The sequence below is a fragment of the Pseudomonas vranovensis DSM 16006 genome, from assembly GCF_000425805.1.
Lineage (GTDB): Bacteria > Pseudomonadota > Gammaproteobacteria > Pseudomonadales > Pseudomonadaceae > Aquipseudomonas > Aquipseudomonas vranovensis.
The window spans coordinates 1-57,671 of record NZ_AUED01000025.1; the positions used below are offsets into that span (position 1 = coordinate 1).

At 56.8% G+C, this 57,671-nt stretch carries 50 protein-coding genes and 3 pseudogenes (1 of these 53 running past the window's edge); 29 read left to right on the forward strand and 24 right to left on the reverse strand.

All coding sequences use genetic code 11. From position 1 onward, the window contains the following. Window positions 1-195 precede the first annotated feature (195 nt). The gene (locus H621_RS29295; RefSeq protein ID WP_425337427.1) at window positions 196-345 is read left to right on the forward strand and encodes an antitoxin Xre/MbcA/ParS toxin-binding domain-containing protein; all 150 of its coding nucleotides are present in this window, start codon (window positions 196-198) and stop codon (window positions 343-345) included. 594 nt (window positions 346-939) lie between these two features. On the opposite strand, the gene H621_RS29130 is transcribed toward H621_RS29295, so the two are convergent. After that, the gene (locus tag H621_RS29130) at window positions 940-1,209 is read right to left on the reverse strand and encodes a hypothetical protein (RefSeq protein WP_156905622.1); all 270 of its coding nucleotides are present in this window, start codon (window positions 1,207-1,209) and stop codon (window positions 940-942) included. A gap of 161 nt (window positions 1,210-1,370) precedes the next feature. Further along, a protein-coding gene (locus H621_RS28135; RefSeq protein WP_156905628.1) for an IS3 family transposase occupies window positions 1,371-2,740 on the reverse strand; the annotation gives its coding sequence in 2 pieces (ribosomal slippage) (window positions 1,371-2,272 and window positions 2,272-2,740; 1,371 coding nt in all). Between the two features lie 86 nt (window positions 2,741-2,826). Between H621_RS28135 and H621_RS29300 the strand changes: the two genes are divergently transcribed. Beyond that, entirely contained in the window at window positions 2,827-3,099 is a 273-nt protein-coding gene (locus tag H621_RS29300; RefSeq protein WP_156905623.1) for a transposase, read from the forward strand. Further along, window positions 3,041-3,265, forward strand: a complete 225-nt coding sequence (locus tag H621_RS28770) for a hypothetical protein (RefSeq protein WP_051270592.1) — start codon at window positions 3,041-3,043, stop codon at window positions 3,263-3,265. Before H621_RS29300 ends, H621_RS28770 begins: the two co-directional genes overlap by 59 nt. A 302-nt stretch (window positions 3,266-3,567) precedes the next feature. Here the strand turns inward: H621_RS28770 and H621_RS29135 are convergent, their stop codons facing one another. Both H621_RS29135 and H621_RS29140 read right to left on the reverse strand, forming a co-directional pair. After that, window positions 3,568-3,813, reverse strand: a complete 246-nt coding sequence (locus H621_RS29135; protein ID WP_342418293.1) for an amidase family protein — start codon at window positions 3,811-3,813, stop codon at window positions 3,568-3,570. Further along, window positions 3,765-4,028, reverse strand: a complete 264-nt coding sequence (locus tag H621_RS29140) for an amidase family protein (protein WP_342418294.1) — start codon at window positions 4,026-4,028, stop codon at window positions 3,765-3,767. The genes H621_RS29135 and H621_RS29140 overlap by 49 nt, the downstream gene beginning before the upstream one ends. A 539-nt stretch (window positions 4,029-4,567) precedes the next feature. Here H621_RS29140 and H621_RS0118060 point away from each other — a divergent pair. Then, on the forward strand, window positions 4,568-5,296 hold the full coding sequence (locus tag H621_RS0118060; protein WP_028944746.1) for a pilus assembly protein: 729 nt from the start codon (window positions 4,568-4,570) through the stop codon (window positions 5,294-5,296). Between the two features lie 409 nt (window positions 5,297-5,705). Here H621_RS0118060 and H621_RS28515 read toward each other — a convergent pair. Beyond that, window positions 5,706-5,861 (reverse strand): annotated as a pseudogene (locus H621_RS28515) (IS630 family transposase); the annotation flags it as partial. Here H621_RS28515 and H621_RS28520 point away from each other — a divergent pair. After that, window positions 5,805-6,122 (forward strand): type VI secretion protein IcmF/TssM N-terminal domain-containing protein, encoded by a 318-nt coding sequence (locus tag H621_RS28520; RefSeq protein WP_028944747.1) that lies wholly within the window; start codon window positions 5,805-5,807, stop codon window positions 6,120-6,122. The pseudogene H621_RS28515 and the gene H621_RS28520 overlap by 57 nt on opposite strands. Window positions 6,123-6,984: 862 nt before the next feature. On the opposite strand, the pseudogene H621_RS28995 reads toward H621_RS28520, so the two are convergent. Next, a pseudogene (locus H621_RS28995) lies at window positions 6,985-7,517 on the reverse strand (transposase); the annotation flags it as partial. 343 nt (window positions 7,518-7,860) lie between these two features. Between H621_RS28995 and H621_RS0118075 the strand changes: the two are divergent. From H621_RS0118075 to H621_RS0118095, 5 genes are all read left to right on the forward strand, one after another. Continuing rightward, window positions 7,861-8,343, forward strand: a complete 483-nt coding sequence (locus tag H621_RS0118075; protein WP_028944748.1) for a CS1 type fimbrial major subunit — start codon at window positions 7,861-7,863, stop codon at window positions 8,341-8,343. Window positions 8,344-8,494: 151 nt separating this feature from the next. After that, window positions 8,495-10,993 carry a CS1-pili formation C-terminal domain-containing protein gene (locus H621_RS0118080; protein ID WP_084167985.1) on the forward strand — a complete coding sequence of 833 codons (2,499 nt, stop codon included), beginning with the start codon at window positions 8,495-8,497 and terminating at the stop codon, window positions 10,991-10,993. Window positions 10,994-11,727: 734 nt separating this feature from the next. Beyond that, a complete protein-coding gene (locus tag H621_RS0118085) occupies window positions 11,728-12,291 on the forward strand; it encodes a hypothetical protein (RefSeq protein WP_051270596.1) in 564 nt (187 codons plus the stop codon). A 143-nt stretch (window positions 12,292-12,434) separates the two neighbouring features. Further along, on the forward strand, window positions 12,435-13,169 hold the full coding sequence (locus H621_RS0118090) for a pilus assembly protein (RefSeq protein ID WP_036990033.1): 735 nt from the start codon (window positions 12,435-12,437) through the stop codon (window positions 13,167-13,169). A 106-nt stretch (window positions 13,170-13,275) separates the two neighbouring features. Continuing rightward, window positions 13,276-13,902: a response regulator transcription factor gene (locus H621_RS0118095; RefSeq protein WP_028944752.1), complete on the forward strand. Its 627-nt coding sequence runs from the start codon at window positions 13,276-13,278 to the stop codon at window positions 13,900-13,902. 313 nt (window positions 13,903-14,215) lie between these two features. Here the strand turns inward: H621_RS0118095 and H621_RS0118100 are convergent, their stop codons facing one another. Beyond that, the gene (locus H621_RS0118100) at window positions 14,216-16,879 is read right to left on the reverse strand and encodes an autotransporter family protein (protein ID WP_051270598.1); all 2,664 of its coding nucleotides are present in this window, start codon (window positions 16,877-16,879) and stop codon (window positions 14,216-14,218) included. A 682-nt stretch (window positions 16,880-17,561) separates the two neighbouring features. Between H621_RS0118100 and tssA the strand changes: the two genes are divergently transcribed. The 14 genes from tssA to tssM all read left to right on the forward strand — a co-directional run bounded on the left by tssA (window position 17,562) and on the right by tssM (window position 34,574). Then, entirely contained in the window at window positions 17,562-18,578 is a 1,017-nt protein-coding gene (gene tssA / locus H621_RS0118105; protein ID WP_028944754.1) for a type VI secretion system protein TssA, read from the forward strand. A 29-nt stretch (window positions 18,579-18,607) separates the two neighbouring features. Beyond that, window positions 18,608-19,132, forward strand: coding sequence for a type VI secretion system contractile sheath small subunit (tssB, locus tag H621_RS0118110; RefSeq protein WP_028944755.1), 525 nt, complete (start codon window positions 18,608-18,610; stop codon window positions 19,130-19,132). Window positions 19,133-19,134: 2 nt separating this feature from the next. Next, window positions 19,135-20,625, forward strand: a complete 1,491-nt coding sequence (gene tssC / locus H621_RS0118115; RefSeq protein ID WP_028944756.1) for a type VI secretion system contractile sheath large subunit — start codon at window positions 19,135-19,137, stop codon at window positions 20,623-20,625. Window positions 20,626-20,676: 51 nt separating this feature from the next. Then, window positions 20,677-21,153 carry a type VI secretion system tube protein Hcp gene (locus tag H621_RS28160; protein ID WP_084167986.1) on the forward strand — a complete coding sequence of 159 codons (477 nt, stop codon included), beginning with the start codon at window positions 20,677-20,679 and terminating at the stop codon, window positions 21,151-21,153. Window positions 21,154-21,267: 114 nt separating this feature from the next. Continuing rightward, window positions 21,268-21,744 (forward strand): type VI secretion system baseplate subunit TssE, encoded by a 477-nt coding sequence (locus H621_RS28165; protein WP_084167987.1) that lies wholly within the window; start codon window positions 21,268-21,270, stop codon window positions 21,742-21,744. Next, the gene (gene tssF / locus H621_RS0118125; protein ID WP_028944757.1) at window positions 21,737-23,611 is read left to right on the forward strand and encodes a type VI secretion system baseplate subunit TssF; all 1,875 of its coding nucleotides are present in this window, start codon (window positions 21,737-21,739) and stop codon (window positions 23,609-23,611) included. Before H621_RS28165 ends, tssF begins: the two co-directional genes overlap by 8 nt. Continuing rightward, window positions 23,596-24,585: a type VI secretion system baseplate subunit TssG gene (gene tssG / locus H621_RS0118130; RefSeq protein ID WP_028944758.1), complete on the forward strand. Its 990-nt coding sequence runs from the start codon at window positions 23,596-23,598 to the stop codon at window positions 24,583-24,585. Before tssF ends, tssG begins: the two co-directional genes overlap by 16 nt. Before the next feature lie 43 nt (window positions 24,586-24,628). Next, on the forward strand, window positions 24,629-25,528 hold the full coding sequence (locus tag H621_RS0118135) for a hypothetical protein (RefSeq protein ID WP_028944759.1): 900 nt from the start codon (window positions 24,629-24,631) through the stop codon (window positions 25,526-25,528). A 163-nt stretch (window positions 25,529-25,691) separates the two neighbouring features. Beyond that, complete coding sequence (locus H621_RS28170; RefSeq protein ID WP_167332131.1) at window positions 25,692-26,081, forward strand: DUF4280 domain-containing protein; 390 nt, start codon at window positions 25,692-25,694, stop codon at window positions 26,079-26,081. Between the two features lie 12 nt (window positions 26,082-26,093). After that, the gene (locus tag H621_RS0118145; protein WP_245219093.1) at window positions 26,094-28,178 is read left to right on the forward strand and encodes a type VI secretion system Vgr family protein; all 2,085 of its coding nucleotides are present in this window, start codon (window positions 26,094-26,096) and stop codon (window positions 28,176-28,178) included. Window position 28,179: 1 nt separating this feature from the next. After that, the gene (tssJ, locus tag H621_RS0118150) at window positions 28,180-28,698 is read left to right on the forward strand and encodes a type VI secretion system lipoprotein TssJ (RefSeq protein WP_036990041.1); all 519 of its coding nucleotides are present in this window, start codon (window positions 28,180-28,182) and stop codon (window positions 28,696-28,698) included. Further along, window positions 28,688-30,028, forward strand: coding sequence for a type VI secretion system baseplate subunit TssK (gene tssK, locus H621_RS0118155; RefSeq protein ID WP_028944762.1), 1,341 nt, complete (start codon window positions 28,688-28,690; stop codon window positions 30,026-30,028). Before tssJ ends, tssK begins: the two co-directional genes overlap by 11 nt. Next, the gene (gene icmH, locus H621_RS0118160; RefSeq protein WP_028944763.1) at window positions 30,025-31,233 is read left to right on the forward strand and encodes a type IVB secretion system protein IcmH/DotU; all 1,209 of its coding nucleotides are present in this window, start codon (window positions 30,025-30,027) and stop codon (window positions 31,231-31,233) included. Before tssK ends, icmH begins: the two co-directional genes overlap by 4 nt. Next, window positions 31,233-34,574 carry a type VI secretion system membrane subunit TssM gene (gene tssM / locus H621_RS27230; protein ID WP_156905624.1) on the forward strand — a complete coding sequence of 1,114 codons (3,342 nt, stop codon included), beginning with the start codon at window positions 31,233-31,235 and terminating at the stop codon, window positions 34,572-34,574. The genes icmH and tssM overlap by 1 nt, the downstream gene beginning before the upstream one ends. Here tssM and H621_RS29000 read toward each other — a convergent pair. Then, window positions 34,527-34,751: pseudogene (locus tag H621_RS29000) on the reverse strand (IS5/IS1182 family transposase); the annotation flags it as partial. The gene tssM and the pseudogene H621_RS29000 sit on opposite strands and share 48 nt — an antisense overlap. 452 nt (window positions 34,752-35,203) lie before the next feature. Here H621_RS29000 and H621_RS29305 point away from each other — a divergent pair. After that, entirely contained in the window at window positions 35,204-35,470 is a 267-nt protein-coding gene (locus tag H621_RS29305) for an antitoxin Xre/MbcA/ParS toxin-binding domain-containing protein (protein WP_425337428.1), read from the forward strand. A gap of 435 nt (window positions 35,471-35,905) precedes the next feature. Further along, entirely contained in the window at window positions 35,906-36,658 is a 753-nt protein-coding gene (locus tag H621_RS0118170; protein ID WP_028944764.1) for a carbonic anhydrase, read from the forward strand. Window positions 36,659-36,806: 148 nt separating this feature from the next. Here the strand turns inward: H621_RS0118170 and H621_RS0118175 are convergent, their stop codons facing one another. The 9 genes from H621_RS0118175 to H621_RS27240 form a co-directional block, all read right to left on the reverse strand. Continuing rightward, entirely contained in the window at window positions 36,807-37,694 is an 888-nt protein-coding gene (locus H621_RS0118175; protein ID WP_028944765.1) for a LysR family transcriptional regulator, read from the reverse strand. Between the two features lie 6 nt (window positions 37,695-37,700). Then, window positions 37,701-38,387, reverse strand: a complete 687-nt coding sequence (locus tag H621_RS0118180; RefSeq protein ID WP_028944766.1) for a cysteine hydrolase family protein — start codon at window positions 38,385-38,387, stop codon at window positions 37,701-37,703. A gap of 112 nt (window positions 38,388-38,499) precedes the next feature. After that, window positions 38,500-38,805, reverse strand: coding sequence for a hypothetical protein (locus H621_RS0118185; RefSeq protein WP_028944767.1), 306 nt, complete (start codon window positions 38,803-38,805; stop codon window positions 38,500-38,502). Between the two features lie 35 nt (window positions 38,806-38,840). Next, window positions 38,841-39,554, reverse strand: coding sequence for a response regulator transcription factor (locus H621_RS0118190; protein WP_028944768.1), 714 nt, complete (start codon window positions 39,552-39,554; stop codon window positions 38,841-38,843). Window positions 39,555-39,857: 303 nt separating this feature from the next. After that, on the reverse strand, window positions 39,858-43,463 hold the full coding sequence (locus H621_RS0118195) for a transporter substrate-binding domain-containing protein (protein ID WP_028944769.1): 3,606 nt from the start codon (window positions 43,461-43,463) through the stop codon (window positions 39,858-39,860). A 10-nt stretch (window positions 43,464-43,473) separates the two neighbouring features. Continuing rightward, complete coding sequence (locus H621_RS0118200; protein WP_028944770.1) at window positions 43,474-44,100, reverse strand: response regulator transcription factor; 627 nt, start codon at window positions 44,098-44,100, stop codon at window positions 43,474-43,476. A gap of 180 nt (window positions 44,101-44,280) precedes the next feature. After that, window positions 44,281-45,069 (reverse strand): DUF1120 domain-containing protein, encoded by a 789-nt coding sequence (locus tag H621_RS27235; protein ID WP_051270602.1) that lies wholly within the window; start codon window positions 45,067-45,069, stop codon window positions 44,281-44,283. Further along, entirely contained in the window at window positions 45,057-45,776 is a 720-nt protein-coding gene (locus H621_RS27775) for a fimbria/pilus outer membrane usher protein (protein ID WP_028944771.1), read from the reverse strand. The genes H621_RS27235 and H621_RS27775 overlap by 13 nt, the downstream gene beginning before the upstream one ends. A 144-nt stretch (window positions 45,777-45,920) precedes the next feature. Then, window positions 45,921-47,270: an EAL domain-containing response regulator gene (locus H621_RS27240; protein WP_051270605.1), complete on the reverse strand. Its 1,350-nt coding sequence runs from the start codon at window positions 47,268-47,270 to the stop codon at window positions 45,921-45,923. A 128-nt stretch (window positions 47,271-47,398) separates the two neighbouring features. On the opposite strand from H621_RS27240, the gene H621_RS0118220 reads away from it, so the two are divergent. Further along, complete coding sequence (locus H621_RS0118220) at window positions 47,399-47,659, forward strand: hypothetical protein (RefSeq protein WP_028944772.1); 261 nt, start codon at window positions 47,399-47,401, stop codon at window positions 47,657-47,659. Between the two features lie 869 nt (window positions 47,660-48,528). Here H621_RS0118220 and H621_RS28180 read toward each other — a convergent pair. Beyond that, entirely contained in the window at window positions 48,529-49,506 is a 978-nt protein-coding gene (locus H621_RS28180) for a DNA-binding protein (RefSeq protein WP_084167989.1), read from the reverse strand. A 170-nt stretch (window positions 49,507-49,676) separates the two neighbouring features. Here H621_RS28180 and H621_RS0118240 point away from each other — a divergent pair, with 170 nt between their 5' ends. Beyond that, window positions 49,677-50,588, forward strand: coding sequence for a site-specific integrase (locus H621_RS0118240; RefSeq protein ID WP_028944775.1), 912 nt, complete (start codon window positions 49,677-49,679; stop codon window positions 50,586-50,588). A gap of 320 nt (window positions 50,589-50,908) precedes the next feature. Next, window positions 50,909-51,715, forward strand: coding sequence for a quinone oxidoreductase family protein (locus tag H621_RS27245; RefSeq protein WP_245219094.1), 807 nt, complete (start codon window positions 50,909-50,911; stop codon window positions 51,713-51,715). A gap of 110 nt (window positions 51,716-51,825) precedes the next feature. On the opposite strand, the gene H621_RS0118255 is transcribed toward H621_RS27245, so the two are convergent. From H621_RS0118255 to H621_RS0118280, 6 genes are all read right to left on the reverse strand, one after another. Continuing rightward, window positions 51,826-52,680 carry a hypothetical protein gene (locus H621_RS0118255; RefSeq protein WP_028944776.1) on the reverse strand — a complete coding sequence of 285 codons (855 nt, stop codon included), beginning with the start codon at window positions 52,678-52,680 and terminating at the stop codon, window positions 51,826-51,828. A gap of 86 nt (window positions 52,681-52,766) precedes the next feature. Further along, window positions 52,767-54,269: a CoA-acylating methylmalonate-semialdehyde dehydrogenase gene (locus tag H621_RS0118260; protein ID WP_028944777.1), complete on the reverse strand. Its 1,503-nt coding sequence runs from the start codon at window positions 54,267-54,269 to the stop codon at window positions 52,767-52,769. A 77-nt stretch (window positions 54,270-54,346) separates the two neighbouring features. Next, complete coding sequence (locus H621_RS0118265) at window positions 54,347-55,585, reverse strand: MFS transporter (protein ID WP_028944778.1); 1,239 nt, start codon at window positions 55,583-55,585, stop codon at window positions 54,347-54,349. A 127-nt stretch (window positions 55,586-55,712) separates the two neighbouring features. Then, the gene (locus tag H621_RS0118270; protein ID WP_028944779.1) at window positions 55,713-56,324 is read right to left on the reverse strand and encodes a malonic semialdehyde reductase; all 612 of its coding nucleotides are present in this window, start codon (window positions 56,322-56,324) and stop codon (window positions 55,713-55,715) included. Between the two features lie 21 nt (window positions 56,325-56,345). After that, a complete protein-coding gene (locus tag H621_RS0118275) occupies window positions 56,346-57,344 on the reverse strand; it encodes a 2,4,5-trihydroxytoluene oxygenase (protein ID WP_028944780.1) in 999 nt (332 codons plus the stop codon). A 171-nt stretch (window positions 57,345-57,515) separates the two neighbouring features. Continuing rightward, window positions 57,516-57,671 carry the 3' end of a fumarylacetoacetate hydrolase family protein gene (locus H621_RS0118280; protein ID WP_028944781.1) on the reverse strand. It continues 711 nt past the right edge of the window, so 156 of the gene's 867 nt are visible here — the last part of the coding sequence; its start codon lies off the right edge, out of view; the stop codon is at window positions 57,516-57,518.

Consider the following 57,671-nt stretch of genomic DNA (forward strand, 5'->3'; position numbering starts at 1 on the left):
TTGAATTCTTCGGGATAACGCTGGTTGCTCATGGCACCTCCTAATGGGCCTCATTTTAAGGCTTGGAGGTGTCTACGAAACTAGGGGCGATTCAGAACTTTTGCACTCAGCTCGCCATTTCCTGATAGCTGTTGGAGCCTGAAGCACCGCTGCTTCATTAGACGGCGTGAACAAATTTTGACGACGGCTGAGCAGGTGTTCGGAAATCATGCATTGGCTGAAGCATGGTTCACCCGGCAGGCAATCGGACTTGGCCGGCGTTTGCCCTGCATGCTTTTGGAAACCGATCGGGGGTATACGGAGGTCGCGGACTTCTTAATTCGACTTGACTACGGTGTCCATTGATCACTTCGGAGACCCAAGCATCAGTCTCTACTTGTTTCGATGCTGACCCCAGTCGTCTTAGCTCTTTCGTTTACTGCAGGAATAGATGTTGTGGTCTGGTTAGCCTTTGGCTGCGTCGAAGCCAAGGCTATACGGTGGGTCCGTCAATTAACGCTGTAGCGCCCCGTACACTTCGGCTCGGGCCGCATCGAGCACCCGTTCCGGAGCATCCATCATTACATCCTTTGGTATCTGACCTCCCAAGTAGCTATTCGATGATCCGAACCAGAGCGCTATAGCCCTGTCATGCTTAGCGAGCGAGCCGATGATTGCAGCTAACGGCGAAAACGGTCGGTAGCCGTAGGCGGGTCAAAGGCGTAGAGGGGGAAGTATTCCTTGTCCTCATGAACAAGCGAGCAGAGGTTTCCTACCCGTTTCCATTCAACGAGTTCAACTCTGGATTGGTCCGCTGGGGGTGTGTCAGCGAGGAGGAATTGAACGCTAGCAGCGAGTCGCGACTGTTGTGTCAGGACTTTGGTGAAGTGAGGATTTCATCAGCAGATCATGCCGAGTGGTAGGCCCAACATTGCTGAAGCCTGTATGCTGACTATTTGATCACGGCCACACGATGGTGCAACGATGAAGATCACAGGGCGTGTCGAGGTTGAAGCAGTCACGGACGTGCAATGTGACATGTGCCAGAGCTCGACGCTTGTCGCTTCCGGTGGACTCCAATTCGCCACGCTCAGGGCGCATTGGGGTTTTGGCACTCAGCATGATGGCGAGCGCTATGAACTGCATCTCTGCGAGCAGTGCTTTTTCGCAACCTTGGCTTATTTCAAACAGGAGCGGCGGGTGAAAAGTCTTTTTGAGCCAGGCGACCATGCTACCGCTCCCGACGACTTCGGGGTGGTCGCTCGAAACGATTTTTTCGCAGACTGACGCCGACGTTCGTATCCGTCCGGCCAACACATCTTCCTGACGCAACCGCCGAAGGCCATGGTGTCCACCTGAAATTGATCTGACCCCGAAATGTTGGACGCCTTCTATGCCCGTCGTGCTTGAGTCCTGTATTCCACAGGGCTCAGGCCACTTAGCTTCAGCCTGATTCGCGAATGATTGTAGTAGTGTATGTAGTCCTCTATACCTGCTTCAAGCTCATCGAGACTGTTGAATTTGTTCAGGTAAAAGAACTCGGATTTCAACGTGCCAAAAAAGCTTTCCATAGCCGCATTGTCATAGCAATTTCCTTTGCGGGACATGCTTGGCTTTACCGCACGTTCGTTCAGTACGTGGCGATAGATAGGCATCCGGTACTGCCATCCCTGGTCGGAATGCAAGATTGGTTTATCGCGTGGCCGCAGCCTCTCAAAAGCTTGCCGTAGCATCGCACCAACCATGTCGAACAGCGGGCGCCTCGAGGTCTTGAAGGCGATTATTTCACCGTTATATAGGTCAAGGATCGGCGAGAGATAAAGCTTCTGCCCCCCGACCCGAAACTCCGTCACATCGGTTACCCATTTCTGGTTCGGTCGTTTGGCATCGAACTTCCGTTTCAGCAGGTTCGGCGCTACCTGACCCTCTTCGCCTCTGTATGCCCGGTATTTCTTTATGCGCACACGGCTTTTCAACTGAAGCTCGCCCATGAGGCGCTGAACAGTCTTGTGGTTCACGAGGTGGCCAGCTCGCCGAACGGCAGCAGTGATGCGGCGATAGCCATATCGACCCTTGTGCTCGTCGAAAATTGAGCAAATTCTGGACTTCAGCTCCGCGTATTTATCAACGGATTGCTGCACCTTTTGTTGATAGTAAAAAGTGCTACGGGCCAGGCCAGCCAATTTCAGAAGGCCTTCCAGAGGGTGCTCCTGCCTCAGTTCAATCACGATTTGCGCTTTTTCCGCTGCGCTGCTCGTTCCTTCGCTTGAACCAAGGCATCGAGCTTTTTTAAATAAGCAATTTCCATCCGCAACTGGCTCAATTCGGCCAGCAATTCATCACGCGTACGAGCTTCATCGTCCGAAAAATCAAGCTGAATGGACGGGATGGGGTTTGTCATTTTTTTGTGAAGTCCGCTTCCTGGCTGCCGGGACAAGGCCTCCAAACCGCCTTCATCATACCTGCGCTCCCATTCGCCAATGATGTCGGATTTCCGGATATCAAACAGGGCAGCGACTTGGCGATAGGACAGATCTTCCTCTCGCATGCGCTGCAATACATTCAGCTTGAACTCAGGGCTGTAGTTCTTCTTTCTCTTATTTTTGAGGCCTGCGGCACCAAGCGCCTGATATGCCGCAATCCACTTTCGAAGCGAAGAGGCATTGACCCCGTGACGATGCGCGACCTCTCTGTGACCTGCGCTCCCCGAACAGTAATCTTCAACAACCGACAATTTCGCCTGCTCTGTGTACTTTTTCATGACACCCCTGGATGTTGATGTCCAATATTTCGGGGTCAGATCAAATTTAAGTGGACACCATTTCTGGCTCATCAAGCGGATTTTCCATGCACCCTCAGCGCCGTACCTACAGCAAATGGTTCAAAGCCCAGGTCATCCAAGAGTGCATCGAGCCCGGCGCATCCATCGCAAACATCGCCTTGGGCTACAGCCTCAATGCGAACCTCGTCCACAAATGGATTCGGCTGCACAATCAAAAAGCCGTGGCTCTTCAGCCTGCGTTCATCCCGCTGCATCCTCAGATGCTCGGCACTGGAACGCATGCTCAGCCCTCCAGTATTGGCCTTGAATCCAGCACCCTCGCACGCCTATCAAGATGACTTGGCCAGTGGAAAGCGCAGCCGCCTGCGCAAGCTTTCTTCGAGAGCTGTTGCGATGATCCGCATCGATACCCTCTGGCTCGCCACCGAGCCGATGGACATGCGCGCCGTTACCGGCACCGCCATCGCCCGCGTGATTTCAGTTGAATTGCCTTTATTTTCCTAGACCCTTCCCAGCCTAGATTGGACTGCCCCCGGCACCATTTCGATGAGGCACAGATAGTCATTGACCAGCCCAAAACCTTGGTCATCCGCGATGACTCTGCAGAGTGGTCGGTAATCCGGGCCGCGGGTAGGTTTGGTGAACCATTGCACGGCGAGAATGCGGCTGCCGAGTACTTCTAGCGCATGGGGCAGGAATGTCTCGCCGTACTAGATAAGCCTGGTGGCGAGTGCTAAGGCATTCGGCGGTAGGGTAGGCGCCAGTGATCAAGCGATCGAGCAAGCTCGCATCCTCTACCGAGCGCGTCATGGGGCCGGCGGTGTCGCGTGTGGGAGATATGGGGTGATGCCTGCTTGACTGTACCGCCCGACAGTTGGTCGAAATCCGACACAACCATTGAGTGCACTGGACTGACGCACGGAGCCCCCCGTGTCAGTGGCTATCGACGCTGGCACTAAATACGCTCTCACTGCACTCGCGCTACCGGATGAAGAACCTCCCACTATTTGCGATTGATCGAAAGCGTTGGGAACTCCGGCCACTCCAGGCACGTGGAAGGCCGTGTTGTAACCCGAGGCCCATATGCCAACTCATGCTTACTGGTCTTTCCGACAATGATTCCCCCAGCCTCAACGAGCTTGTCGATGATCGGCGCATTCGATTTCGGATAGAAATTTACCAATCTTGGAGTATAGGAAGTGTTCCTGGAACCTTGAATCTGGATGTTGTCTTTGATTGTGATCAGCACGCCTCTGTAGGCTTTCACAATAAATGATTAGAGAACCCTAGCAAACGCTGGAAGATAATAATTCTTTTTGTGAGGTCATCGGTTGGAATTAACAAAAATATGAAAAAACGCTACCGTGTTCACTAAATAAATGTCCAGCGCGAAAGCCTTCGGTAGCCATCCATCACCTGAAGACATCAATCTCGCCGAAAGGCTTATGAGTTAAATCAATGTTGATGGGCTCGTTTACTGCGAGCCACCTGTATCACGACCTCTGCACCGACTTCGGAGGTATCACTCCAATGCACGACTTCAGGTGTTTACAAGTGTGCTGGGGCGACTGAATTGGATGGGGCGCTTTTATAGTTATAACAACTGCAGCGGCCGATTTCAATCAAGCAACAGCAGTCATTAGCGCCGAATGATTCAAGCGGCGCATCAGAAATTTCCTACAGGCGCGCGCGAGCTATCCTACAGGCCATCAGGGGGGGGGAGGGAATAATTCAGCCGCCGGTTGGTTGTCCTTGTGCACCGGTTAATGGGGGCCAACGCTTGGCAAATTAAGAGGTATTTTCAATATGAACAAACTACTGCTTGTCGCCGCTGCGCTTTTGATGCAGCCCTGGATAGCCCAGGCCACACCGCATATCAACATCGGTGGACTGAATGATTTTCTCGAGGCATCGCAAGCCACTCAGGTCAAGCGCATCTACAATTCCGGTACTTCCACCGCATTCGTCAAGGTTAGCGTCTGGGAGTTGGTACGTGGCGCCGACGGAAAATATCACGAAGTAGCTATGGATGGTCAAGACAGTGCGCAGCGCTCCTTGGTGGTGAGTCCGGCACGCTTGATTATTCCGGCTGGTGGCGTACAGTCGGTGCGGTTGTTGTTTCGCGGTGATCGCAATCATGAACGCTATTACCGTTTGCGCTTTAACCCGGTGATGCCAGAGACCGGTGATGATTTTGCTGTGAGTGACAGCGGAGTCAAGGATTACAAAGAGTCCCTGTCAGTTGGGGTGCATGTGCTGGCGGGGTATGGTTCATTGCTATACGTGCGGCCGAAGGACCCCCGGTTCGAAGTTAATGTCCAGGAGCGCCAGGGGCGAATCGAAGTGCGTAATACGGGGGGGAGCACGGTCAAGCTTGATCGCTTCAAAGTCTGCGAAGGTAAGGGCGTAGGTTGCAAAACACCAGTTGTTCATTACCTGTTGCCAGGTGCGGTACAGTTATTCGAGAAACCGCCTCAGCGTAGTTATAGCTTTGACCTGGTCGCAGGCGCTGAGAGTAAGTCTTACGCGTTTTAAAGCTGCTGGGCAGGCCAATGCACCGTTAGCCATTGCACCCGCTGGGGTCCTAAGGAACTTCAGAAGTTTTATATGCAAGAGGTATTTCTTGGTCGCCGTCGGATCGAAAGTATCCAGTATTTTTTGGGGGGGCTAAATCTAAGTAATGAACATTAATGATTTCATTGGTGGTCTTGCGGCTAAGGGGTGTGGCGAAAATCTCCAGTACGATTTTGATTGTATTGGGTTGAATCGGTTGGTGAGCGGTGGTTAGGAAGTCCAATAAGGCGCGCTCGTGAATGTTTCAGAATGTGTTGACAGGGTAGCTGTGGAGCCACTTTCTCGAAAATTATTTGAGCGCAACCATGACTTGCGCGAGAAGGTATATTGGGGTTTGCCAATGGCCTGCAAGTACTAGTGTCCCGAGTGCTTAATTTATTAGTTTCTCTTTCATCACGCTCAGCTTTGCCATATGTACTGAGCTGATGATGGCCTCTGCCGTCCTGTTCCATTTGAACGGTTTGGCTGAATGCTCGTTGTGAGACTTGACGAATTGGCGGATCGCAGCTTTCAGATCTGTCATGCTGATGTGGCCCGCTTTTGGCGGGTGGCCCTGACTGAGTTGCAGCGCCGGGGGGGCTGTGCGTGGTGTGGTGTTGGCCTGTGCGCCGCGCAACTTCAACAGGCGACGCCTGTAGAGCGCGACCGGTTGGCGCTCACCCTGCGGATGCGCCTTGAAGAGTTGGCCTCCCACTTCGGTAAATGGCTGGCGGTGCAGGTGATTGTCAGCGGTTTCGAGCAGTTGCCTGGCTACACGGCCTCGCAGGCCTGTCTGGCTCTCGAGTAGCGGGCGATGAGCATTGAGTTCCCGCTGGCCAGCAGTAATCGGCCACTGTTGAGTACGCTTGCATAGACAGGTTGCTGTGTGGCTGCAACCAGTGACGGCTTGCCGTACGGCCTTTTGCCGAGCACGTGTATGTTCACAGTTAACAGCTCATACTCACCGCTTTGTAGACCGGCAATCAGCTCGCTCATGCGCGTGCCAAGCCGCTTGGAATAGCGAGGTCGAGCCCTTCTGCCAGCGGGCGCTGAATGGGCGTTATCCCTTTGTTGGTAATGTATCGAACCAGGTCTCGCTGGAGGACTTCATCCGCTTGAAGGTGAAGAAGTATGCTTGCAGCTTAGGAGTGGGTTGTGGGTCTCTTGATGGCACCATTCAATCTTCAGGAATGGTACCGCTTTCGCTGCTTGTATGAGCGCGGCGATTCAAGGGTATGGTTGCCCAGTAAGTAGCTGAGGTCGCAGCCGATATTGCAAAATAATTGGTATCGCCTGCGCCTGCAGTCAATCTGCAAGCCGCCTGAGCTTGTTGCATAGCCAGGCTCAAGAGTGAGATGGCTCCGGTTGGAGGGTGCGGTTTCTTCCGAAGTCATTGATGAATCCCCCTGATACCAGTCAGTTTGGCTGACTGGCATCAGGGGGATTCATTTTAGAAAGGTGGTAGCGGCAAAAATAGTTAATTTCGCAGCTTCTGTTATCTCTATTGGTGCAGTGCTGTGAGTCAAGATTTATTGGAGCCAGGTTTGCTTGTGCCGATGTTTGCTATTTATTTATGGCTTGGTATCTCTATATCAATAGGTGCTCAGTACTACTGGGAGTAGTCAGCGTGACCAGTCTGCTTGCAGGGTTATCGGGAGCTTCAGTGTTTTTTAACTTCCGTTCCTTCTGTAGGTGAAACCGTTACGCATCATCCACGGGTGCGGCAACGCGAGTAGTGTGCTTTGTTGTCTCATGTTTTTCATCAGTCCGCGATAGCGCACTTTCGTGCAGCCAAACTAGAGTTTGATCAGTGGATGTTCAACTTTGGCCCGTACTGATGCCTTCGGATATTCGATTTTTCGATGCGCCTGAGTGTTCAAGCTCTCCTTGCCAGTCTTCTTGTCCATGCTGAGTCGTGCGGCAATCGATCAATTCGTTTGACGGTTTTGATGTTGAGGATGTTTGTCCACGCGGATGTAATCGGCATCGCCAAAGACGTAAGCTTTATCGTCATGCATCAGCTGATCGACCTACGTCACATCGGCCACATTCGCCGCCGTGCCCACCAGACGACGCACTAAACCGGACACGGCATCGATCCTGATATGCACTTTGATCCCGAAGGAATACCTACTTCCTTCTTCGTCGGATGCATTTCCGGATCGCGCTTGCCGTCCTTTTTCTTGGATGAGCTCGGGGCATGACCTGATCACCCTCGATCAGGACGCGTTCGCAGCCTGCTTACGTTTACCAGCGTACTTGGCATCAGCGCAGGTCATCTGCTTCAAAGAGCTGAACCGTCATGTTCGTGTCTGGGGGTATTCCACCAGAAATGGAAGTCCTGTTCAGAATTTTCTTAGTTGAGTGTGTGATCAGTGCGCTTGCGCTAGGAAATATCCTACAAGTCACAGGGATTCGCCTTACAGGCTGTGATGACTGATTGCTTGATAATTCTCCCGTCGGCTGGTTGGTGCTGTGATCGCATTGCGTTCTCCGCAACCTGCTGGTGATTTGGCTTTACTCATCAAACATCAAAGGAACACCCTATGAAATACCTTGCTATTCCTCTTGCAATGCTTGCCACCGGTAGCGCTTTCGCCACCCAAACTGTCAGCAAGTCAGTCGAAGTAGTCGCCAACATCCCAACCGAGGCGTTTTATGTCGAGCAGGATGGCAACTGGATCGGCCTGCCACAGGAACTGGTTTACAACACAGTCACCGGCGCTCTGGCTCCGGTCGAGAATCGCCTGGTCGCCAAGAGCAGCACCGGGGCTATTGAGGCTCGCCTGGACCATCCAGCGGAAATTACTAGTGGTAGCAGCCGCATCAATCTGAATGTTAGCGTCAATGGAGTTGAGTTGGACGTGAGCAACAAGGAAATTGTTGCCGACACCGAAATGGGCAATCAAGTGTTCATGCCTATCAGGATCGCTGCGGCGCCGGCTCCAGTGAATGGCTATACGGCGGGCAACTACGCGGGCATCGTCAATATGACCTTTGAAACTCCGCTGACTGCTCCAATTCCGTAAATCCCCGTGTAATCAGTACGTCGCTCAAGGCGAGCTCGCAAGGGTTCCCCATCTCCTAAGTGTTGCAGCGTCTTTCTTGTCTTCTGCTGATCCCCTCCATGGCCACCTGTACTCAGAGTGGCCATGGGTGCGCCCTGCTTTATAGGTGACTATGAATACTCCCAGCCTCTGCCGCGGCTTGTTTGCGCTGGTGCTTACCGGCGTTACTGGTCTGAGCCTTGCTCCAGCAAGGGCCGAGCCTGCGGTTCCTAGCACGCTCGGCCTGCTCACCCAGGCCGAAGGCTTGCCGGCGGAGTTTCGAAATCATTTCTTCGATGTGCCGCTGGCAGTACGGGTTGATCTTGATGGTCGGCCGCTCGGAGACGCTATGCTGGTGCTGAGTCGCGATGAGCGCGTGCAGTTGCTCGAATTCACCGACACAAGCTCCAGTAAGGAGGACCTGCAGACCATGAAACGTTGGCAGGAAGTATTGAGCGAGCCGCGTCTCTTGGGTGTCTGCAAGCAGGAGTGCGCGCATGAGTTGCTGGCCTTGCACTACAGCCTAGCCAACTCTCAACTGTCGATCCTGACTCGAACCGTAGAGCAGGATTCCAGTTCTAACCGCTTTCATGCCTTACCCGAGGCAGGTAGTCATGGTCTGTTGATGCGCAATCAGCTCAATCTATCCGGTAGTAAGCAGGACCTTCATGGAACATACATTGCCGAAGGGCTGGGTAGTATCGGTCAATGGACCACTACGGCGCGTGCGCAATTCGACCGCAGCAGTGCCAATGAAGGTGATGCTAACCGCTATCGCGTCAGCGGCCTATATGCTGACCGTATGATAGAGGATCGATTCTACCGTTTGGGCTACTTCCCTCCCAGCACTCAAGGCCTCAGTCTCCAGCCGCGTACGCTCGACGGTCAACCCCATGGAATCGTGGGAGTGATGTTCGGCTCTAGCGATAGCTTGGCCATTAACGATGGCCAGGCAAGCACCACACCCATCTATGTCACGCCCAACCGTCCGGCAGTGGTGGAGGTGTACCGCGATGACGCGTTAATTTTCAGCCAGGCAGTGCAGCCCGGGTTGCAGACAATCGACACGCGTCGCCTACCGGGTGGTATCTATGCGGTGGAAGTGCGGTTGATCGAAGATGGTCAAATAACATCACGCAACGAAGAGTTCATCTACAAGCCGCGTAACTGGGCTAACCCTGGTCAGCGTTGGCGCTACAACACCTACTTGGGCCAGAGTAGCAACCCGTTGAGTAACCGGGACGACCTCCAGGACGGAGGGCTCAGGGCCGGCATTATTGCCAACTACCTGTTGCACCCACGTGCGGTGCTCGGCCTATCTCTCGAGAATATTGAGGATGGTATGCAGTACAGCACCTCGTTGGATTGGGATGTGACCGACAAGCTTAAGCTTTACAGTAATCTGCACCATAACGACAGTCGGGGCAATGGCTTCGACTTGCAAAGCGTGTACGCTCATGGCAGTGGCAGCTTGGTGTTTAGCCACAGTCGTACCTGGTTGGACGCTACACCCTACAACAGCAAGGCCCGTGAGACGCAACAGACCTCGTTTACGGTGCAGCAACGAGTGGACGACAAGAACCACGCCAACCTGCGCCTCAGCCATAACAGCGGTACAGTGTCTGGACCGGCTGTCGACCTGTCCTGGGTGCGCCGCAGTATAGTCCTGGGTTCGGATGCGACCTGGCGTTTCTCCGTGTTCGACCGCCCCGGCAATGCCAGTAGCGGTGGTGAACGCAACCGTGGAGTGGACGTCAGCCTGACCATGGCCCTCGGTAGTGCTGGCAATCGGGTCTACGGCAACTTGGGCAGTCGGACTGGTCGTGATGGCGATCGAGAGCAGAACGCCTCGCTCAGTTATCAACGACAAGTCGACTACGGTACGTTGCGTAGCATCACTGGCACCGTCAATGCTGACAGCTTTGGTGTTGGCTTGGGCGGCAGTCTTGAAATAGAAAACCGAATGCTTTCGGGCAATACCTACCTGCAAAGTTCTTCGTACAACGGCGAGTTGAGTGGCGGTCTTAACCTAGACAGCACCGTGGGTTTGGGTGATGGCGCCGTAGCCATGAGTGGTGGCATCGTCGCCCACGAAGCGGCGATGGTAGTAGATGTGGAAACCGACTACACCGATCTGGAACTGCAAGCTTTCGACCAGCAGGGCTACGGCAGCACCCTCAAGTCCGGACGCAACCTTATCCCGGTCAAGGCGTACCGGGCGGGCAATGTGCAATTCGATTTCAATGGTGATGATGCGCCGGCCGCGGTGATTCAGCCGCAGAGCGCCAATTACCATTTGAACAAGGGCGGCGTAGCCTATCAGAAGGTACGCATCATGCGCACGGTAACGGTGGTTGGCCGCTTGCTCAATGCCCAAGGCCAACCGCTGCGCGGCGCAATGGTGATCAATCATGCCAGTCGCAGCGTCAGCGAAACAGACGGTTTTTTCGCCGTGGAAATGAGCGAGTCGACACCAACCCTCGAGGTACGGCAGAACGGCGGACAGCAGTGTTTCCTGCATCTGGACAAGGCGCGCTACGAGCGTGAGAAGGATGTCCTATTGGTCGGGGACCTGACATGCACCCCGGGTGGCCTGGCTTCCGCCGAACAGGTCAAGGCGTCTGATGCCTGACCTGGGCTGTTCGATTTGTCTACACCCTGACTGAGCTGGCCGAGCACATCATTCGAACTTGGCTAGTCTATGCAACAGAATACCTAGGAGATACTAGGATGCCCCTCACAAACATGGCTCGCTGGATGTTATGCACTCTTGCTTTATTGGGCAGCACGCAGCCGGGCGTAGCGTCCGAGGTGACCATTACTGCCAAATACGTCCCGTCCACGGTCAACTCTCGCTTCGAGAACACTACGCCGCTGAGCGGGTTCTGTAATAGATGGCCCTCAGCTCCTGAGTGCACTGGGGACAACCACTCAGTGTCGCTAGGGGTCAACTACTCCAAGACAACGATCAGAGCCGCGACGAATCCGCTGGATCAGTTTTGGATAAGCCTGCCAGCATCCCAAGTGATACAAGTGAGGTCGACAACAGGTGATGAGCATGCACTAACCTTTTCGATGAGCAGGTTCAGTGCTAGGGTCGGTGGGGGGCGTTCTGATTTCTACAACCCAATATGGACCTACGGAGTGAGAGGGGGCTGCACGTTTATAAGAAGCTTAGGCAATGCAGTATGGGGAGTTGGCTTATGGCGCGTCAGTGATCCGAATACTCCCACACCATGTTATTCAACCTCCGATACTGGGCCTGCTGGAGGGGCGCTGGAGGTTTCGGTCAGCGAATTTTCCATCGGCTACATTTTGGAGGCACCTGATCCGTTGAGCATGCGTTCAGGAGTTTACTTCGGAAGCGTGACCTACAGCGTGGGTGAGGCGGGGGAGATCGCTCTGGGTAACAACGTATCGATGCTGAATACCTCAAGTGTCACCCTCAATTTTGAACTCGAAGTACTGCATCATCTTCAACTGGAGTTCTCGGGCCGTTCTGATCAGGTGCTACTGGAGCCCCCAGGTGGCTGGGCACGCTGGCTCAATGGTGGACCGAAGCCGGAGCGCCTCGAGCGCGACCTGCCATTTCGCATCTGGTCAAGCGGCCCTCTTTCCGTCTATATGGACTGCGGGGTTCCAGGCCCAAACAGTTGTGGCATTCGCAATACGCGCAATGGCCATACGGTGCCGCTGGATGTGAGCCTCACCTTGCCGGGTGGTATTTCGCAATCCGGGCATCCTGTGCAGCGGGAACAAGTCCCTACCGGGCGACGGCAACCCTTGATCCTGCAGAGCACCCGTCCAGTCTTTAATCAGCCCGGTGCTCTTCACTTCGCTACGGCATCTGGTGAGGCTGCACAGATGCTCGATAACCCGGGTGACACCTACACAGGGAACGTGACTGTTGTGTTCGATGCAATGTTGTAATACCGCTTGTTTACCTATCTGAACATTTTGGCGGACGATTGGGCACGGAGCGCAGGCTGTCGCCGTCTGTTGGCGCTTGAGTGCGTTAACACGAGAGTTTCCCCCAGCCTTGCTGGGAAGAGCAGGGTTTGAGGGGGATATTTATGTTCAAAAGCCTGTTATGTGTAGCGCTTTTGTGGATGCAGGTCTGGTCGGCCCAGGCTGCGCCGGATCTTGATATCGGGACGCTGCACGACTACTTAGACTCCAACCAGAGTACTCTGCTGAAAAAAGTGCGAAATATTGGCAGCACCACGGCGTTCGTCAAAGTGAGTGTGGCGCAAATTCAGTACGATCGAGACGGTACCCCAAGCGAGGTATCCCTAGAGAGCCAGGATAGTGCCCAGCGCTCCTTGGTGGTGACGCCATCACGGCTGATCGTACCGGCTGCCGGGGCGCAGAATGTGCGCCTATTGTTCCGTGGCGAGCGCGACGAAGAGCGTTACTTTCGCGTACGCTTCATCCCGATATTGCCAGAGGACGAGAACGATTTTGACCTCAGCAAGGATGAGGCTACGGCTTACCGCGAGACCCTGGCCGCTGGGGTACATCTGCTCAAGGGCTTCGGTGCGGTACTCCTGGTTCGGCCGAACAATCCGCGTTACGACAGTGTGGTGGATGAGCCCCCAGGCTTTTTTCGCGTGCGTAACAAGGGTAATGCCACCCTGGTGCTGGAGTCGTTCAAGGACTGCGACAGTCAAGGTGGCCAATGCGCCAATCCGAGTATCTATCATGTGCGGCCCGGTCAGACACGTGAGTTCAAAAAGATGCTGGGGCGGGTCTACAGCTTCGAGTTGCGCGAAGGTGAAACCCGTAAATCTTATGCGTTTAAGGGGTGACGCTATACAGTGCGTGACGGGGCTGTTAAAGGGCAGTCAGATGGCTGTGGATTGTATAGTCTGCCTGCGAACATGTGCTCAATCTGGATGACAACGGAGATTTTTTATGCATAAGGCACTGATTGTAGATGACCATCCGTTCATTCGAGCAAGTGTGAAAATGGTGCTCGAACTGGAGCAGTTTGAGGTGGTCGGCGAGACCGACAATGGTGCCGATGCCGTGCAACTGGCGCGTACTCACTTTCCGGACATCATAGTCCTGGATATCGGCATTCCGCTTCTGGATGGCCTTGAAGTGATCGCCCGGATCAGCGCCCTTGCCCTGCCGATCAAGATTTTGGTACTGACTTCGCAACCAATCAACTATTTTTCTGCCCGTTGCATGAAGGCTGGGGCTCAAGGCTATGTGTCGAAAACCGGTGATCTGACCGAACTCAGCAGGGCGCTCAAGGTTGTGATGTCGGGCTATACCTACTTCCCGAGTTTGGCTACCAGTTCGGTGCGCAAGAGTGACGTCGACGCGGGGGAAGCCGAGCGGATAGCCTGCCTGTCCGACCGCGAATTGCTGGTATTACAGCAACTGGCCAGGGGGTTGAGCAACAAGGATATAGGCGACGCCTTGTTGCTGAGTCACAAGACGATTAGCACGTACAAGACCCGGTTGATCGAGAAGCTAAACGTGGTGTCGGTGGTAGACCTTGCCGATTTGGCCAAGCGACATCAGTTGATCTAGTGTTCTAGCTTGTGAAGTACGTGATGCGATTGCCGGTTGCTGCTTGGTGCTGCTGAGCGCGTCTATGGCGCAGGCCAAGCCCGAGTCCTGAGTCTGCTCAGTCAGAAGCGGGCATTCGCCAAAGGACAGCTTTCGATCCAACCGATGTGAAACGCCTGCGAGTATCTGATCGTTTAACGCGCCTCAGCGTCGAAGCGCCATCGTATATTAACGGCCAGACTCGGGGCCGGTTAACCAGTAGCACGGCTTGCAGCCGCTTAAATTGAGCTGGTCAGCCGAGGCAGAGCTGCCTGGGGCAGTAGTGCTATCGTTCTTACCAACTCATTCGCAGCCCCAGATTGCCGCTGAGTCCCTCCAGATCGTTGCTGTCCAGATGAGTACTGTAATCGGCTGCCATATACATGCTGACCGTCGACGACAACCGCGCTACTACCCCCACACCCACGTCGGCTGAAGAAGTTTTGTGATTGCTCTTGATACGGTCGACATCATCGTAAGTCACCGTATCGCTGCCACCGAAGGTGCGCCAGGCATTGACACGAAGGTAAGGCTCGATGGGCGTTTGATGGACCAGGTAGCGGCCTTTGAGACGTGCCCCCAGGCGGCCTGTCCAGTAGTCCTGGGAATCGAAGGTGACATCCGAGATCCCATCACTTTGGCTATCGAGATCAATCTGTTGATTGATGACCTGCGCCTGGGGTTCGATCACCCAGTTATCCGATACGGCAAATGGGTAGCCCGCCTCTGCAGACAGGGCCAAGGCATGGCCTTCGTTGTCCATCTTCACCCCTCGGTCGGAACGGTTGTCACCGTCCAGGCGGGTGCCCATGGCTACCAGGTCGACATACCAGCCGGTTGGGTCGCTCAGGGTCCAGTAGACGCCGAAGTTGTCGCCGTCGAGTTTCACCCGGCCAGCCTTGCGGTCGTGAAAGCCTTCGGCGAAGCCTTTGACATCTCCGTCCAGGCGGCTCTGCCCGACAAACAGGCCGATACGTTGGATTTGCCCGCCGCTGGTTTGTGCCGCGTACAGGTCATGGCCGACTTGATAGCCCTTGAGCGAGCCATCGAAGCTGGGAGACACAGTGCCCGACCAGCTCTTATTGAAATCGCTGCCGTAAGCCCGGCCCCAGCCTGCCGGTGTCGCACCGGTCTCGGTCAACAGGCTCTGCTCGCCCTGGCGATCGTGAAAGGTGCCAAGCGCCTGCAGTGTCATCACCTGTGCAGCCGGAATCACTACCGAGTACACCGGTACTTCCAAGCGGTAAAGGGGGATTGGATCGGCGCCGGCCACTGCCGTGGGTACAGGAGGCGTCGTTGCCGCAGGTTCCGGTGAAACCTGCGCCGGCCCTGGAGTCGCGATTGCCGGCGACTCTTGCGGCGCCACCGGTCGTGCGGTGGGTGGCTCCACGGCAGGTTCGTCTGGGTCAACCACGGGCAGGGTAGGCGAGATAGGCGCCACGGGGATGATGGGCGCTGTCACGGTGGGCTCAGGAGGGACTGGCGGTGGCTGTACCGCGACCACCGACGAGCGCAGGTACCAGTTGTGTTCCGTGCCGGCGCTCACGCCACCCTTGAACAGGTAATACTGGTAGGCGCCGGCCGACAGCGAGCCGCGCAGGGCAAAAGCATCGTTGCTGCTGGTGGCGCCATTTTGTGCGTGGACCACTTCGATGCCGTTGTTCTGCGTCAGGCCGCCAAGCCCGCCCAGATTGGTGATGCCCAGTTGGGTGTTGCCGCTGATGGTGCCCTGGGATACCACCAGCCTGTCGCTGGCAGAGCGGTCGTCACCGAGCACGGTCTGCAGCAACAACTGCCCGTTGTTGCCGACGTAGTTGCCGTGGATAGTCAGTGAGTCGGTGGCAGTGCCGCTACCGGAGGTCATATCGATGGTGCCGGCGTTGTTCAACGTTGCCAGCTGGCCGGCGGTGTAGGGGCGGATGTTGCCTTGGCTTACCCGCAGCACGCTGGTGTTGTCGATCGACAGGGTGCCGGTGTTGCTGGCGCTGTCGCCAAGAAAGAAGTTCGCGGCAAGGTCAAATTGTGAATGGTTGGCAAGGTTGACTGTTTCCCAGCCCAGGTAGCGCGCGGCATCCGCCGAGGCGGTGTGGTCGAAGTTCAGCGTGTCGCTTCCAAGCCCGGCGTCTAGCGAGGATGTGGTTGCCAGCAGGCTTTCGTTCAGGCCGCTGAGCAGGGCAGTGTCGTCACCATCGCCCATCAGCACCGCCGAGTTGATCTGGCCGCCATTGAGCCAGTTGAACTGATCATTCCCGGTGCTGGCACGGATCTCTCCGGCGATCACCCCGCCGCTGACAGTGATGCTGTCGTTGCCGCCACTGACGCTGATGTTGCCGCCAATGGTGCCGCCGGAAACGCTCACAGTGTCTCGGCCGAAGCCTGTAACCAGGTTGCCGAGAATGGTGCCGCCCGACAGGTCGAAAATGTTGTTGTCGAGTTTCATGTCGACTCGGCCGATGCTGCCCGCAATCATTTTCGCCACATCGCCGTCCTCGAAGGCGCCGACGATGGTACCCCCGCTTATGAAGAAGGTGTCGCGGCCATCGCCTTGTGCCAGTGACTGGATGCTTCCACCTTTCATTACGAAGTCATCGATACCGTTGCCTTGATGGACCGCGCCGGTGACTGTCCCGGCACTGATCTGCAAGCGGTCGGCGCCGTCTCCTTGGTCGATGGCACCCAGGATGCTGCCGGCGTTCATGTCGATGAGATCGGCACCGGCACCGAAGGTGACGTTGCCGTTGATCGTGCCGGTACCGCCAGCGGGGAAGGTCAGGGTGTTGTTGCCCAGCAAGTCGGTGAGGCCGCTGCCGCTGTTACCGCTGGCGCACAGGTAGCTGGTATCACCTGCACCGGTAGTCAGTGAGCAAGCCGCGTGGGCGTGTTGCCCTGCCAGGCTCAAGAGTGAGAGAACGCCAACGTGTAGGGTGTAGTTTTTACCGAAATGCAATGCAGGGTGCATAAGGTCCCTCTCATGCTTGACGTGAGGCGTTGTAATTGTGTGATTGTTTTTAGCCCAAGGATTCAAATACTTCAAGAAATGAGTAGGTCGGTGGCTCAAGTGATGTTGATAAGTTGCTGGCCATCAGCCAGTAACTGGGGTGTAACTGATATTAACAGGTCCGTGGAGCTCACGGCGCGCTCCGGTTTCTGGGGGGGACAAGCGCTGACTTATAAAAACACTTCACTTAGCGCATACCCAAAAAGTGACGTGTTAGGTCATTAATTGGCGAATGGATAGTTAACAACAATATTCGTTTCGGGGTTTTCTATCCTCTCGGTACGCACAGGTTGCGAACGATCGGTTTTGCAATGAGCCCCTGCAAAACACTGCATCTACCCGCTGTCCGGTATCGGCCCCTCAAATCTGCGGTCCTCGGCAGGCACCACTGTGTACCTACCGTTCGTCAGTCAGGTCTTTTCGAATAATCCTCGATCGATTCCTTTGAGACAGGTCTCATTTCTTCGACCTGCTGCATCCCTTAATTTAGATGTCACGTTCGCGGTGAGTTAATACGTTCACGCCAAGCAGCCAGGCAAGGCCTATCTAACATAAGGATATTTAAAGCTTTCATGCGTAGGGACACTGTTGAGTCGCCTTCGTGACCACAATGTTCAGTGTTCGGGAGTGATTAAATTTAGCAATGAATATTAACAATTTCATTGGTGTTCTTGCTAGTGAAGGGTGTGGCGAGGATCTTGAATACGATGTTGACTTTGTTGAGTTAAACCGGTTAATAGCGGGCGGTGAAGAAGTCCAATACGGTGAGCATGTTTACATCCCGGAACCGATTGACTGGGTGGCTGTGGAGTCACTCGCTTTAAAGTTGTTTCAGCGCACTCACGACTTGCGCGTAGGTGTTTGTTTAACGCGAGCCTGGCTCGCGCGTGAAGGGATCCTGGGGTTTGCCAATGGCCTGCAAGTGTTGGCATTCCTGCTCGATGAGCGGTGGGATACGGTGCACCCGCAACTGTCGGCGCTCGAGCAGTTTGATCCCTGGCTGCGTATTAACGGGCTGGCTGAGTTGGTGGTTCCTGGGACCGTAATCAAGACATTGCGCCGGGCTCCCTTGGTGGGTACGGCAACCCAGGGCCTGCTCACGGTTGGCGATCTTGCGCTGATAGCCAGTGGTGTCGATTCCGCGGAGCGTAAGGAGTGTCAGGCCAGGCTTGAGCATTTGATAGAGCCCCATTGCTCAGCCGAACTGATGCGCAGTCTTGGATTACTGAATCGGCTAGAAGCGCAGGTGCAAAAAATTGGCAGATGCCTCGATGACCGTACGGGTTTGAGTGCAGTGTCTCCGTTGCAGCCGCTCCTGCATCTATTGCAGCAGTGCGTACGGGTGGTAGATGAACGTGTGCGCAGCACTGCGCAGGGGGCGGTGCCAGCCTCTGAACCGTGTCGCACGGTCGATTCCGCAAAAAACGCAGTTGCTGTGCAGTCGCGTAGTAATGATAAGTGCCATTCCAGAGAAGATGTCTACACAGCCCTTGAGGCCGTAGAAGCGTATTACAAGCGTTATGAGCCTAGTAGCCCGATACCGATGCTGGTGCACCGAATGCGGCGGCTCGTGGACATGGATTTTATGGAGCTGATTGCTGAACTGGCACCCTCAAGTATTCAGGATATACGAACGCTTTGCGGTATTCAGGATGAATGACTACTTCTAATTGTATCTAAGGTGACGCCATGTCCAGTAATACCAGTGGCCAGAAGTTTATCGGTCGCAATCGTGCCCCTCGCGTTCAGATTGATTATGACGTTGAACTTTATGGGGTTGAAAAGACCGTTGAGATTCCATTCGTAAATGGGGTGTTAGCCGATTTGTCCGGTTCGAGCGCTGGCGCTTTGCCGGTTATTGCAGACCGTAAGTTCTTGGATATTGATATTGATAATTTCGATGAGCGCATGAATGCGATCAGGCCACGCTTGAAGCTGACCGTGCCGAACACATTGACGGGGGAGGGTAGTATTGCACTCGATTTGGAAATAGCCAGTATGGATGATTTCAGCCCAAGTGCGATCGCCCGTCATGTCGAACCGTTGCGAACACTACTGGAAGCACGCCAGCAGCTATCAAATTTGTTGACGTATATGGATGGTAAAAGTGGTGCCGAGCAGTTGGTTGCTCAATTGCTTGAAAATCCGGCGCTGATGCGTTCTTTATCAGTACACGCCAAACCTGCTGTTCACCCCACTGAATCAGGTGATTGATGATGATCGAAACTGAACAAGCCCCGCGGCAAAGCACGGTATTGAACGTTATGGAAGTAGAAGACTTTAAGGACTTGCTACAGCGTGAATTCAAACCGCGTAGCGAGCAGGCCAGTGATGCACTTCAGGTCGCGGTGCAAACGCTTTCTGAGCAGGCGTTGAGTGCGACACATTTGATAGCCGATGATACCTTGAGCACGCTTGAAGGGCTGATCGCTGCTATCGACAGTAAGCTGTCGGGTCAGATTAACGCCATTTTGCACCATGATCAGTTCCAGGCGCTGGAGTCGGCCTGGCGTGGCTTGCATCACCTAGTGAGCAATACCGAAACCGACGAAACCCTAAAAATACGTGTGTTCAACGTTTCCAAGCTTGAGTTGGCCCGTGAGTTGAAGAAATTCAAGGGTGCCGCCTGGGACCAGAGTCCCTTGTTCAAGAAAATTTATGAGCATGAATACGGTCAGTTCGGCGGCGAACCATTCGGCTGTTTAATTGCGGACTATTATTTTGACAATAGCCCGCCCGATGTCGAGCTGCTCTCGTCGTTGGCTAAAATTGCAGCGGCGGCCCATGCGCCTTTCATCAGTGCTGCAGCCCCAGGGGCTCTTTTAATGGACGCGTGGCAGGAGTTGGCCAATCCACGTGATTTGAGCAAAATTTTCCAAACCCCCGAGCATGCGGCCTGGCGTAACTTTCGTAACAGCGAAAATTCGCGTTATGTCGGCCTGACGTTGCCGCGTTTCTTGGGGCGTATTCCCTATGGCGCAAACACCGCACGCGTCGAAGACTTTAATTTTGAAGAGCTCACTCAGGGGGATGCCAACAATTATCTATGGGTCAACGCGGCTTATGCCATGGGGCTCAATATTAATCAGTCCTTCAAACACTTCGGCTGGTGTTCTCAGATTCGCGGCATTGAATCGGGTGGCGCGATTTCCGGTCTACCGGTGCATACCTTTCCCAGTGAAGACGGCGGTGTAGACATCACCTGCCCGACTGAAGTTGCTATCAGTGATCGTCGGGAGCTGGAATTGGCAAATAGCGGCTTCATGCCGCTCGTGCACTGCAAGAATAGTTCAGTAGCCGCCTTTATCGGTGCGCAGTCCATGCACCGTCCACAGCAGTACGACGATGCCGACGCCACGGCAAATGCCCAGTTGGCAGCTCGCTTTCCTTACTTATTTGCCACTTGTCGCTTTGCCCATTACTTGAAATGCATTGTGCGGGACAAGATTGGTTCGTTCAAGGAGCGAGCGGAGTTGGAGGCGTGGCTCAACAGTTGGATCAATCGCTACGTTGAGTTGAACCCGGCCATGGCCACAGATATCGATAAGGCACGCAAGCCTTTGGCGGCTGCCGAGGTGATCGTCGAAGACGATGAGGCCAATCCAGGCTTTTATCGAGCTAAGTTCTTTTTACGGCCACACTATCAACTTGAGGGTTTAACCGTGTCCCTGCGGCTGGTTGCCAAGTTGCCGTCTGTCAAGGCGTGATCGCGCGCTCGATTTTAATTTTTAAGTAACAATAATTAATAGGGGTTAAGTATGATTCTGGTTCAATTCTCGCCAGAGGTTAAGGGTACGTCCACAGTCGAAGACTATAAAGAGTGGCTTGAGTTTGAAAGTTACTCAGTTAATAGCACGCGCCATATTCACTCGCAAGGTGGGGATCGGACTCTTGCGCAATCACACATTTCTGAACTTGTACTGACGAAAGGGGGCGATCAAACTTCGCCAGTATTGTTCGGTCAGGCGCTGACCGGTAAAGAATTTGATAATGCCACTATCGTTGTTTTGCACGCCGCGGGCGTCAAAAATACTTCGCAAAAATTGCTCAGTATTACGTTGACTGGGGTAGTCGTAAGTTCATTTGCTACTAGCTGCGTTACTAATTCTCGTCCTGATGAGCATCTCGCACTTAGCTTTAAAAAAATTGAGTATAAGTACATGTGTTTTGATGGGAGCGCTAGTAAAGGCGATGCGCGTATGGGGTATGATGTTATCGCCAAAAAATGTTTCTAAGCTCGCGGTAAAGGCATAGGGCATTCCTGGGCGGCCAGGATGCTCTATTTGTGTTGAGTTGCTGTTTGGCTCTGTACGCTACTGTTAGTGTGTTCAGCAATATGAGGTTGGTTCATGAGCGCTTTTGCTCCAGTGTTATTGGACCGTTTGAGCGCCCATGATGCGTCAACTGTTCCCGAAAGCAACAGCCGTGTGCTGGCGCGGTTAAGGTCTGATTTAGAGAAATTGTTTAATGTGCCTGGTGCGGTTTGGGCGTTGGATGCAAAAGCGACGCCTAATGTCGCGCGCTCAGTGTTGAATTACGGTATTGGAAATATTGCTGGTATTACCTTGTCCACTCTTGATTCAAAAATATTAGAGGCACGTATTCTCTTTGCCATACTGACTTTTGAACCTCGTATTATTCGCCATACGCTGCGAATCACGTGGGGCAAGCGTCCCCGCGCGGCAATTCCCGAGTTGCATTTTCACATCGAAGGCGTGTTGCGGAAAACGGGTGCAGCGTATGCTTTTAAATTTCAATCGATTTGGAATACTGAAAGTGGCGAAGCCCGCATCAGCCTGCCAAGTGGAATAACGACTTATGGATGAGCGGCTACTCCACCTCTATGAGCGCGAGCTGCAGTTTTTGCGAGAGGGCGCCAACGAGTTCGCTCAATGCTACCCCAAGGTAGCCGCTCACCTGAGCCTGGATTCGCGGATGACCAGCGATCCTGGTGTTGAGCGGTTGCTCGAAGGGTTGGGGTTTCTCACTGCACGTATCCAGTTGCAAATGGAGTCCGAGTTCCCGCAGTTCACCGAAAACCTTCTGCAGCAGGTGCAACCGCAATCGTTGTTGCCAGTGCCCCCAATGGCCGTGGTTCAGGTGACTCCCGATAGGCACCAAGGCAGCTTGGTGAAAGGCTTCTGCCTACCCGTCGACAGCGCCTTAAGTGCCAACGCCGTTTACAACGGACGTCATGTGCGCAGCGATTGGCGTACCAGCGAGGCAGTGACGTTGTGGCCGATCGAGATTACTGCGGTCGACTACCTAACGAGTGCCAGCCTTTTGCCGGGCTTGCCATCGCGGTTTGCTGGCCAAGCGCATTCTGCAATACGCCTGCGACTTCGAACCACTACAGGGGTACCCTTCAGCCAGCTCGACCTCAAAGCGTTGCGTGTATACCTCACTGGGCAAGGCTCACAGACCTCCGCCGTGCACGAGGCACTGTTATCTCGCTGCGTAGGCATGCTGGCTCGCCCGGCAATAGAGTCGCCATCCTGGTGTGAGATTATTGAGCCAGGGAATATTGTCCAATCAAACGTTGAGTTGGCATCCGCCTCGCAGCGCGCGGCGCTTGGCGACACAGCAGGCGTTAGTTTGCTCAAACGCTTTCTGGCATTTCCCGAACGTTACCGTTTCATCGATCTCTGCGGCCTGGGGCCAGCAGTTCAGCGTTGCGCCGAAGATTATCTGGAGATCGTAATGCTCCTGGCGCCGCTCTCCAGCGCGTTGCCAGTCAATCTCGATCGTTCGCTATTTGCACTGTTTTGCGTTCCGGTTCAGAACCTGTTTCGAAAGCGCACAGACCGCCACCACTTAGTCCAGCACAGTCAGGACGTTATCATACGCGTTGACCACTCGAACCCTTTAGCCCATGAGGTGCATCAGGTACTCGAAGTTCATGGTTATCTCAGTGGTAGCAGTCAACGCCTGCGTTTCCTGCCGCTTTATTCACCCCATGTGCGCGGGAGTGAAGAGGACATTGGAGGCTTTTTCCAGGTTCGCCGAGTGCCCAGCCGAGCGGGCGTCGACAAGCATAAGGGTATCAATTGCTATGTCGGCAGCGACGTGTCAGTTTCGCTGGTGGACCCACGTAACCCGCCTTACACGCCCCAATTGCATCAATTGGTGGCTGAAGTGCTGTGTTCCAATCGCGACGCAGCGCGACACATTCAATTCGGCAAGGGCAGCACCGACTTTGTCCTTGAGGTGGGCGCTCCTGTCACCGCTATTCGTTGTGTGGCCGGGCCCTCGATCCCAAGGGCGACGCCGGTGGCGGGGAATAGCCCATGGCAAGCGATTCAACACTTGTCTCGCAACTACCTACCGCTGGTCAATGATGACGGTCAGGCCGGCGCCAATGCTTTACGTGAGTTGTTGTCCCTGTATGTGGCGGCCGATGATCAGGTAATGCAGCGTTTGCTCGAAGGTATTGTTTCTTTGCAGGCCAACGTCGTCACGCAACGTTTACCCGGTCGTGGGCCAGTGGCTTTTGGGCGAGGCTTGGAGTTGAAACTGACCCTTGACGATGACGCCTGCGAAGGCACTGGCGCTTTTTTGTTTGGTGCGGTGCTGGATGCCTTCTTTGCTCGCTATGCACCCATCAACGCCTTCACACAGACCGTGTTGCATACCCACAGACGCGGTCTGATCATGCGCTGGCCGGCGAGAGGTAGCCAATGCATGACGATCTGAACCCTTGGTTTGAACTGCAGCAAGAGGCCTGGCGTTTTGACTTTTTCAGTGCCTTGCGGCGTATCGAGGGGTTCAATACACAAGCGCCTCGGCTAGGCACCTCCGAGCACTTGCGCCAAGACCCTGTTCGTCTGAGTCAAGTGGTATCGATGGCTTTCGAACCAGCCATGCTGCGAAACCTACAAATGCGCGAGGGATTGCCACCGCGCCTGGCTGTGACGTTTTTCGGGCTGACAGGGGTTAATGGCCCTATGCCGTTGTCGTTCACTGAGGAGGTGCTCTCACGACAGGTCAACCATAATGACTACGTGCTGACCCATTTCATCGACATCTTCCATCATCGGTTGCTTTGCCTGTTGTACCGCAGTTGGGCAATGAGCAGGCCAGTGGTTTCGGCAGACCGTCCAGAAGAGGATCGTTTCGCCGACTACGTCCAGGCTTTCGCACCCCGCTGTGAAGGATTTTATGCCAGCCACTATGTCGATCAGCGACGTAGCGCTGAAGGGCTATTGGCGCTGCTACGCGATTACTTGCAAGTCCCGGTCCGCCTCGGTCAATGGTATGGGCGCTGGGCTGAACTAGCGACGGATGAAAGGTTGCAAATAGGGGCTCGAAGTCAAAGCGCTCAACTCGGCAACGCCTCGTTGTTGGGGCGCAGGGTGTGGAATGTGCAGCACAGCGTGCGCCTCAGTTTCGGCCCATTGTCGCGGCAGCAATTCATCAGTTTATTACCCGGTAGTGCGCGGCTACGCAGTGTCATCCAACGGGTGAACGACTATCTCGGCGTTAGCGTTGAATGGGATCTGGAGTTACGACTGTCCGACCATGAAAAAACTGCATTGTGTTTGAACGATGCGACGCCTTTGGGGTTGGCGTCCTGGTTGTCCAGTGTCAAGCCCCCCTTCCAACCACATGCAATTGTGCTTGGCCCGGCTCGTATTCTACGTAGTCAACAGAAACTCAACGGTGGCTGACATCAGCCGCAGTGAGTGTGTATTAAATAATTGAGGTCTAGTGATGCCTAAGGATATAGCAACAAAAGCGCGTGTCGCGCGTGAGTTTATTTCTATAAAACATATGAGTGCCATTGAACGGGCTTCGACCAAAGGCAATTTTGCGATCAGCTTCAGGTCGGCAGGTGTGGCGACGATTAAAGCGTTGGAAAATGGGGCGGCGGCCAAAGGGCATAATATTCTGGAGAAGACGATTAAAGAAAGTTCCCTTGCAAAGTATTATCCTGCGGCGCGAGCCAGGGAGTTGCTTCAGGTGTTACGTCAAGCAGGCCTGGAGGGGTATGTGGGTCATTGGGACCGTACCGGATTGGTAGGGGTTTATTTGAGCGGTCAGTTGGAAGAGGATGCGTCGATTCAACCGATTGATGTGAACAACCTTCCAAGCAGCCTTAATAGGCTAAAAGCAAAACATGCTGACTGGCAAAAAAAAGCCTTTACAGGCGACTATGACGCGCACGACATCATTACGTTTCGGGGGGCCGGAAGGCCTCGAACCGTGCTGGCCGGTTCGCACGAGGAAAAACTGATTATCGATTTAATCAATCGTGAAGTGGCGTTGGATGATAACGCGCGGCCGTTCGCTGTCAGGCAATACAACGTGGTGAGGCATGGCCCCCAGGTCAACTTTTGGTCTTTTATGGTCGCTCATGAAAAAAACCATATGTCTAAAGCTGGTGGTGTTGTCGGGGCGGTCGCCAGGCCGGGGGAGTTCCCTGTTGCCGCGGTTCGGAAAAATACCTGGACCATTATTAATAACGTTGAAGAGTTGGCGCTTTACTACAAATCACTGGGTGCGGTAATCAAAGAAAGTTGGCGGCCTGAAGGCGTACGGGATTTCGTTGATCAGTCGGAGCGTCCCGGTATCGTTAAGTTGGGTCGTCGCCCCTCTCAAATCAGTACCTAACGTATCTAGAAATACACCCTTTGCCGTTATTGATCCCGGACCCTATCGGTGAGCTCCACTTTTGAGACCGGTCTCATTCTCTTGCTTTCGCGGCTCGCTACAATTAATGCCCGGTAGCCGTTGTTCGATAGGCGGAGCGTGACGTGTTGATTGAGGGATATCTATGCCGGAGCAGGTTGTAATGGGTGCATTGTTGAGTTGTACGTTTGGCTCATCGCCGGGCAAGTTAACGCTTTTACCGACAAACCGTTACTGCGTAGAGCGTCAGTTCTCGGCAAATATCATGGACCATAAGCCGATGGTAAATATCACCCCGTTCGGGGTTTGCAAGTCCATCGCCAATCCGCAAGTGAGTGCCGCGACGTCGGCAGCAATGGGGGTGTTGACCCCCATGCCCTGTATACCCGCAACAACCTCGCCCTGGACGCCAGGTGCCATCAAGGGACACGTCGCGGGACAGCCAGCCTTGCACAGCAAATGCACCTGTATGTGCCAATGGGCCGGAGTCATCAAGGTGGATCACCCCGGAACCACGCGAACTACGATCGCCTGAGAGAGTGGGTGAATGATGACTGAAATGCTGCGTTGTACTTTCGCCGGGCCGTCAGGTGCCGATGCCTGGCTGTTTGCCGGTCTTGCAGGTGAAGAAGGGCTGAGCCAACCGTTCGAATACTCCGTCAAGGTACTTAGCCCTGTTGGCGTACTGAGTGCCAACGGGTTGCTGGGTAAGGCGCTGGCGCTGCATATGCCCTACATCGGACCGAGTGGGGAGGTATTGCAACGCACACTGCATGCGTACGTAGTCGGCTTTCGCGGCGTCGCTGATCAGGGCCGTTTACCTTGCTATGAGCTGCTGCTGCGGCCGTGGTTGTGGTTTGCCAATTACGCCAGCCACTTTCGCATCTTCCAGAATCAATCTGTGATCGAAGTACTCAAGGCCGTACTCGCTAACTATCCGGGGGAAGTGGAGTGGGCCGTCACTGAACACTACGAAGTACTTGAATACTGCGTGCAGTACGGTGAGACCGACCTGGCCTTTGTCAGTCGGCTGTTGGAACGCGTCGGGATGTACTACTTTTTTCGGCACACCGAGCAAGGCCACACCCTGGTCGTCACGGACGCCAGCGCTGTGCATACGCCAATCGAAAACGACCACCCCTTGCAGTGGCGCGCTGGCGATGACTCGATCCTGCATAGCCTATGGAACTGGCAGGTGCAGCATACCCTGTGCACGGGCCGGGTCTGTGCCGTGGATTTTGACTTTCTCAAGGCTAACACCCGTGAGGCAGCCCAGTTGAGGGCCGATGCTAGTGTGGCTGTCGATCACGATCAGGGCGCCTATGAGCTTTACCGCTACCCGGGTTACTTCCATAGCTCGGCAGCAGGGGAGGGGGTGACACGGGTACAGGCCCAGGCATTGCATGGTGAGCAGTACCTGGTCAGCGCGACTGGCTGCGCGCCCTATTTGACGCCAGGGTATTGCTTCACCCTGAGTGAGCATCCGGATGACAGCCAGAACAGTGCTTACTTGATTGTTCGCGCTCAGCTCAATGCCGTGTGTATGCCGTCCAATTATGGTGTTGGCGCTGCGCATTTCGAGTGCCACATGGCGGCCATTCCCAGTACACGCCAGTACCGTGCAGAACAGCGAACGCCTCGCCCAAAAATTTCCGGGCCGCAGACGGCGTTTGTGGTCGGTAAAGCGGGTGAACCCCTGTGGGTGGATGAGTTCGGGAGAATCAAGATTCAATTCCACTGGGACCGTGGTGAAGCAACCAATGAAAATTGCTCCTGCTGGGTTCGCGTGGTGCAGCCCTGGGCCGGCCAAAGCCGAGGTGCAGTCTTTTTGCCTCGGGTCGGGCAGGAAGTGCTGGTGGAGTTTTTCGATGGCGACCCGGACCGCCCCTTGGTGACGGGCTGCCTGTACAACGCAGGCATGCGGCCGCCCTACGAATTGCCCGCGCAGGTCGCGCGCAGCGGTATCAAGAGCCAGTCACTGGGCGGGGCAGACGTTTATAACGAGCTGCGCTTCGAAGACAAAGAAGGTGCCGAGCAATTGTTGTTTCACGCCGGGCGCAATCAGGACATTACCGTCGTCAACGATGCCCTGGAACACATCGGTAATGAGCGACACCTCATCGTCGGCAGCAGTTCGTTCAGTCAGGTGGGCCAGGATGCCCACGAGCAAATTGGCGGCGACTACAACCTTCAAGTCGCGGCTGACCACTCTCTGGTAGTGGGCGGCAATCGCAACAGCGAGGTTTCCGGAGCGTACTCTTTGAGTGTTAGTGGTGACCAGCAGGGCATGGTCGCCGGAGCACTCTCGCTGGACGTTGGCTCGGACAGCGATGTCAAAGTGGGCGGCAAGTTCAAGCTGGGAGCCGATAGCGTCGATGTAATGGGCGCTCAAACCCTCACCCTGGAAGCGGGGCAAACCCTCACCCTCAAGGCTGGCGAGAACACCTTGGTGCTGGGGCCCCAAGGGGTGGCGATCAATGGTGTGCAGGTGACGATCGATGGCAAGAGCAAGGTCGACATCAATAGCGGTGGCGGTGGCGGGGCGGCGAGCGCTCAAGCGCCAAAACCAAAAAAACCTCAACAGTCCAAGAAGGCCCTGAAGGCCAAGGAAGCTGATAGTGGCCGTGATTAACATGCGCGCGAGCCGGCGTCGCATTGCTGTATGCGCTGTAGTGCTGACCCCCTTGCTGCTCCAGGGTTGCCAGATGTTTGGCCGGCAACAGACCCCATCGCCGCCAGACCCTCACAAAACGGTGCGCATGGAGGCGGCGCTGGATGTAAACCCGAACCTGTACGGCCGCCCCTCACCCGTGTTGCTCACGGTGTATCAGTTGAGCGAAGCCCAGGCGTTTCTCAATGCTGACCTGCTGCAGCTGGTCAGCGTCGTTCAAGCGCCCAGCACACTATGGTTGGCGCGAACGACATTTCAATTAGTCCCGGGCGAACAGCGTACTCACCGATTTTTACCTGATCCGGCACTGCGGCTTATGGCTGTGGTCGCTGAATACCGCGACCTGGATAACGCCCAATGGCGTGCCGTTGAGGTATTTAATGCCCAGCGCTCGTTGACGCTCAAGGTTGCAGTTGCACGAAGCGCGGTGTCGATCAGCGTAGTGCCAGAACAGCAAGGGGCTTCTACCAATGTTCAGTAACGATAAGGTGGTTTGGTCGGAAGGCATGTTCCTCCAGCCACAACATTTTCAGCAGCTTCAACGCCATTCCAAGGCGCAGTTGATCCAGGCAGTACATGCGATTCATCCCGATGCCTGGGGGTTTACTGCATTGAAGATCGATCCGGCACAGTTGCTTATGGGGCGAATCACCCTCATTGAGTGCAGTGGCATCCTGCCCGATGGCACGCTGTTCGATCTCGACAGCCAGGCGTTGGCCCGGGCCAGTTTCGTGGTACCGGAAGGTGCACGCGAACTTGAGGTGGTGCTGGCGTTGCCGATGACCACTGTGTCCTGTACCGAAGTCGAGCGCGAGCCGGGTGCGAACAGTCTGGCGCGCTATCGCCTGGTCGAGGCTGTGGTACCTGATTGCAACGCCGAGGGTTCGGAGCACGCCACCTTACAAGTGGCGCGACTCAACCTGCGCTTGGCGCGCCAGCAGGACGTCGCACCCACACATGCCTATTTGGGCGCAGTGCGGGTACTGGAGCGTAGCCCTAGTGGTGAGGTGCGTCTTGATGAAGGGTTTATTGCGCCTGTACTCAACTGGCGGTTGGCGCACCCGTTGGCGGTGTTTGTGGATGAGTTTCTCGGTCGAGTCAAACAGCGTGGTTACATGCTGGCTACCAATATGGGAGTTCCCGGGCTCGGTGGTGTTGCAGAGGTCCAGCATTTTTTGATGCTGCAGACGGTCAACCGTGCCGAGTCAGTGCTGTCGCACCTGGCCTCCTATCCGCAGCTCCACCCTGAGCAGTTGTACCGGGAGCTGGTAGGGATCGCCGGTGAGTTGGCGATTTTTTCCGAAGCTGACAAGCGTCCAAAAGGTTACCCGGCTTACCGTCATGACCGATTGGCCGACACCTTTGAACCGGTGATGCAGGGGTTGGCGTACACCCTCAGCGCGCAAGCCGGAACCGATGTAGTACCACTGGTTCTGAACGACAGGGAGCATGGCATTCGTTTCGCAGCCGTGCACGATAGCGGGTTATATGCCACTGCCCGGTTTGTGCTGGCAGTGCGTGCCCAGATACCCGATGACGAGTTGCGTAAAACCTTTCCCTCCTGCCTGAAAATTGGCCCTGGCGAGCGGGTTGCAGACTTGGTCGACTTGCAACTGCCCGGGCTCGATGTGTGTGTCTTACCGGCGGCGCCACGTGAGCTGCCTTACTACGCCGGCTTTAGTTACTTCGAACTGCAGAACGATCATCCATTGTGGCAAGCGCTTAAGGCCGGTGCTGGTTTCGGCTTGCATGTGGCCGGTGATTTTCCAGGTTTGCAACTGGCCTTCTGGGCGATCAAGGAGCCCCAATGAAACACCGACTGCTCAAGCCAATAGCCTCGCTCAGGGCGCGTTTTCGCGGTAGCGCCAGTCAATGTGAGCAGGCACAGCCTCAAGCGCTGCCGCCGATGACAAGTGATGGGTTGGCTCAGCACGCGAGCAGCTTGCTCTATGAGGTGGTGCTGCTGCGAGGACCGGGCCAGGCTCCGGACCTCGATGAGTTACGCGCACGACTGGTCACCCAGGTGCGTACGTTTCATCGACTGGCTGTAGTCGACGGTAGCCCGCCAGCTATGGTCGAGCGGGCACAGTACGCCATTTGCACGCTGCTCGATGAAACCATTTCCAGCGCTGAATGGGGGCGTGGTGGCTGGTCCAGGCACAGCTTGTTGATGATTTTTCACGGGCAGACTTCAGGGGGGGACGGTTTTTTCGCCTACCTCGATGTGGCTGAACTCAAACCTGAAGAAAACCTTCCCTTGCTGGAGTTGATGTACCTGTGCCTGGCCCTTGGCCTTGAGGGGCGCTACCGCATTCAGAGCGAGGGCCGGGCCGCCTTGGCGCTGCGTCGCAACCAGCTATTTGAAACCATCCGTATGCAGCGCGGATACCTGCCTAAGGCGCGCCTGGATCAACACTTGCGCGCGTGGAGCCGCAACCCTTTCAAGCGCCGGCGCTATTTCTGGTGGGGCTGCGGCGTGTTGTCGGTGGGCTTGGCTATGGGCTTGGGGTATCACCTGGAAAACCGCTCCTACCAGACCCTGGTGCGTGTGCAGGCGCTCGAACAAGCGCCGCTGGTCAGCCTCACCCAACAACTTGCCGAGCAACTTTCCGCTGACTTGCGCGCAGGGCGCTTGAATCTGCTGGAGGATGGGCAAGGAGTGCGCTTGATCATCAACGCCTCCGGGCTCTTCGCCCCAGGTGCAAGCGAGGTTGCTGAAGTGTACCGGCCGGTGCTGCGACGAATTGCTGCGGCGCTGGATCAATGGCAGGGGCGGATCAAGGTCATCGGGCATAGCGATGACACGCCGGTTGCCAGGCATCTGGTGTCAAACCAGGCGTTGTCCCAGGTCCGTGCGGAGGCCGTGTTGCAGTTTCTGGTAGGTGAGCACGCCGACCCGCAACGCTTTGTCGCTGAGGGGCGTGGTGAATTCGAGCCCTTGTTTGCCAATGACAGTCCAGATAACCGAGCGCGTAATCGTCGCGTGGAAATTTTCGTGTACGCCGCCGAGCAGTAATGCTCCTGGTTACTCTTATTGTGGGTATTAATGCGATGCTCTTGCGCGCTTTGAAATCCTTGCTGCGCGCTTTGCCGCTGCTGCTGGGGCTCAGCTTTGCACTCTATTTGGTCGTTGGCCACGGCCAACGCCTGGCGATTGATGGTCAAGCGCCATTAGCCAGTCTCGGTTCACGTCTGATCGTCGCAGGATCGATGCTTTGGTTGGCGTCAGTGGTGCTATGGCTTCGCCGCCGCGCGGCCAGAAAAAAAGCGCCTGAAGCGGCCAAAAGCGTGAGCGTCATAGAGGAACCATCAGAGCGTGAGCAACTGTTGCGAGAGCGACTGCAGGCATGGCACCAGCGCGCTGACAGTAAATTGCCGGGCTTCTTGCTGGTCGGCCCGGCCGGTTTCGATAAAGGCCCGTTACAGGGGTTGGCGAATAACCATGAAGACGATCTGCATTGCAGCGCGATGGGTGGCTTTGCCCTCTATGACTTCAGTGGCGCACTACTGAGTCAGCGTCAACCCGAAGAGGTCCGCCTCTGGCGGTTGGCCCTTACTGAATTGCAGCAACGTAGTGCGGTTGGCCGGCCCGTGCGTGGGGTGGTGTTGGCTCTGAGCGCCGCGCAACTACAACAGGCGACGCCGGTAGAGCGCGACCAGTTGGCGTTGACCCTGCGCATGCGCCTTGAGGAGCTGGCCTCCCACTTCGGTAAAGGGCTGACGGTGCAGGTGATTGTCAGCGGTTGCGAGCAGTTGCCTGGCTACACGGCCTCGCTGGCCTGCCTGGCTCCCGAGCAGCGGGCGATGAGCATTGAGTTCCCGCCGGGCAGCAGTAATCGGCAACTGCTGAGTACGCTTGGCACGCGCATGAGCGAGCTGATTGCCGGGCTACAAAGCGGTGAGTATGAGCGGTTACAGCGTGAGCCTGATGTACAGGTGCGCGGGATGTTGTTCGGCTTTTCACCGATGTGGCGCAGTTTCTCGCTAGTGTTACAGGAGGTTCTTCAAACCGCCTTTGGTCAGGAGCGAGGCGTTGCCCAGGTCGGGTTGCAGTCGATACGCTTTACCGCCCAGCCCGCTGATGGTGAGGTGAGTGCGCCGGCCCCGGCGTTTTTGCGGGCAATGCAGTCCTGTAGAAGGGCCGGTCGTTTCCACAGGTTATTGCACCAGGGGCTGACGTGGTCGCGACCGCGTGTTCACTACCTTGTGCTGGCGGCCTGCGTGATGGTGAGTGTGTTGTTACTGCTCCTGCATCGTGATCAGAGTCGCCGACTGGAGCAGGTTGATCGGGAAATCGAGGTGTTACAGCAACGCACAGGCCCGGTGAGTACAGGTGAGTTGAATGCGGCTGCCTTGTTGCGCCTGGATCGTTTGGCCGCCATTGAGCGGCTTGTCGACCAAGGGTGGCTACCGTGGGCGGCGGATCGCGAACTGCGCAGGCACGCATCGCAGTTGTATCGCCAGGGTTTGCAGCAACTATTGCTTGCGGATGTGTTGCAGCGGTTGCACGTAGCGCTGCGGGCCCAGCCTGCCGGCGATACGTACACATTGCGTCGCAGCCTCGGACTCTACCTGATGCTCGGCGGCGAAGGGCGCTTCAATGCGCAGCCGCTGCGCGACTGGTACGTTGATGCGCTGCGCTCGCATGCAGCCAGCGATTTCAGCGAGTTGCAGTACCAGCACCTCGATATCCACCTCGCTCGCCTGTTCAAGCAATTGAGGCACGCTGCGCCGCTGCCGCTAGAGCAAAAGCTGGTCGAGCATGTGCGTGATCGACTTGCCGTACGGCCTTTTGCCGAGCACGTGTTTATTCAGTTACAAGAGCAGTTGTCCAGGTACTCGCTGACGGACTTCAGCGCGGCCTCAGTCCTTGGCGCTCAAGGGCTGTTGCTGTTTTCCCGGCGCAGTGGCGAACACGCTACCCTGGGGGTGCCAGGACAGTTCAGTGTCGAGGGCGAGCAACGGCTGCAGCAACTGCTGGACCCGCTCTTGAACGCTGAGCTGGAGCATGAGCGTCAGCTGATGGGGCGAGCCCAACAACTGGAGGCCGGGCCGCTTAAACAAGAAATCCTCGCGCTTTATTACCAGTCATACATTGAAAGCTGGCAGGCATTTTTTGACGACTTGCAGATCGCCGGCCTCGATCAGGCCGAACATTTACCTCGTCGTATGCTGCAACTGACGCATAAGGATTCGCCGCTAGTGGGCCTGCTGCGTGAGGCGGGGCGGCAAACCGAACTGGCACCTGCGGCCAAACCCCAGGGTTGGCTGGCACGAGCCCAGAAACAGGGCGAGCGCCTGCAGCATGTCGCGCTTGCACAAAGTAGGCTGCCTGCCTTGGAGACGCCGCAACCGAACCCGGTAAACGAGTATTTTCGCCCCTTGCATCAATGGCTGGCCATCACCGATCAGGCGCCTGCCAGCGACGCGTTACTGAGCGTGCTGAAGTCCGCCGCGCAGTTCATTCAGGCTGCGCAAAGCCCCCCACAGCTCAAGGCGAAGCTACCTGCCAATGATGTACTCCAGCATTTGCAAGCGGAAGTCGAGCAATTGCCCGTGCAACTCCAACCTTTGCTGCACGATGTGGTCATGACAAGCCAGCACTGGTTGCAGCAACACAGCAGCCAGTCAGCGCACGCTGCCTGGGAGCGCCAGGTCGAGCCCTTTTGCCAGCGGGCCCTGAATGGGCGCTATCCGTTTGCAAGTGATGCATCGAACCAAGTCTCGCTGGACGACTTCAACCGCTTTTTCGCGGCTGATGGCGTGCTGCAGGGGTTTGTCGAAGAGCACCTGAGCGCCAGTGCCGACATTGTTACGCAGCCATGGCAGGTGAGCGGAAATACCGCTGACGAGGGGGCTGACGCGCAGCTATTGGCCAGCGTCGAACAAGCGTCGCAACTCCGCCAACGCTTTTTTCCCGGTGGGCAGAACGTAGCCGGTTTTGCGTTCGAGGTCAGTCCGCTGAGCATGAGCGAACACATCGCCGAATTCAGCCTCAGTATTGATGGCCAGCATCTGGACTATAGCCATGGGCCTTTGCAATCAGCGGTGTTCGCCTGGCCGGGCAAGGCACTGGGCGGTGAAGTACGAGCCCGTGTGGTCATGCTCGATGGCCGCACCTTGACGCGCAAGGCAGAGGGGCCTTGGGCCTGGTTTCGCCTCGTGGACCAGGCGCGCCTGATTCCTACAGAAGACCTGCAGGTACGGCATCTGGTTCTGGATTTTGACGGTGCAGAAATGCGCTTGCAACTGCGAGTAGGTCACTCGGGGGCACCCTTCGACCGTCAGGGATGGAGCCGCTTTCAATGCTTACGTGAGCGCGCCGCTCCAACGCACCTCGCCTACAGCGTTCAATAATCTCCACCGCGCCATCCGCAGATTCGACAGCGAAAACAGCGTGGTCAGCTGGGCTGTATACTTAGCCACCTCTCGGAAGCGAGTCTTCACCTTACCGAACCGTTGCTTGATCACGCGAAACGGGTATTCGAGTTTCGCCCGTGTCGGCGTTTTGAACCTCTCGATCTGGCGCTTGGCATTGAGATGCCATTCGACAGCTGCACGACGCTCTGCAGATTGCGAGCGTCGGGTAAATCAATGGCGAGCTGCAGCTGGACAGTGAAGAAAAAATTGGGTTAACCGCTAAAATTGAAGATTTTATGGGAAATCTCAAGAAAATCTTTACGACTAATGCCGCCTGAACAGAAAAAGATCCAACTCATCTGGATCATGCGACAGGTTCAGGTGGTGGGATAACAACTGCACTTCCCGTGCAACCTTCCGGATCAAAGCAAAACTCGGAAATGCTTCTTGTCAGCCTCCTCGTGCATCAGAACCGGTGATACGAACTCTACATCGGGACGACCACACATCACCAGGAATCGATAGGATAGACCTTCGGCAGCGGGTCGATTATGGCAGCCGTTTAAGCGCTTGTGCGATAGCATGCCATGCAGAATATTCCGGATCACCCGCAGGAGCTTGCAACGATGAGCTGCTCATATACTTTCGAGCGCTGCGCTGCGGTTTCTCCTGCATGTTGGAGTGGAGAACACCGAGCTTTACTGGCGCGGCGCGAACAAATTTTGCAAATCAGTACGCGAGTCTTCGGCAATCGTGCATTGGGCGAGTCTTGGCTCAGTAAACCAGTGCTTGGACTAGGGCATCGCATTCCGTGTAGCCTGCTGGCAAACCATTTGGAGTACGTGCAGGTTGAGGATTTCCTGTGTCGTCTCGAACACGGAGTCTATACCTGAGCAATGGACAGTTGTGGACTTCACTCCTTCTATCCATCGGTGGCAACCCGCGACTCCTCGCCAGTCCGGCCAGCAGCAAACGCCTCACTCGCCCATTCGTGGATTAGCGAGAGACGAGGTCGAGGCCTATGTCATTCTGCGAGCGAATCGTTTCGGGGCAATCACGTCGAAGTCGTCTGTGGCGGGCGCAGGGGCTTCCGGCTCGAAAATATGATGCATTGTCGCCTCTCTGACGGCAAAGCTAGAGGCAGTCCGGGATTAGTTGACCACTACACCCTATGAGCTTGTTTGGTTTTTAAAGGCCAACATTCAAGACAGGTCCTATGGACCTCAATCCCGTCGATCCCCACTATCTGACCGCTCCTCAGGCCGGGACTAAGAACTTCCAGACACCCTGCCGGCAAGCCTGAACCAGGCCAATCAGAGAAAAGTCGAATGTGCCAACCTTGTAATACTCAAAAGCAACAACCCGCAGCCCCCGAACGACGTCACTTCCTGCGCCTTGCTGGGCTCGGTGCAAGCGCCGCGATACTCACCGGCATGTTGCCTGCCAGCGCCGCCCTGGCTGCCTCCGCCCCCCAGGTACCAAAACCACAAAACCAGCTTGATCCTGACCAGGCGCTGGAGCGCCTGATGGCGGGCAACACCCGCTACATCCAGGGGGTGACCAAGCGCCATGATTTTTTACCCGAGCGCGAGGCCCTGGCCGGCGGCCAGAACCCCTACGCTGCGGTGCTGGGCTGTGCAGATTCACGCATTGCGCCGGAGTACGCGTTCGATACTGGTCGCGGCGATCTGTTTGCCGTGCGCATCGCCGGCAACTTCGTCACCACCAATGGACTGGCCAGCCTTGAATACGCAGTAGCGGTACTAGGCACGCCACTGGTGATGGTACTGGGACATGAAAGCTGTGGTGCGGTGGCTGCCGGGGTCAAGGCGGTAAAGGACGGCGCCCGGTTTCCCGGACAGATCCAGAGCCTGGCCGACGCCATCCGCCCGGCCGTGGAGAAAGTCATCAAGGCGCCGGGTGACCTGCTCAGTAATGCCATCGAGCAGAATGTGCGAGAGACCATGTATAACCTTACCGCCCGCTCATCGGTGTTAAACGAGGCGGTGGCGCAAGGGAAGTTGAAAATTGTCGGCGGCATCTACACGCTGCAGAACGGTCAGGTGCAATTGCTGACGTGAGCCACGGTGGGGGCAACTGTTTAGCACCGACTCTGTGAGAGCGACTTGCCCGCGATCGACCGCGTAGCGGCCGTATTCCAAGCAAGCCCAGATTTGCTGGATGTGCTGGCCTCATAGCTGGCAAGCCAGCTCGCATGGTCTGGCCCCCTCAAAATCTCAGCCGATAATGCTCAGCCATGAAGTCGATGAAAGCCCGTACCTTGGCCGGCATGTGCCGCCCCTGTGGGTGCAGCACGTAGTAATGACGCAAGCCCAGGGTGCAGTCCGGTAGGATTCGCACCAGGCGACCGGTAAGCAGGTCTTCCTGAACGGTGGCACGGGTGAAGGCAGCAATGCCACCGCCGGCCAGGGCACAGGCATGCAAGGCGACTATGGCATCGGTGTGAAAGATGCTGTCCGGGGATAGCGTGACCGGCTCGCCCTGATCGGGGAGTACGCTCCAGGTGGTGTTCGAGCCATACGTCAGCAGTTGATGATTGCGCAAGGCCTCTACGCTGCGTGGCAAGCCGTGCTTACCCACATAAGTGGGTGAAGCCACCAGTATCATCGGCGACGCGCCGAGCAAGCGCGCTACCAGGCTGCTGTCGAGCAAGTCCGCACAAATGCGCAACGCCACATCAAAGCCGTCGGCCACCAGGTTGGCGAAGGGGTCGGAGCAGGACAGGTCAACGCGCACATCCGGGTATTTTTTCTGGAACGTCGGCAGCCAGTTCGCCAGGTCCAGGGTCCCGATGACCAACGGAGCGCTGATGCGCAACACCCCCGAAGGCCGTTCGTGCTCATGGGCAATGGCCAGGGCTGCAGCATCCAAGCGCTCGAGAATATCCACGCACGCCTGGTAATAGCGCTCCCCGGCCACGCTCAGGCTCATACGCCGGGTATTGCGGTTTATCAGACGCACACCAAGCTCGGCCTCCAGTTGCTGCAAATGGCGCGAAACCGAAGAGTGCGTGGCATCCAGCCGCGCGGCGGCGGCAGAAAAACCCTGGGCTTCGACAATGCAGCGAAACACGCGCATGGCCCGCATCTGATTCATAGGCAGTTACCGAACAGGAAGTTTGAGAATTTGCGCAGTGGTCATCACATCGCCAAAAGTATCTTCCACTTCAGCCAACGCGGCGTGGTGTAAGGCGTCCTTGTCGATGGACACACCATTAGCGCGGGTAATGGCGCGAGTGGCCGAGGCATCGGAGGCCACGATCACGTTGTAGCCCAGTGGGGCGGCATCACGGGCAGCACCGGCGACGCAGGCGTGGGTCATCAAGCCCGAGACGATCACCGTCTCAACGCCAGCTTTTTGTAGGCGCTCGTTCAGGTTGGTGCTGCCAAACACACTGACAGTGGTCTTTTGCAGCACCACATCCTGGGCGCGCGGCTGCATATCGGGATGGAACTTTACCGTTTCACCGTCGATGGCAAACACCGCAGAGCCCGCCGGAGCAACATGCTGAACGTGATACACCGGCATTTTTTGACGGTCGGCGAAGGTCACCAGTTCACGGGCGTTTGCCAGGGCCGAGACACCGTCGGGGATCGGCATTTTGCCGTTGAAGTATTCATTCTGAAAGTCGATCACCAGCAGTGCCGTTTTGCCGACGGGCAACTGGCTGGCTGGCGTGGCGCCAGACATCGCCCGAATGGTTGGTTGCTTCTCGGCCATGGCACTGGTGCTGGCCAGCACGCCGGAGAAGACGCAAGCAGCGAGGAATCGACGGGTAAAACGTTGCATGGGTATTTCCTTGATCAAGTGTGTGAGCAAGGAAATGTTAAGCTCGCACTACCGGCGCGAACACAGTGGCGCCGGCACAACACCTGTGTGGTTTTCGCACAGACCACAGGCCTCACACGGCCTGCTGCAGGAAGCTGCGCACACGGGCATACACCTGCGTGTCACCGCACAACAGCACCACCGAGTCACCGGCAGCGGCCCCCTTCAATGCCTGCACAACCTCGTGCCCGACCACCCCGATATGTGGGATATAGCGCATATGGCGGGTAGCCGTGAGTGGCGGATGGCAGTCCTGCAACTTCAGCAGGTTGAAGCACAGCGACACCTGTAGAGGCTTGCCGAAATAGCAGACATTGAGAATGTCGAACTCGTCGCCATCGCCAGGGATGGCAGCGCGGGTGCTTTGAACAGTCGTCATCAATTGTCTCCCAACGGGGTCTTCAAGTACGTGGTTCAAGCGTTGAGCACGCCTCTGATTTTGAACAGTTCCATATCGGAGCGCACACCCAGTTTGCGAAAGGCCGACTGCTTCTGGGCGCTGATAGTTTTACGGCTGCGGTTGAATTTACGGCCGATCTGCGACACAGAGAGCCCTTCAAGGCTACATCGCAATACTTCTTGCTCGCGTGGCGACAGTGAGACGTGGTTGACGAGCTCGGACGTGTCGGGTGACTTGCTTGCGCAGATATCCGCTTCGCCCGGGTCCTCCACACCCTCGGTATAGCGAGTGGATGAATGGCCCAACTCAAGGGCATTGTCTCTGCTCAAGTAGATTTTCTCCCGAGCGACATGCCGAATGGCATGGAGCAATTCTTCGACGGGCTCGGATTTACCGATAAAGCCACGCGCACCTGTCTTCAGGCACAAGCCAATAATCGCCAGCGATTCCATCGATGAAAAAACCAGAATACGCACGGTCGGCAGTCGAATACGCAACATGCGTATAAGGTTCAGGCCATCGAGCTCGTTCTGCCGCATTGAGTAGTCCATGACCAACACATCAATCTGGGTTGCGCCTGCGTCTGCCAGCAGCTCCCTGCTGCCGGAATACACGGCGACAACCTCGATATCCCGTTCTTGCTCCAGATAGTGCTTGAATCCATTGCGAATGATCGCGTGATCGTCCAGCAAAGCGACGCGCAGTGGGGCTTGATCAGACCACTTCATCGTTCGGAGCTCCTTTGAGTCAATAGCAGCGCTGCCCTGTTCACCGTGCAAAGCACACTCTGCAGCCGCACAACAGTAGAAGAGGGTTACGCTGAAGAAACGTGGTGAGCCGATCCGCATCGCAACCTGAAGCAGTGGATCAAGTCATCGAAACGTCTGGCAGAACAGTGCTCGCCACTCAGTCATGGCGGGCATTCTGTAGGAGGAGGCCCGGCATTGACGTCGGGCAAATCCTTCATTGTTGTAGGGCGTTTCTGAAGCCGGGGCGACCAAGAACACCTTCAGCGTCCTTGCTCATCCTGCCTAGTGATGGTTCTCCAGTGCTTCCACCAGGTGCGCAATGGCTTCACGCAACGGTGCAGCGCAAACCTGCAGATCGGCTGCAGCGTCTTGCATGGCGGATTGCTCCAGAGCCTGGCAACAACTGATCAAATGATGCGCCTTGATGATCCGCGCCCCGCCCCTGACGCGATGCGCCAAGTTGGCCAACCCTCGGCTGTCACCGTTGGCCAGCAACAGGTCAAGTTCTTGTACGTCATCGTGCAGGCTCTGAATCAACTCGCCCAGCAGGCTGAGTACCTTCTCATGATTGCCGACAGCGAGTTGCTCTAGGGTGCTCAGGTCAAACATTGCCAATACCTGCTCAACCTGAACATCGGGAGTCGACTCGAAGCCTTGAACGGCACCCAGGCGACGCGCCAGCTCGGCAAGGCTGGTGGGCTTGAACAGACAGTCATCCATACCGGCAGCCTGGCAGCGTGCCAGCTCATCCGCCATGGCATTGGCGGTAAAGCCCAGCAGCAAACACGCTGGAATGCGTTGCTGGCGCTCTTTAGCGCGTATCAGACGGGCCATTTCGTAGCCATTCATCACCGGCATATGGCAGTCCGTGATCACCACGTCGAAGTGGTGCTTGCTCCACAGCGCCAGACCTTGCTTGCCGTCAACAGCCTCAACCACCTGATGCCCCAGGAACGCCAATTGCTGGGACAGCACCATGCGGTTGGCGGGGTAATCGTCAACTACCAGAACGCGCTGTACCAGACCGGTTTCCGGCAGGTGCGTCAACGCTGCCTGGGTCGCCAACGGTGCCAGACGCTTCAGCGTCAGGGTGATCTTCGCTTCGGTACCTACACCCAAGAGGCTGTCGAGGGTCAGGCTGGCGCCCATCTTCTCGCAAAGCGAACGACTGATGACCAGGCCCAGCCCCGAACCGCTACGGGCGTGCTGGTGGTTGTTGCTGGCCTGAACGAAGGGTGCGAACAGCCCTTGGATATCGTCTTTGGGAATACCGACGCCTGAATCGATCACGCGAATTTCCAGGGTCATGTCCTGAGCTTGCACCGGAGTATGGACGGTCAAGGAGATAGCGACGCCCCCCTTATCGGTAAACTTGATGGCGTTACTCAGCAAATTTGACAGCACCTGCTTGAAGCGAAGCGGATCTATCAGTACATCGCAGTCGGCTTGTTCATCCAGTTCGACGCTCAGATCGATATGCTTGTCCCGAGCCTGCCCCTCGAATACCCGCACCACCGACTGCACTAGGGTATGTAGATTGGCCCGTTCCGGGGTCAGGGTCATGCGCCCGGACTCGATGCGGGCGATGTCCAGAATGTCACCGATCAATTCCAGCAGGTGTTTGGCAGCGCCAGAGGCGACCTCGATGGCAAGCCGGTCAAGTATGTTTTGCTCCGCCTTTTTCAAGGCCAATTCGAGCATGCCGATCACTGCATTGAGCGGCGTGCGGATTTCATGGCTCATTGTCGCCAGAAACTGCGTCTTCGCCCGGCTGGCATCATCGGCGCTCTGCAATAGCCGCTGACGTTCACTGATGTCGATCCAGCCAGCAATGATTCCGGCCATTTCGCCGTCACCACGACGATACGGCAGCATCCAGTGGAAAATCGTCAGCACTTCGCCATTGGCCAAGGTCAACCGATTGTCCCGCACCAGGGGCTGGCCACTGTGCATCACCTGAAAATACAAGGCCTCGTAAGCCTCGCCCTCCTCAGAGGTGGTCAAGGGGGCTTCCGTCACGCGCTTGCCGATGACCGCCTCCTGGTTGACCCCAAACACATTCAGGTAAGACGCATTACAGAGCAGCAGGCGGGCATCGCGGTCACGCACATAGATAGGGTTCGGTGTGCCGTCGACCAGCACCCGCATGAACTCGATCTGGTCGGTCAGGGCGCGTTCGGCCTGCTCGCGTCGGCGTATCTGCCGGCGCAACAAACTGATCCAGAGAAATGCAGCCAACAGCAGAATCGCCACCACCGTCCCGCCTTGGACTATGACCGAACGGTAGGTTTCCCAGTAGTTGTCCGCGACCACCACTTCGCGTCGCCAGCGGTTGGTCAGCACGTCCAGTTCGTCGGGAGGGATGCTCAGCATGGCCTTGTCGAGGATGCTGTGCAGCTCTTTCTCCTTGGGACTTACCGCAAACGCCATGTGCCCGGGGATGTTGCCGACGGTAGCGGTGATACGCAGTTTGCCCCGGTATTGCCTGGAAATCATGTAGCGGGCGCTGATCAAGCTGTTCACGGCAGCATCGACCTCACCACGGGCCACCATGGCCATGGCATCCAGGGCATCCTTTGACGCCACCTGCGTGATGTGCGGATAGTTGAGCGACAGGTAGCTGTCCAGCGCATTGCCCTGGATGACGGCAAGGCGTTTGCCGCTCAGGTCCTCCAGGGTATTGGGGGCTTGCGGCTGGTCTCGGCTGATCAGCACAAATGCATTGGTGAAGTATGCCCTGGAAAAGTTGAATTCTTTTTCCCGTGCCTGGCTGGGTGTCAGCGCAGCGAGCATATCGGCTTCACCGCGGGCCACTTTATCTGAAGCATCGGCCAGTGAGGCGCTGGCCTTCACATCGAACGTCAACCCGGTGCGAAAGCTGATGGTATTCAGCACATCCGCAGCGATACCACGAAACTGTCCGGCGTCATCCAGGAACGTGAACGGCATGAAGCCTTCGATGAATAGCACCCTAACTTTTGGGTGTGCCTGTAACCATTGCTGCTCCGCCTCGGAGAACTGCAGCTTGAGCTGCCCGCGCATGCCCAGGGCGTCAGCCCCCCAGCGGCGCATGATCAGACCGCGCTGATCGGCATCGATGCCAGATAACGCCATGTTGATCAGACGCAATAGGGTGCTATCGGCCTGGCGAACTGCAAAGCCGAAGCTGCCAGGCTCCAGTGAGGCGAAATTGGCCAGCTCGACATTGTTCAAATAGCTGTTGTTGACCAGGTAATTGGCCCCCAGCAAATTACCCAGAAATACATCGGCCTGGCCGAACGCCACAGCGCCCAGGGCACTGATGGTTGACGGGTAGACCTGCAACGAAGCGTCCGGATAGACCCGCTGCACGGTATCGGTAGGCAGGTAGTGATAGGCCATTGCCAGACGTTTGCCGGCAAGGTCAGCATTGCTGTCCTGCGACTCGCCGATGCGGGTAACCAGCGTGGGTAGATCATCGGCATAGGCCTGGCTCAACACCAGGTCGGCATCGCGCACATCGTAGATATTGGCACTGCCCAGCACATCGATCTCACCGTTGCGCAGGGCCGCGATCGCCTGTTGGCGAGAGGGGTAACGCACGACGTCCACGCGCAGGTTCAACAGCTCGGCAATCAATGCCGCCATATCGGCAGTGATGCCTTGGTAGTCCTTGGCGTTGGCGGTGATATCGAAGGGGGGATAATCCGGCACCGAGGTTCCCAAACGCAGCGTGCGTTTGTTCCATAACCATCGGCGGTCAGCTTCCCTCAGCGGCAGGCTGAGCGCTTCTGCCTGTGAGCGCCCGAGCAGCGCCAACGGTTCAGGCTGTGCCTGGGCGGCAAGGGTGCTGCCCAACAGCAACAGCATTACAAGACCGGCCAGCACGTTGCGCATGAGTGTGCTCATCAGGGCAGGTTCAGATCAAATGATGGCGTTTGGCGAAATCCGCCAGGTCCACCACCGATGCAACACCGAGCTTGCCTATCAGGCGCACCTTGTACGTGCTGATGGTCTTGGTACTGAGCATCATATCGTCACTGATGTCCTTGTTGCTCACACCCCGCGCCAGTTGCTGCAGCACCATCAACTCCCGATCGGACAACGTAGCAATGCGCTCGTCTTCACTTGCCTCGTTGTCACTTCGGCGCACGGACGCCACCGACAGATTGGGAAAATAGTTATAACCCGACATCACTACATGGATGGCCTTGCTCAGGTCATTGAGGTCGTCCATCTTGGAGACATAGCCCGAGGCGCCGGCATTCATGCAGCGCGTTGAAAAGTAACTGGCCGGTTGCGCAGTCAGTACCAGGGTCTTGCTCGGTAACCCCTGCGCAGCAATGCGCGCAATGACCTGCAAGCCATCCAGCCGTGGAATACCGATATCCAGCACAATCAATGCGGGCACGTGGGTACGTGCCAGTTGTACAGCGTCGGCTCCGTTATCGGTCTCTGCGACAACGTCAAAGTTTTCCTGTTGCAGCACCATCTTCACGCTGGCGCGAATGAACGGGTGATCATCGACAACAATCGCTTTATGCATACGTACTCCATTACTTGCCGACGCTGTGCGCCTGGTCGTTTATCATTATTCGCATTGGCTGGCGGATCGATAACCGCTCAAGACCAAGTCCTGCTATTACGTCGACAAGCGTAGCGCCAGTACGGCGCTCGGTGTTGGCGATTGACCGACGTTCAATCCCAACCCTGTCGCTGCACGCACTTAAATATAACGGATCTCGATAGTTGCCGATCCATCGAGCTCCACGGCTTCGTTCAGTTCCAGCACAACGATAGGCAAGACAGTCAACGTTGCTCTGAGCTGCTCCAACGCCTCTAGCCCATCGGTGCTGCCATCGCGATCACTGAATCCCAGCCAGGCGTTTTTACTGATCAACGTGGCGCTAACCCGTGCTGCAGACCAGGTACTGCCGGCGGTCGTCGACTGGGTCATGAAAGCACTGCCAAATGCATCGGCCTGGACGGCATCGACGCTGACGGAAAACCGGCCGATTCGATTCCCGGCGCTGTCCATCCCCAGTCCAGAATCGCTGTCGCTGCTGCCGGAGGCGCTGCCGTTGCGGCTATCCACGGTATGCAGGGCAAAACGTGCCGGTGCATCGCAGTGGATGTTCAATTCAACGGTGCGCGGTGACAGCGGCGTGTCGCTCGTTTGGCTCAGTTGTTGCGCCGTGCGCGTTCCAAAGTTGACTTCACCGCCGCCGGTCAGCGTGGGTACGCACGAGGCCGGTAAGGCCGCGGTTCGCAGGTTGAGTTCCCGGCTTATGCCCGAACGGGTCAACTCGAACACACCGGTATCTTCCCAGACCGTTTCATCGCGTACGCGCAATGCCTCTTCCTGAGTCCAGGTCGTCACCTCCAACTGCACCTGAAGGGTTCGCCCTTGAGCAACTTGCCCTGACTGAACTGGAACGATGCCTTTATCAGCCCCCCACAGCAAACGGCTCTCGATCTGCGAAGGCACCTCCTCGGGTGCCGTCACCAGGCCCATATCCACTTGCGCACCGTCAAGCAATGCGCTGCCAACCTGGATTGGATCTGGTAGCTGCCCAGATCGCCCAGCCGCAGGCGGCCTGCGCCTTTAGCCAAGCGACGGCGCTCCCTCAAGGGAAAACTGATACTGGCGTACACCGAATTGCCGGTATTGTCTGCGCCGCCTATGCCGCGATCGGCCGTTACTGAAATCGATGCCCCTTTGAAACTGGTACCCCAGGAAACCCCGACGCGGCTGCTCTTCTCGCCATTGAACATAGTCCCCTCCAAGTAGTTAGCATTGAAGCTGCCCAACGATGGATGTGACCAACCAAGGCCTGCATCGAGCTGGTTGCGGTTACGCGTGCGCATGGCATCCTCGCTCGGCGGCAACGTGGCTTCCTGGAGCTCACGGTAGCCCTGGGTCTGATGGGGGATGGCGCCATTGACCGACCAACTGTCCCCCAGGCCTTGCGACAGGCTCAGACGTGCCTGCGTGCCCTTGGCCCCTTCGCGCGGCGCACGTGTACCCACCAGGTCGACACGGCTCTGCGCCCTGTCCCAGGGCGCATGCCCAAGGCTGACGCCAGCGGAACCATAGTCACTGGACGCCAGCGCCCCGGTACTTATCGACGATTTGCCGCCCAACCCGCCCGTCCACCTGGCGCTCACCACCGGGGTATTGAACGCCCCCTCAACATTGCGCACGTGCTCGACATCGAGCACGTAAGGTTTCTCTCTCAAGTGGAAGAAGCACAAACGCGGTAAAACACTACGCGGTCATTTCAAGCGCTAACGTGCAGAAATGAACCTGCGAAAAGGCTGAACTAAATCCGACGAGGCATATATGAGACTCGGCCTAAAGTAGCGCTACTTCATGCATGTGCAGTACGCGCAAGTGGGTGATTGCTCACCCGCAGGCTCGTTCCGATAGCGACCGGCAATGCAGGGACAATCAGCCTTGCTGGAAGATTGACGCTCCAGCCAGTGCAGTAACTCGGTCGCTGGCATCGGCTTGGCGGCAAAGTCACCTAGGCCGATGGTGGCACCCAGGGTTACCAGGGCCTGACGCTGCGCTTCGGTTTCCACGCCCTTGCATATCACCAACATCCCCAGGCTGTTGCCTAGTGTCAGCGTGCTGGCAATGGCCGCCCCACAGTGGCTGTCATCGGGCAGATTCTGCACAAAGGTCTTGTCGAGCTTGATCTCATTGAATGGCATATGGCATAGGCGCATCAGTGATGAGTAGCTCGAGCCAAAATCATCGATCGCCAAGCGACAGCCCAGCATGCGTAGGCGAATCAAATTCTCAAGCGTGGCAACCGACAAGTGAAGAGCATTGCGCTCGCTTAGCTCCAGCGTCAAATTGCAGCCCGGGACGTCATGTTCGGCCAGTAGTGCCTTGACCCGGTGGGGGAAGCTTCTTTGGCTCAGTTGCGCGCCTTCGACCCTCAAGGAAACATTCAGTGGGCAGCCCTGTTTTAGAGCTTTTTTCTGCAATTTAAGACTTTGCTGGAGTAGCGTCGTCAAGAGGCTATCCCTCAACTCCATACAATCCAACATGGGTAGAAACGTTGAGGGCGCAATAATACCCAGGGTCGGATGGTTCCAGCGAGCGCGCACTTCAACGCAATGAACCTGACCATTGCTCAAGTTGAACCTTGGCTGAAAGTAGGCATCGAACTGTTCTTCGGACAACGCGTGATACACCGCCTGCCGAGTGGGCTGCTGGTCCACTGTAAGGCGTGGAGGGGGAGCAAAGCGAGTATTGATATAGTGCTCAAACAGCCTCTTCAGCGCCTGAGCATCGAGCCGTTTATCAAGCTCAGCGAGTACTTGCAACCCCATCATCGCGGACAGTTGCCGAAAAGAACGCCTGATATCAGGTGCAAGCTCCCCCATGAAAATCAGCGCTTTTACGTTGCTGGTCAATGCAACATCATGAAGAAAGTCCAGGATGTCAATTGCACTCATGCGAGGGTTGCAGATGAGGATGTCTATATTCTCTTGTTTCAGTATTTTTAACGCTTCGATCCCGCTGGATGCCGTGCGCACCTGCTGGCAACCAGCCTGCCTCAACAGGTCGATTACACGTTCACACCGATGATCAATAACTAAAACTCGTGGCTTAACATTCGACATAGGGTAGCTCGGCACAAACGGTCGCCTGATAATAACAGGGTGAGAGAACTTCGCTATAAGACCTGTCTCAAACAGCATTCAGGCCCACCGTATATAGGTATTTATTTCAATGGCCAGAACATTATTTAAGACCGATCTTATAGTGCGACGCTAAGGGCGCAATACAATGGCGCCATTTTAGCGTTGAGCCCAAATCAGGAGTCGTTGTGACGGATAAAATACAGCTAATAAATGCACTATTAAGGCTCAATGAAGACCAGGTTGCCTTGAGACTATCCAACGAGGAAATTGCCGAAAAGGCGGGCAACTATTACGCCAATATTGGCAGCATTCTGAGCGCTGAACTTTATCCCTCTGTGCTGAATAAAAACAGTGTTCACGTGTCTACGAAACCAGGGGCGATTCATATGCGTGTCAGGGGCACATTGGCCAAGCTGGCGAGCACGGTCATTAGCGTTCCGGGATGAAGCTGTAGGGCCTGAGACCTTACCTGCGCAGCTTGCCGGGTATTCTCAGCGGTGTCAGCACCGTGCGGTGATGGCTTATGAATGCCTCAATGCACAGCCGTCCCCGCAATCGGCCACAGAGACGGCAAGCGCGAAGAAGAAAGCGATGCAGTTGTTGCCGACAGTAGAAGACGAGCAATGGCGGAGCGACAGTGATGCGGCAGGGCACCTTGCGCAGAAATCCTACCGAAATGAGGGCGGTAGAGTAGGGCGGTCGCGTGGGCGGCTGCGTCGGCTACCCACCGACCGTTGAGCAGCGCGGAGTTCACCTGAAACCTAGCCAAATATGCGTGTTACTCGCACGCCTTAATCGCGGGGCATCTGCTTTGAGGGTGGCGGTGGATCTGCCTGGGCAATTTGCATGAAAGCCTGCAAGCGGGTCAGTTGCTTGGCCTGAGCGTGAATCAGCCGTTGGCCCTGCCATCTTTAATATAGCGACTTGGCGCCACATGGGTACACGGGAAATTCTCTCAAATTGTCCTTTTATGCCTCATCGGACGCCGCGAGCAAATCCTGATGACGGATGTGCAGTTATGCACATTTTTTTGCACACATTGCCAGCCACTTTACCTCAACAGGAACGGGCCTTTCATCGCTTTCCCACAGGCGGGTCGTAACAGGTTTCTACACATTTTATTGCAGATATTCTTGAATGTTTGCACGGGCATACTCCCGACAGCCGAATTCCGGCCAGCGGACCTGCCTGCCCGGTATGACGGCGAGGTATTCGCCTTGGTGCTCCCGAACAACGTCGCCGGGTGACGCGCGCCTGGTGATGGCCGGCCTGGTAATGCGCTTGGATCTCCAAACGTGGTGGATGATTCGGCCTCTCATTGAGGGGTTGAATTGTCATGCGATCCTGGTTCAAGTGAACCTTGCAGGCGTGCCAGTTGTTGCGCTTGGAGACGTAGGAGGCGCAGATCATGGCGGTGTGCGAGTAGGTAATACTTGGACTTCTCTCGCAGCTGGGTTATCTCACTCGCCATTTTTTCCCCCTGCTGATGCGCTAGGTTTACGAGAACCGTCTCGGCGGCCAATTGCTGTTGCGCGGAGTTCAACTCACGCTCGAGTTGACGGAGTTGTTGATGTTGGTAGCTCTGCGTACTGGTAGAACGCTCCAAGTCTCGGTAGAGCTGCGTCAGCTCTTCTTGACGGACGGCGAGTTGTTCACGCAGTCCCCGCACCTCGGCTTGCAGTTGACCGAGCTGCTGATCATGACGTTGTAGTTCCTCTTGGCGTTGCAACTGCTGCTGTTGGCGAAAGTGCTCCAGCGATTCGCGCGCCTGCTGGTGTTTGGCCTCGAACGATTGGATCGTCGTCGCACGCTCTTCGAGGAGTTGCAACTGTTGCCGGCAGGCTTCCTCAAGACGCTGTCGCTCACCCTCCGCCAGTTGCAGCTGGTCAAGCAGTCGCTGTTCACGAAGGCGAAGCTGCTGATGTGCCGCTACTTCCGCCGCATGCGCAATCTGCAGCTGCTCGTGGCGCGCCGTATCGACGGCGCGCTGCTGTTGATAGGTCGCTTGTTGGCGTTCCAAACGGGCGCGCTCACCGGCGACCGTCGCCTGCGCTTCGTCGGCCAAACGCTCAGCTAGACTCTGCAGGAGCGCCTGCAACTCTTCCGACAGATTCACCTGCGGCGGGTGCGGTTCCGCCACGTCGAGTTCACGCAGGTAGCGAAGGATAGTGGTCTTCGAACCCGTGTGGCCAAGTTCTGCGCGCACCGCCTCGATGCTGGGCGCCAGGTCGCGGGCGAGTAGGGCGTCACGTGCGCGCTGCACGAGGGCTTTGTTGATACCGGCGCGGGCCATGTGTCTGCTCCGACTTTTTCGTACTGTTCAACCAGTATGGAAGTACACGTGTACAGACGCCTGATTCTGTCAAAATAATCAGACAAACTGACGTTTGAGAAGCCTGATTTCTCGAACGTCATAGGCGTTTTTCGTTAAACAGCCCGCAGTTGCAGTACGCAGGAGGGTAGGTGAGCGATTCGGCCGAGCGTTATCTGCAGGCGGCCCGCCGGGCCAGCACCCAGCGTCGCTACGCCCAGGCGATAGACCACTTCGAAGGCGAGTGGGGTGGGCTGCTGCCGGCCTCCAGCGAGAGCATCGTGCGTTACCTCGCGGCATACGGTGCATTGCTTTCAAGCAGTACGCTGCGCACTCACCTGGCCGCACTGGCGCAGTGGCACAGCCAGCATGGTTTCGCTGACCCAACCAAAGCTGCTCGGGTGCGAGATACGCTGCGTGGCATCCAGGCGAAGCATCCCCAGCCGGTGCAGCAGGCGGCAGTCCTGGCGATACAGGATCTGGAAACCTGTGTCGGCGGACTCGAAGTGGAGCTGATGAGCACTAAGCCGACCCTACGTTTGCGCGCCGCGCGGGATCGAGCGCTGATCCTGCTGGGATTCTGGCGGGCGTTTCGCGGTGACGAACTGTGCCGGCTGCAAGTCGAACACATCAAACTCAATGGGGAGGAGGGGCTGGAGATTTATCTGGCCAGCAGTAAAACCGACCGTGGCAATCGTGGACGAATCCTGACTATGCCAGCGCTGAAGCGGCTCTGTCCGGTGGTGGCGTATGAGCATTGGTTGGCTGTCAGTGGTTTGCAACGAGGGCCCGCGTTCCGCGCGATAGATCGTTGGGGACACGTGGGTGAACAAGCGCTCAATGCCAACAGTATTTCCCGCGTGTTACGCCAGGCCTTTGCCCGCAGCGGGGCGCCGAATTCGTCGTACAGTGGACATTCCTTGCGGCGCGGCTTCGCTACCTGGGCCAGCCGCAACCAGTGGAGTAACAAAGCACTGATGGACTATGTCGGCTGGCGCGACGTGCAATCTGCTGCCCGCTACATCGAGGCGGACGCGCCGTTCGGAGAGTGGGCACGCCGCTGATTCCCCTTGCTGCTGCGGTATCAACTATCTCGCGTTTCTGGCTTAGTGACGCAAGCGCTTGACCGAAGCCGGATGTTCGATGATCGGCGTATGTTTTTGCTATTCGTTGACCAACGCTTCGCCCCGACCGATAGCGAAGAAGTTGCGCAGGGCCTGGCCAGCGGCGAGACCGAACAATGGAATGGTCACGAGCGACCACAACATGGACTGCGTGCCAGCTTGCAGGGGGCCTGCGAACAAGCCAGCACCTTCTTCGACATACCTGCCTCTTATTGTTGTTGTGCAGCGAATTGGGCGAGCCCCGTCCCGGGATTACCTTCGTGGGCAAATCCCTGCCTGTGGTGCCGGGAGCCGACGGCGTCGGTATGCTGGAAGACGGAACGCGAGTGTATTTCGCCTTTCCTCGTGCACCGATAGGAGCAATGGCACAAACGGTAGCGGTGAATGCAAGCTATTGCGTGCCGGTTCCCGACACAGTCGATAACATCACTGCTGCAGCCATTGCGAATCCGGGAATGTCGTCCTGGGCTGCGCTACAGGAACGCGCACACTTCCAGCCCGGCGAGCGCGTACTCATTAATGGCGCCGCTGGCACCTCAGGTCGTTTGGCCATTCAGGTGGCGAAGCATTTGGGCGCCTCGCGGGTAGTCGCTACCGCGCGAAATCCGGCTGTGGAGCAAGAGCTACGCGATCTGGGCGCCGATGCATTCATACGCCTCGATCAACCTGCCGATCAGTTGACTACCGCACTGCGTGAAGAAATTCACGGTACTGGAACTGACATCGTTCTCGATTATCTTTGGGGGCCGCCTGCGTCCTGCATCCTCGATGCAGTGGCTGGCCATGCAAAAGGCGAATCGGCACCGCGTCTACGCTTCGTGAACATCGGTGCGCTGGCAGGAGCAAGCCTGCCAATGAGCGCTGGTGTATTGCGTAGCTCTGGTCTGGAAATGCTCGGCAGCGGCCTGGGTAGTGTTTCTAACGAAGACCTGGTGAAAGTTGTGGGCCAGTTGCTGCACGCTGTTGGTCCGCAAGGACTGAAGGTCGATGCTCAGGTTGTTTCCTTGAGCGAGGTCGAGTCGGCCTGGCATAGCGGATCGGGTGAACGCATAGTGTTTACGATGTAGGCGCGTCATCTCGACAGGTTCAAGAGAGTACGTTCGCTAGCTGACGCCAAGTCGTGTCAGGGGGCCGTTATAGGTCCCCCGACACTCTTTAGCTAAACTCCTCGCAGCGCTTAGAAATGCCACTCCATATGCAGTGTCGGGGCATGGGTATTGACGCCCGGTTTATGCATCGCACCGTACTTATGGTGCCACCATTCATACCCAGGACCGACCCAGAACTTGTTCTGGGTACCCCATGCCAGCTTGCCGACATCGACCATCAATGCGCCGCGTATCAGGCTTTCCTCCCCCGTATCGTCGTCGAAATAGTCCTTGCCCTTCGCGGTTTTGTAACTGGCAAATCCGTGAAACTTGAGCGGTACCTCGCCAAGCTGGAAGGGATAGCCCCAGGCCAGATGCACCACGTAATAGGGGTCGAACTCGATGTTCTCGGTTTTACACGCGGGCAGGCCGCAGTGATTCCATTCCATGGAATACAACAGGCTCAGGTCCAGATAACCGGGTACATCGAATTTAAGCGTAGGGCCTACCAGCAGTTGACGTTTGCGGGTGGAGAAGTCGTTGTTCTTGTAGTTCAGTTCGACACCGCCGGTCAGCGCGATGTCCTTGATCGGGCCGTAGCGCAGGGAACGATCGAACACCTTGCTCAGGAACAGCTGGTGGCGATAGACCAGGTACGCCTCGACGGCACCTGAGTCGCTGTCTTTCTTTGGATCATTGCTGTCGGACTTGAGCACGTCCAGATTGAAGAAATTCATGCCCCATTCGTTGCCGCTGTTGTGGCCGAGCTGGTAGATCTCCTTCTGGATCTTCTTGTCCACCGGCGGCTCGCTGTAATGCTCACCGTAGCGAAAGCCGACGAAAGTGTCGCTCCATTGCGCGGCATTGGCAGCAACGGCCGTGCTGCTCAGGGTAAGTGCGGTCAGTACCTTGCAAATGCGCTCTTGTAATTGTTTTGCGTTCATCTAGGTGCGTTTCCGGTTGTTTGCCACCTGCGCGGGGTTTGCGTGCAGGCGGCGGGAGGGAAGGGCGGTCGAGTACCGCCCGAAGTTCACTTCATGGTCGGCATGACAAAGTCGGCGCCAGTGCGGATGCCACTCATCCAGCGCGAGGTGATGGTCTTGAGGCGGGTGTAGAAACGCACGCCTTCAGGGCCGTGCATGTGGTGGTCACCGAACAGCGAGTTTTTCCAGCCGCCGAAGCTGTGGAAGGCCATGGGCACCGGGATGGGCACGTTGATGCCGACCATGCCGACCTGGATCTCGTGACCGAACATGCGTGCCGAATCGCCATCGCGCGTGAAGATGGCGGTGCCGTTGGCGTACTGGTGTGCATTGATCAGGGCCACCGCCTCCTGGTAGCTCTGAACCCTGACCACACCGAGCACGGGGCCAAAAATCTCCTCCTGATAGATACGCATGTGAGAGGCAACGTCGTCGAACAGGCTACCGCCGAGGTAGAAACCGTTCTCGTAGCCGGGTTGTTGCATGCGAAAATCGCGGCCGTCTACCACCAGCGTCGCGCCTTCCTCGACCCCGCTGGCGACATAGCCACGTACGCGCTCCAGGTGTTCGCGACTGATCAACGGACCCATTTCTGCCTGCGGGTCGGTGCCGGGACCTATCTGCAGTGCGCGTACTCGCGGTGCGAGGCGCTCGATCAATGCATCGGCGGTCTCATCGCCCACCGCGACAGCAACCGAGATCGCCATGCAGCGTTCACCCGCGGCGCCATAGGCCGCGCCCATCAAGGCGTCGACAGCCTTGTCGAGGTCGGCGTCTGGCATCACCACCATATGGTTTTTCGCGCCGCCGAGCGCCTGCACACGCTTGCCATTGGCCGCGCCAGTGGCATAGATGTACCGGGCAATGGGCGTGGAGCCGACGAAGCTGACCGCTTGCACGTCCGGGTGCGCAAGGATGGCGTCGACTGCCTCCTTGTCACCGTTGACCACGTTGAATACACCGTCGGGCAAGCCGGCCTCGGACAGCAGTTCGGCAAGCAGCAACGCCGCTGACGGATCGCGCTCGGACGGTTTGAGGACAAAGGTATTACCGCAGGCCAGGGCCACCGGGAACATCCACAGGGCGACCATCGCCGGGAAGTTGAACGGGGTAATCCCGGCGACTACACCAAGTGCCTGGCGCATCGCGTGCGAGTCGATGTGACTACCAATATTTTCGGTAACTTCGCCCTTGAGCAGGTGCGGGGCGCCGCAGGCGAACTCCACCACCTCCAGGCCGCGCACGACCTCGCCCATGGCATCGGAATGCACCTTGCCGTGTTCAGCGCTGATAATCGCAGCGAGTCGTTCGGCATTCTGTTCCAGCAACTCTTTGAAGCGGCTCAGGACCCGAGCGCGACGCAGCGGCGTGGTTGCCGACCATGCCGGGAAGGCGGCCTTGGCGGCGGCAACCGCTTCGTTCAGCTCCTCGGCGCTGGCCAGCGCAACCCGCGCGCTCAACTGTCCTGTGGCCGGGTTGCGTACTTCGTTGAAGCGCCCACTGCGGCTTTCGCGGCGTTGGCCATTGATGTAGTGCTGTAAGGTAATCATCGGTTTTCTCCAGGCGAGCAGTCCCGATCCGGCAGGTCAAATGCCGGGTAGCGAGGCTGCGATGTAGTGACGGGTATTCAGGAAGTGGCGGATTGCGCCGGTTTCAACGGGTTTGCGGGGTGGTCCAATGGTGCTTCGGCATGGGGCATGAAGAACATGATCAGCATGCCGGCGGCGAAGAATCCGGCGCAGACCAGCAAGCCGAGCGCCAGGCTGTGGTGGATGGCTATACCGCTGAGCAGCAGTGGTGCGAAGGCGGCAAGGCCGCGACCGAAGTTGAAGCAAAAACCGGCACCGATGGTACGTACACGCACGGGATAGAGGGTACTGAAATAGGAAGCGAACAGGCTGGCAAAGGCATAGAAGAAGGCGTACACCGGGCCTAGCCAGAACAGTACCTGGTTGTCGGTGGTAAGTGCGTAGATCGCCAGCATCACTGAGCTGCCCAAGAGCGACAGCAATGTGGCATTGCGCTTGCCGATGCGGTCAGCAAACAGCCCGAAGGCGTTGATGCCGATGAACGCACCAATATTCAGGATGGTCATGAAATGCGCCATCATGCCGATTGCCAACCCACGCTCGTGTACCAGATAGGTTGGTAGCCAGGTGCTGGCGCCCCAGAAGCCGATCACCGAACAGCTTGCCGCAGCAGTACCTAGCAGTGTCACGCGCAGCAGGCTTGGAGCGAAAATTTCACGAACCGAGGCATTAATGGGTACATCCGTGCAGGTCGCAGCGATAGCTTTCTGGGCTTTCCATTCAGGTGACTCTGGTACGAATAGCCAAAGGTAGAGCACAGGAATAAGTGTCGAGATGCCCGCTGCAAGGAACAGCAGCTGCCAGTCCGGCAGGAATGCCTTGCCAGCCATCGCCGCGATTGCCGCGCCCACCGGAAACGAACTGAGTACGAAACCGGTGGCCCGGGCGCGTTGGTGTACAGGCCAGGTCTCGGCGATATAGGCCGAGACAATGCCCCACACGCCACCCAGGCCCAGGCCCGAGAAAAAGCGCAACAGCAGTAGCAAGTACCAGTTATGGGTGGATGCCACGGCCATGGTCAGTGCGCCAAAGCTCACCAACGAGAGTAAAAGCGCCTTGCGCCGGCCAAAATTGTCCGAGTACCAGCCGGTGGTGATGCTGCTGAAACCGATGCCCAGCAATGTCGCCGAGGCGAGCATGCCGGCCTGGCCTATGGACAGCGCCAAGTCCTGCTGGATCACCGGCAAGGCGATGGTCAGCAGGATGATTTCCATCGCGTCGAACAGATAGGCAAGGAAACCGCCGACGAGCACATGCCATTTCGAAATGTTCTGCATGGTTGCGTCTCCGTCAGCGATTGAGCCGATATGTGGAAGGGAAGGTCGGGTGGTTGTGCCGCATGGTTTTCTCCTTGTTTTTGTTGTGTACGGCGTTGCGCGCTTGGCGTTCGGCAGTTCGGAGTCTCTACAGCAAGGCACAGCTCTCTTCGAAGCTCAGGCGCGGGCTGCGCGGGAACAGTTTCGAGGGGTCGCCATAGCCGAGGTTGCAGAGGAAATTGGTTTTCACTTGCTGGCCGGGGAAGCGGGTGCTGCCTGCGAAGAATTCGGCGTCGACGCGCTTGTGGTCGAAGCCGGACATTGGCCCACAATCTAGACCCAGTGCCCGCGCGGCGAGAATGAAGTAGCCGCCCTGCAGTGAACTGTTGCGCAGTGCGGCTGAATCGATCACATGTGGCTGCGCGGCGTACCAATCGCGCATGCCAGGGTTGTGCGGAAACAGCCGCGGGAGCTGCTCATGAAAGTTGGCGTCGTAACCGATAATCGCCGTCACCGGCGCCTGCAGGGTTTTATCTACGTTGCCCGCCGCCAGTGAGGGCAGCAGGCGCGCCTTGGCCTCGGCGCTACGCAGGAAGACGATGCGCGCCGGGCAACCGTTGGTACTGGTCGGGCCCCAGCGCACCAGGTCGTAGATGGCGCGCAAGGTGTCGTCGTCGACGGCTTTGTCGAGCCATCCGTTCTGGCTGCGGGCATCGCGAAACAGCAGGTCGAGTCCTTGGTTGGACAATGTTTCTTTCATTGCGCTGGGCTCCTGTAGCGGTCAGCGGGTGTGGCGCCGGCGCTCAACCAGCGAACGCGGGGTGACGGTTTGGCTTTCATTGCTGCCACCGAGGAAGTACTCCACCGACATGGGCGGGCCCCACTGGTAAAGACTGGAGTCACAGGCCTGGGTGCAGTTCATCGGGGAGGTGTGATTGAACAGATCGCCGTCGGTGAAGTGTTCGATGAGGTTGCCCGACGGGTCGCGCCAGTAATCGAATATCTGGCTGCCGAGTACATGGCGCCCGACACCCCAAAATGGCGTCCAGCCCTGGTCGTCCATCCACTCGTGGCCCAGACACTGGGCATCGAAATCCTGTACCTCGAATGAGGCATGATGAACCACGTCACGATTGGCCTGGAAAAGCGCAATGGTGTGGTGGTCGGTCCAGTTGCTGCCGCGGTTCAGGCGCAGGAACGCAGCCGATGGGCAATCCTGCTCGTCACCTTCGACGATCAGGTCGGAGGGCAGCATGCCCAGCACGTTGCGGTACCAGCCGATCATGCTGGGCATGTCGGCGACGCCGATGGCGACATGCCCCAGACGCATGACCTTTGCCGGTCCCTTGCCGGGCCGTTGTACGTCGCCAAAGCGGCGTTTCTCAACCGCCGAATTGAGTACCAGCGCCGAGCGTTGCGCCAGTGCTTCGACCGGCTGGATACCGTGCACCAGTTCAATGCGCCGTCCGGATGGATCCTGTAACACCACGCAATGACCACCGCCGGGGTGCTTCAGCGCCTGGATTGCTGAAGCACCTGGCAAGCGTTCGGCAACGTGCAGGTCGGCAAAGGATTCAACGGCAAAAGCGATGGCACCCAGAGACGGTGTGTCGGCGCGCTCGGCGATGTAGACATATGGCAGCGTACCGGTGCCGCGCAGGTAAAGACGTTGTTCGGTCCGATGGCTTACAGTCAGGCCGAAATCGAGCAGGAAGCGTTCAAGCAGGTCGATATCGGCATGCCGGTAGACCACGTGGTTGATGTCTTTGATGTGCAGCATGGCTGCGTCTCCTCAGCCCAGGGCCGACGATGGGTTTGGGCATTCGCTGACGCGGGTGCGTTTTCCAGGCAGCCGCCTGCGCGAACCTAAATCGGTCCGGGCGCAGGCAGCCGGGATCGCTCCCGCCTGTTAAAGGCGAACGGGTTTTCGACTAATGAGCAGGGCGCCGTCTCAGGCGGTCGGCGTCTCGGCGGCGATCGAATTGCTCAAGGTACCCAGGCCTTCGATCTCCACGGTGCAGACATCACCAGGCTGCATGAACAGCATTGGGCGACGAGCCCAGCCGATACCGGCCGGGGTTCCGGTGACGATGACATCGCCAGGTTC

Bases quoted from the DNA above. Each gene is read 5' to 3' on its own strand.
- H621_RS0118135 (WP_028944759.1), top strand. From the start codon at position 24,629: ATGCCTAAGGATATAGCAACAAAAGCGCGTGTCGCGCGTGAGTTTATT.
- H621_RS28165 (WP_084167987.1), top strand. From the start codon at position 21,268: ATGAGCGCTTTTGCTCCAGTGTTATTGGACCGTTTGAGCGCCCATGAT.
- tssF (WP_028944757.1), top strand. From the start codon at position 21,737: ATGGATGAGCGGCTACTCCACCTCTATGAGCGCGAGCTGCAGTTTTTG.
- H621_RS29300 (WP_156905623.1), top strand. From the start codon at position 2,827: ATGCACCCTCAGCGCCGTACCTACAGCAAATGGTTCAAAGCCCAGGTC.
- H621_RS28520 (WP_028944747.1), top strand. From the start codon at position 5,805: ATGCTCGTTGTGAGACTTGACGAATTGGCGGATCGCAGCTTTCAGATC.
- H621_RS0118270 (WP_028944779.1), bottom strand. From the start codon at position 56,324: ATGAAAGAAACATTGTCCAACCAAGGACTCGACCTGCTGTTTCGCGAT.
- H621_RS0118090 (WP_036990033.1), top strand. From the start codon at position 12,435: ATGTTCAAAAGCCTGTTATGTGTAGCGCTTTTGTGGATGCAGGTCTGG.
- tssG (WP_028944758.1), top strand. From the start codon at position 23,596: ATGCATGACGATCTGAACCCTTGGTTTGAACTGCAGCAAGAGGCCTGG.
- tssK (WP_028944762.1), top strand. From the start codon at position 28,688: ATGTTCAGTAACGATAAGGTGGTTTGGTCGGAAGGCATGTTCCTCCAG.
- H621_RS0118185 (WP_028944767.1), bottom strand. From the start codon at position 38,805: ATGACGACTGTTCAAAGCACCCGCGCTGCCATCCCTGGCGATGGCGAC.
- H621_RS28770 (WP_051270592.1), top strand. From the start codon at position 3,041: ATGCTCAGCCCTCCAGTATTGGCCTTGAATCCAGCACCCTCGCACGCC.
- icmH (WP_028944763.1), top strand. From the start codon at position 30,025: ATGAAACACCGACTGCTCAAGCCAATAGCCTCGCTCAGGGCGCGTTTT.
- H621_RS29130 (WP_156905622.1), bottom strand. From the start codon at position 1,209: ATGGTCGCCTGGCTCAAAAAGACTTTTCACCCGCCGCTCCTGTTTGAA.
- tssJ (WP_036990041.1), top strand. From the start codon at position 28,180: ATGCGCGCGAGCCGGCGTCGCATTGCTGTATGCGCTGTAGTGCTGACC.
- H621_RS0118180 (WP_028944766.1), bottom strand. From the start codon at position 38,387: ATGCAACGTTTTACCCGTCGATTCCTCGCTGCTTGCGTCTTCTCCGGC.
- H621_RS27235 (WP_051270602.1), bottom strand. From the start codon at position 45,069: ATGGGCCTGGTGACGGCACCCGAGGAGGTGCCTTCGCAGATCGAGAGC.
- tssM (WP_156905624.1), top strand. From the start codon at position 31,233: ATGCTCCTGGTTACTCTTATTGTGGGTATTAATGCGATGCTCTTGCGC.
- H621_RS0118060 (WP_028944746.1), top strand. From the start codon at position 4,568: ATGAACAAACTACTGCTTGTCGCCGCTGCGCTTTTGATGCAGCCCTGG.
- H621_RS0118195 (WP_028944769.1), bottom strand. From the start codon at position 43,463: ATGAGCACACTCATGCGCAACGTGCTGGCCGGTCTTGTAATGCTGTTG.
- H621_RS0118075 (WP_028944748.1), top strand. From the start codon at position 7,861: ATGAAATACCTTGCTATTCCTCTTGCAATGCTTGCCACCGGTAGCGCT.
- tssC (WP_028944756.1), top strand. From the start codon at position 19,135: ATGATCGAAACTGAACAAGCCCCGCGGCAAAGCACGGTATTGAACGTT.
- H621_RS0118170 (WP_028944764.1), top strand. From the start codon at position 35,906: ATGTGCCAACCTTGTAATACTCAAAAGCAACAACCCGCAGCCCCCGAA.
- H621_RS28180 (WP_084167989.1), bottom strand. From the start codon at position 49,506: ATGGCCCGCGCCGGTATCAACAAAGCCCTCGTGCAGCGCGCACGTGAC.
- H621_RS0118275 (WP_028944780.1), bottom strand. From the start codon at position 57,344: ATGCTGCACATCAAAGACATCAACCACGTGGTCTACCGGCATGCCGAT.
- H621_RS28170 (WP_167332131.1), top strand. From the start codon at position 25,692: ATGCCGGAGCAGGTTGTAATGGGTGCATTGTTGAGTTGTACGTTTGGC.
- H621_RS28160 (WP_084167986.1), top strand. From the start codon at position 20,677: ATGATTCTGGTTCAATTCTCGCCAGAGGTTAAGGGTACGTCCACAGTC.
- H621_RS0118095 (WP_028944752.1), top strand. From the start codon at position 13,276: ATGCATAAGGCACTGATTGTAGATGACCATCCGTTCATTCGAGCAAGT.
- H621_RS0118100 (WP_051270598.1), bottom strand. From the start codon at position 16,879: ATGCACCCTGCATTGCATTTCGGTAAAAACTACACCCTACACGTTGGC.
- H621_RS0118080 (WP_084167985.1), top strand. From the start codon at position 8,495: ATGAATACTCCCAGCCTCTGCCGCGGCTTGTTTGCGCTGGTGCTTACC.
- H621_RS29305 (WP_425337428.1), top strand. From the start codon at position 35,204: ATGAGCTGCTCATATACTTTCGAGCGCTGCGCTGCGGTTTCTCCTGCA.
- H621_RS0118200 (WP_028944770.1), bottom strand. From the start codon at position 44,100: ATGCATAAAGCGATTGTTGTCGATGATCACCCGTTCATTCGCGCCAGC.
- H621_RS0118175 (WP_028944765.1), bottom strand. From the start codon at position 37,694: ATGAATCAGATGCGGGCCATGCGCGTGTTTCGCTGCATTGTCGAAGCC.
- H621_RS27240 (WP_051270605.1), bottom strand. From the start codon at position 47,270: ATGCTGTTTGAGACAGGTCTTATAGCGAAGTTCTCTCACCCTGTTATT.
- tssB (WP_028944755.1), top strand. From the start codon at position 18,608: ATGTCCAGTAATACCAGTGGCCAGAAGTTTATCGGTCGCAATCGTGCC.
- H621_RS0118260 (WP_028944777.1), bottom strand. From the start codon at position 54,269: ATGATTACCTTACAGCACTACATCAATGGCCAACGCCGCGAAAGCCGC.
- H621_RS0118265 (WP_028944778.1), bottom strand. From the start codon at position 55,585: ATGCAGAACATTTCGAAATGGCATGTGCTCGTCGGCGGTTTCCTTGCC.
- H621_RS0118145 (WP_245219093.1), top strand. From the start codon at position 26,094: ATGATGACTGAAATGCTGCGTTGTACTTTCGCCGGGCCGTCAGGTGCC.
- tssA (WP_028944754.1), top strand. From the start codon at position 17,562: ATGAATATTAACAATTTCATTGGTGTTCTTGCTAGTGAAGGGTGTGGC.
- H621_RS0118190 (WP_028944768.1), bottom strand. From the start codon at position 39,554: ATGAAGTGGTCTGATCAAGCCCCACTGCGCGTCGCTTTGCTGGACGAT.
- H621_RS0118255 (WP_028944776.1), bottom strand. From the start codon at position 52,680: ATGAACGCAAAACAATTACAAGAGCGCATTTGCAAGGTACTGACCGCA.